Raw genomic sequence first — 57,090 nt, forward strand, 5'->3', positions numbered from 1 at the left:
GTTCTCCGGAATGATCCGCTGCCCGTAGTAATCAGCGTTGATGATGTACGGGAAAAACTGCCCGGCCGAAAAGTCCTGGTTGGCGGCACCCGTGCCGAGTTGCGGTTTGGTCGCGGTGTAATACACGGCCCGCTGGAACGTGGTCGGGAACGTGAGGGCTGTCGCCGACGACGCGGCCGGGGACATCTGGTACTGCGGTGCGGCCCAGCCGACGATCTTGTAGCCGTTGAGCGTGAACTCGAGCAGGCCATCGGCCATTCTGCCTTCCGCCCATTGCACGGAATCCTCATCAACCGGCCGGTTCTGCACCGCGTACCAGAACTCGTAGTCGCTGCCGCTGACGGCATTCAGCAGGTTCGGTGTCGAATCGTACTGGTGCGTATAGCCGTGCATCACGATCGAGCCGCCGCGCAACAGCGCATAATTCAGCGCCCGCTTGAGGCCCGTTGCCTGCGCCAGATGGATCGTCTCCGGCACGCCGCCGTTGTAGTAGCCGTTCGGGTCGGTATACAACGGAATGGTGGCCATCGTGAACGGGATCTTCTTCGAGTACATGTAGTTCGTCAGCAGCAGCATCGAACTCGTCGTGGTATACGCGTCGAGGTCCTCCAGGCGGACGAGCGCACGATGATTCACCGGTGCATTGGACTGCAGGATGTCGTGCAGGATGTCGCAGATCACCAGGTAGCGATCCGTCGGGCCGATATAGGAGAACGGCATGTCCGCGAAGTACCAGAAGTTGCCCGAGCGCATGACGTACGGCGCGGTTGCGCCGCTCTGGCTGTTCTTGATGGTGACGAGCGCCTGCGCCTTGGTGGCATCGACGACCTGGGTCAGTCCGACGTCCGGATCCGCATTGATCGTGCCGGACGACGCGTCATAGGCGTAGTACTTGACCATCGGCAGGTTCTTGTACGTGACCGTGTCGTAAAACCCGGGATTCGGATTGCTCGACGATGGCGTCGCGTTCATCCCGGCGAGGCCCAGGAAGCTGAACCCGTAGGTCTGGTTGAACGTGTAGGCCGTGTTCCATGCCAGCTGCCACAGGTTGTACTTGAACCAGACCACCGTCTTCTTGGTGGTCATCACGTCGCTCATGAACGCGGTCGGAATCGGGTTGTTGTAGTAGTTGCCGATATAGAACGTCGCGTCGTGATTCCCGACCATGCCGGCCGTGTAGTTCTGGATCGGAACCAGATCGACGGTCGTATTGAAGTGACCCAGCAGGTTCCTCAGCATGATGCTGTACATCAGGCCCAGCTTCGAAAACGGATCGTTGGCCGGATTGTCGTACAGGATGAGCGTATGGGCAGTGGTAGCCTGCGCGTGCGCGGTGCCCGGCAATGTCATTTGCGCGAGTCCCGCAAGCAGGGCGATGACGAGCAAGATCTTTTTCATGGCCGTTTCTCCCTATTCACGTTCCACATTGCCGTTGGATTTACTGACGGACTTCTTGCTGAACTTCGGGCGGCCCGTTTCCTTGTACGCCTTTTCCCAATCCTCGTCGGACATGCCGGCTTTCACGTTGACGTGCGCCGAGCCGTTCGGCAGCGGAGGCGGCTTGATCTTCTGGGCAGAGGAATTACTCGTCTGCTGCGCACCCACATCCTGAACGCCGACGGCGAAGACGAGCGTCGTGATCAATGCGACGATTGATCCGGCGGCGCTCAACCCGTTTCGAAAAGATTGATTGCGATGCGAAGGCATGATTTTCATCCTTTGATATGCGAAATAAGTTCATCTCGTTAGCGAAACGAGCACGTCGAATCACCATCCGGAATCGGGGCGCCATGTCGTGAATATTTTGATGCGCAATTGAAACCAGACAAATAAATCCGGTAGGAGATGGTTTTACTTTCAAGCTAGAACCGTACCATCCGTCGCAAATGGGCATAGCGCCAAGGCGACGAAATTGGCGCATCGAGGCCGCTCGAAAATGCGTCGATAAAACGTTTCAGGCGTGCAACGCGGCGGTGTCACGAATTTAATCGGACAAACACGCGAAACCCGTTCATGCGCCCCGGGCGAAACCTGTCGTGCCCCACGCTTCGCGGATCGCGATGCGACGATCGCCGTGGATGGCACGCCCGCACGCGCAACGACGCCTGGCCCGCTCGATTTCCGGTTCAACGCCCATTCATCCGGCCGGTCATCGCTGGAATCGCATGACGATTTTCGGAGGGCGCCAGCCGCGCACGTGCGAGGGTCCGAAAACGATGTGTCATCCGGTCGATCGACGGCGTGTTTCAGCACTGAAACATTTGGCTCGGATTCGGCGGGCCGATCCTGTGCGGCGGTTCGCGGCGCCCGCAACGTCAAGGGTCGCGCGGCGATGGCGCACGACTTGCTACATGAGCACTGTGTTGCGAAGTCGATGCGCGGGGAGCCATGCGCGCGCGCCGGGCGGAGAGCGGCTGCGCACGTTGAAGGATGCAGTGACGGAGGCAGGCAGGCGGAAATGGGCTGTCCAAAAGTCATCCACTGAACACGTTGCATCGCTCGCGATGTGACGTGGCTGCATCGACGAAGCGCGCGCGGCGCGCGCTTTTTCGAGCGGCAGGCATTCGCGTGGCGCACACCACGCAGTGGACGTGACGGGGCGACGAGGACGAATGAACGTTTCGTCTTGCGTCGGTACGAGGGGAAATAATCAAATAAAAGATAACGGCGCGGGAAAGATGATGGACAACATGGTTTGGAGTGCGTATTTATATGCGCTTAACATCGTCACCATTGTGACCGCAATCGTCATCCTGGTCAGCACACTGGATGACCTCACGCTGGATGCCTGCTATTGGTCCTTTGAAATCGGGCGCATCCTGCGCCGCGAAAAATCGCAAACGATCGATATCGGCATGCTGCGCGCGCTGGAAGAGCGGCATCTGGCGCTGATGGTGCCGGCGTGGAAAGAATATGACGTGATCGCCAAGATGATCGAAAACACGTTGGCGACGCTCGAGTACGAGCGCTACGTGATATTCGTCGGCACCTATCACAACGATGCGGAAACCACGGCCGAGGTCGAACGCATGGTCCGCCGGTATCCGGGCCGGGTCACGCGCGCGACCGTGATGAACGACGGGCCGACCTGCAAGGCGGACTGCCTGAACTGGATCGTCGAAGCCATCCTGCGTTACGAATCGGTCCATCACATCCAGTTCGCGGGCGTCGTCATGCACGACTGCGAGGACGTCATTCATCCGGTCGAACTCAAGTACCTCAACCACGCGGTGGCGGACAGCGACCTGGTCCAGCTTCCCGTGCTGTCGTTGCCGCGGAAATGGAACGAGTTCGTCGCCGGCTGCTACCTCGACGACTTCAGCGAAACGCACCAGAAGGACGTGCCGGTGCGCGCCCGGCTGACCGGCATCGTCCCGGGCGCGGGCGTCGCGTCATGCTACAGCCGGCGCTCGATCGAAGCGGCGATGAAGGAGCGCAACGGTTGTCCGTTCAACACCTGTTCGCTGACCGAGGACTATGACTTCAGCTTCCGGCTGCGCGACCTCGGCATGAAGGAAACCTTTGCCCGCTTCCCGCTTTCGGATATCGCACGCGACACCGGCGGCCAGCGTGCCAACGGCAACGTCGTCAATCGGAACCTGCTGGCCACGCGCGAGTACTTTCCCAAGACATTTCGCACCGCGTACCGTCAGCGCGCGCGCTGGATTCTCGGCATCGCCTTCCAGGGCTGGGAGCAGCTCGGCTGGAAGGGCAACCTGCTCACCCGCTACATGTTCTTCCATGATCGCAAAGGCATCGTGACGTCACTGTTTTCGGTGATTGCCTATGCCGTGCTGCTCAATTTCCTGCTGCTTGCGGCGCTCCAGCACGCCGGCGTTGCCATCCCCGCCGGCGCCTCTGCCGTCATGGCGAACTCGTGGGTCACGCCGCTGCTGTGGGTGAACACCGCGATGCTGTTCGCGCGCGCCGGGCAACGCTATCACTTCGTCAGCAAGCTGAACGGCCCGCTCCAGGGGCTGCTCTCGATCCCGCGGATGTTCGTCAACAACCTGATCAACTTCTACGCGGTCTGCCGTGCGTGGCGCATCTATCTCGGCCATCTCGTGAGCGGCAAGCCCATCGCGTGGGACAAGACCAGTCATACCTACCTGTCGAACCAGGAGCTCGGGAAGGTGCGCCTCAAGATCGGCGAGATCCTCGTCGGCTGGGGCGTGGTCACGCTGGAGCAATTGCAGGCGAGCCTCGAGAAACAACTGACCTGCGGCAAGCGGCTGGGCGAATTGCTGATCGAAGGCAGCGAGATCTCGACCGAATCGCTCGCGGATGCGATCGCCGAGCAAGCCGAGCTGCCCCGGGTGAGCCTGGGCAACGTCGCGGTGGGCCACTTCGCGGATTCGCTCGCCTTCGAGCTGCAGTACGCGTATCGGGCCGTCCCGTTTTCAACGGCGGACGACGGCACGCTGAACATCGCGGTCGGGCGGCCGCTCACGCCGGACGAACAGGATGTCGTGCGGCGCGGCGCCCGGGCGAAGGTGGCCTATTTCATTGCCTGCGACACGGAGATTACCGCCGAACTCGCCCGGCACTCGCGCTTCGTCGAACTCACGCGCCTGCGCGACGGCGACCCGGCCGCGCAGCAAGGTGCTCCCGCGCAGAAACCGTCGGGAGAACAGGCATGAAGCATTCGACACGCCCGATCGCGGCCAGCCTCAAGCGCTGCGCACGGTTGAGCGCACTGGCAATCGCCGTGTCGCTGGCCTGGCAGGCGCCGGCGTCCGCCGCGCAGCAACTGACGCCCAAGGCCTACAAGCTCGCCGACAGCGCCTACAAGGCAATCAATGCCGGCGACCTGCCCCTCGCGGAAGTGTATGCGTCGCGCGCCATCAAGCTTCAGCCCGGAAGCGAACAGCTCGGGCTGCTGCTCGTCGACGTATACCGACGGGAAGGAAAGGTCGACGAAGCGGATTCGATGGTGGAATCGCTGATCGTTCGTTTTCCGAAGAGTGCGGCGGTACGCGCGCAGCATGGCTACCTGGCGCAGCGGCAGATGCGCTACGACGTTGCGTGCAGCGATTTCGCGGCCGCCGTCGCGACCGGGAAATGGAGCAAGGAACAGCAGCGCAACCTGCGTCTCGCCTGGTCGGACAGCGCGCTCGCGGCGAAGCTTCCGCATGAAGCCGGCATCGCGCTGGCGCCGCTGGCCGATGAAAAATCGGCCGTGATCCAGGTGCGCATCGCGCAGATGAGCCTGCAGGCAGGCGACCGCGACACCGCCATCCGCATGGCCGACCTGGCGGCCAGCGACGCGACGACCGAAGGCGAGCGCAACATGGCCGCGTCGATCGCGGCGCAGGCGCGGCTGGACGATCAGGCCGCCGAGGCGCCGGTCGACAATACCGCGCAGCAGAAGTTGCAGGATGCCTATGACCTCCTGCGCGACCACAAGGATCGCGAGGCGCTCGACGCATTCCAGGCGGGATTTTCCGGCGGTGCCGGCAATGCGATGAACTACGCGGACGCGGGCTACGCCGCCAAGCGGATCGGGCTGAACCAGGAGTCCATCGACCTGTTCGAGCACAGCCTCGACGCCGACGAAAACGAACACACCTTCGATGCGCAACACAAGTTCGGCTATCGGCGGGAGGTCGAGCAGCTTCAGCGCAGCTGGGGGTTCGTCCTGAGCGCGCCGTACCAGTCGGCCGCGTTCGGTCCACAAGGCACCATCAGCGTGCTGCAGCCGGGTGTGGAAGTGTATTGGCAGCCGCCGAAGATCGGCTATCAGAACGGCCGCATCTTCCAGTTCTTCGTGCGCGGATACGGCACGGCCTACGACGGATCGGGCAACACGACCGGGCTGCCGACCGTGCAGGGTTCGGTGGGCGCGCGCTACAAGCCGCTGCCCGACCAGAACGTCGTGCTGACCGCCGAGCGGCTGTTCCACGTCGGCAGCCAGTCGATGACGGACTGGCTGATGCGCCTGGGTTATTCGTCGGAAGGCGGGACCGACCTGAGGGTCACCGAGCCGAGCTGGCGCAGCTGGCAGGCCTACGTTGAAGGCGCTTACTTCATCAGCGCGGGGCGATACATCATTTATTCGGAGTTGCGTTACGGGCACACCTGGCGTTTGCCGATGATCAGCGATCGGCTGACCATCTACCCGCACGCCGCGGTGGCCGGCGATCACGACAATCGGCAGCCGGACAAGACGGCGATCGGCGCCGGGCCCGGCATCCAGTTTCGGTACTGGTTTCGCGAAGGCCGATATAGCGCGCCGGCAAGCTATCTGGATGTCACGGTGCAATACCGGTTCGGGTTGACGTCAGCGGCACGCGCACGTGGTCTCGTGGTACGCGCGACATTGTGGTTCTAACAGCGACGCTGACGCTTGCTCATGGATGGCGCTTTGCGCTTAGTTGGGCGCCTTGAGCGTGATGATCGTTTGACGCAACAGCTGGAAGTACGAGCTCGTCGAATACGGAACCATCTGCTCGGCGTAGTTCCACCAGAAGAATCCGCCGATGAAACGCGGATCGGTCATGCTGTTGACCATCGGGTAGTACGTCTTGATCAGGTTCTGCTGCACCGACGCCGGCGCGGAGGTATTCGAGGTGCCGATTTCGCCGAAGCCGACCTTCGCGTTCGGGAAGATGCTTTCCAGCGCCGCGAAATCGTTCTTCCACGTCGGATTCAGCCCCGGGCAATCCTGGTACGGGTAGTAGCTGAACAGCGCGTAGTCGGCTTGCTGGCGGACCGTCGACGACAGGAAGGTGGTCGGCCACGTCTTCCAGTAATCCTGCGGCTTCTCCCAGCAGTTGGTGCCCTTGCTGTCGTCGTTGTAGTACAGCGTGATGGCCGTCTTGCCGCCGTTCGATTTCACGATCTGGTTGGCCGCCGCGACCATCTGGCCGATCTGCTGCTCTTGCGCGTTGACCACGCTGTTCGTCCCGCTCGGGTCGTTACGCAGCCATTCGCCGTTGATTTCGTTCGCGATCTCCCAGACGTCGACCGTGTTCTTCAACTGCGACACCAGTTCCTGCGTCCTGGCCTTGTACGTGGCGAGATCCGTCGGGAAATAGTAAGAATCGTAGACTTCGCCCATCACGTACGCGACGGCGTGCAGGCGCAGCAGCGGTGCGTAGTAGTCGGCGGCCGACGTACCCGGATCGAACACGACACGCACGGTGGGCTTGTACGGCAGGTTCTGCAGCGACGCGACGATCGCGTCCAGCTTGGTCAGGTCGTCGAGGGTCACGCCGTAGACGGGATTCTTCAGAGGTTCGACCTGGGCTTCAGCGGGCCGGGATAAAGGCAGGAGCCCGGCATAAGCGACGCATGCGGCGATGGCCGTGCGCGAGATATTTTTCGTCAGTCTTTTCAAAACGCTTTCCGTCCCAAAGTAAGAAGAAGCGCGATTTTAGACGAAAATAAAAGGTAATTATCGGATGATATTGAAAGTGGCGAGCCCTAAAAAGATCGTTAGGATCGGTATCAAAAGTGGATGCGGCAGGATGCCGCGCCAGGTAAGTTGTTACGTGATACTTATTAAATGCACTGCAGCATCGGCGCGAGAAGCTGGTGCCGGGAGAGGCGGCGGCGGGTGCGTCTCAGGGTAAAACCGAGGTGCGGGTGGCTGCGTGCAAACGATTGCCGACGCCCGAAGCTAGCCGCAGCCAATCGCCCCTGACACACGCGGCTCAGCGACACGAACCACCCACGCCCACCAGTTCATTCAGGCGACCGGATAGCGGAACCCGCTACCACCCGGATTCCGCTACGCGGCGCCTTCGTTGCCTGCTCAGGCAGACGCGTTGCGATTCGCCTCGATCACCGTCAGCGCCGCCATGTTGACGATCCGGCGCACCGTCGCGCTCGACGTCAGGATGTTCACCGGCGCGTTGACACCCAGCAGGAACGGCCCCACCGCCACGTTGCTGCCCGCCTCGGTCTTGAGCAGGTTGTACGCGATATTCCCCGCATCCACGTTCGGGCAAACCAGCAGGTTGGCAGCGCCCTTCAGCGGCGACATCGGCAGCAGCTTCGACCGCAAGCCCTCGTCGAGCGCGCAGTCGCCATGCATCTCGCCGTCCGCCTCGATATCCGGCGCCTGCTCCCGGACGATCTCCAGCGCCCGGCGCATCTTCACGCCCGACGCCGCGCTCCCCGACCCGAAGTTCGACCGCGACAGCAGCGCCGCTTTCGGCGTCAGGTTCAGCCATTCCATCTGACGCGCCGCGGCGATCGTGAATTCCGCGATCTGCTCCGCGTCGGGATTGTCGTTGACGTGCGTATCCACCAGCGCGACCGTCCGCTGGTCGAGCAACAGGATGTTCATCGCCGCATAGGTCGACGCCCCCGGCTTCTTCCCGATCACCTCGTCCACGAACCGCAGGTGGTTGTGATACTCACCCACCGTCCCGCAGATCATCCCGTCCGCGTCGCCAAGCCGCACCATCATCGCGCCGATCAGCGTCAGGCGGCGCCGCATCTCGACCCGCGCCATCTCCTTCGAGATGCCATCCCGGCAGCGCAGCTCCCAGTACTTCGTCCAGTACTGCGGGAAGCGCTCGTCATACTCGGGATTCGTCACCTCGACATCCTGGCCGAGCCGGATCCGCAGGCCGAATCGCTCGATGCGCGCCAGCAGTACCTCCGGGCGCCCGACCAGGATCGGCCGCGCCAGCTTCTCGTCGACGATCACCTGCACCGCGCGCAGCACGCGCTCGTCCTCGCCTTCGGTAAAGACGATCCGCGCCTTGCCGCCGTCGCGCACCAGCCGGCGCGCCGTCGCGAACAGCGGCTTCATGAATGCACCGGAGTGGTAGACGAATTGCTGCAGTTGCTCGACGTACGCGTCGAGATCGGTCAGCGGGCGCTTCGCCACGCCGCCGTCCATCGCCGCCTTGGCCACGGCCGGCGCGATACGGACGATCAGGCGCGGGTCGAACGGCTTCGGAATCAGGTATTGCGCGCCGAACGCCACGTCGTACGCCCCGTAGGCCGCCGCGACCACTTCGTTCTGCTCTTCCTCGGCCAGCCCCGCGATCGCGTGAACGGCGGCGATCTCCATTTCGCGGGTGATCGTCGTCGCGCCGACGTCCAGCGCGCCCCGGAAGATGTACGGGAAGCAGAGGACGTTGTTGACCTGGTTCGGGTAGTCCGAGCGGCCCGTCGCGATCACGACGTCGTCGCGCGTCGCATGCGCCAGTTCCGGGAAAATTTCCGGCGTGGGATTGGCCAGCGCGAGAATCAGCGGGCGCGGCGCCATCGCCTTCAGCATCTCGGCGGTCAGGATGCCGCCGACCGACAGGCCCAGGAACACGTCCGCGCCGCCGATCACGTCGGCCAGCTTGCGCGCGTCGGTGTCCTGCGCGAAGCGCGACTTCGCCGGATCCATCAGCGTGGTGCGGCCGCGATAGACGACGCCCTCGATGTCGGTCACCCAGACGTTTTCAACCGGCAGCCCGAGGTCGACCAGCAGGTCCAGACAGGCCAGCGCCGCGGCGCCGGCCCCCGACGTCACGACCTTCACTTCCGAAATCGACTTCCCGACGACCTTCAACCCGTTGATGAACGCGGCGGAGACGGTGATGGCGGTGCCGTGCTGGTCGTCGTGGAAGACGGGGATCTTCATGCGATCACGCAGCTTCTGCTCGACCGTGAAGCACTCGGGCGCCTTGATGTCCTCGAGGTTGATGCCGCCGAAGGTCGGCTCGAGGCCGGCGATGATGTCGACCAGCTTGTCCGGATCGGTTTCGTTGATCTCGATGTCGAAGACGTCGATCCCCGCGAATTTCTTGAACAGCACCGCCTTGCCTTCCATGACCGGCTTCGACGCGAGCGGGCCGATGTTGCCCAGGCCGAGCACGGCCGTGCCGTTCGTGATCACGCCCACCAGGTTGCCGCGGCTCGTGAACCGGTGCGCCTGCAGCGGATCGGCGGCGATGGCCTCGCACACGCCCGCCACGCCCGGCGTGTACGCCAGCGCGAGATCGCGCTGGGTCACGAGCGGCTTGCTGGCGACGACCGAGATCTTTCCCGGCGTCGGAAATTCGTGATAGTCGAACGCTGCCTGCTGCTGTGTCTCAGTCTGTTTCATGTTTTTCGATCCGGGCACGGGCGCCAGGCCAGTCCCGGCGCGATCCATGAAGGGGATTCTAGGGCTCCGCCATAACGTGTTGATTCTGTTTTAATATTGGCCCATCACTTTTTCATGATGGATACATGACCAGTCAATGACTTTTGACGCAAACGACGTGGTCAGGCGGCTGGGCGCCCGCTTGAAGATGCGGCACCTGGTGCTGTTGCTGCAAATCCAGCAGCACGGGTCGCTGACGCGCGTCGCGGAGCACATGGCCAGCAGCCAGCCCGCCGTGACCAATGCGCTGTCCGAGCTGGAGAGCATGTTCGGCACGCCGCTGTTCGAGCGCTCGTCGCGCGGCATGCGGCCCACCGCGCTCGGCGCGGTCGTGCTCGAGCGGGCGAAGGCGATGATCAAGGATCTCGACCACCTCGCCCGCGAGATGGAGGCCGTCGCCGCCGGGCATGCGGCCCACCTGCACATCGGCGTGATTCCGTTCATTTCCGGGCAGATGCTGTCGGCCGCGCTCAAGCGGCTGCAAGCGCGCATGGAGCGGCGCCTGACCGTGACGATTCATGAGGGCACCAGCGATCAGCTGCTGCTGCAGCTCAGGGACCACGGCGTCGACATCGTGATCGGGCGGGCCTCGTCGGCGATCGACCTGGGGCAGGTCTCCTTCGAGGTCTTGTACCAGCAGCAGCCGCGCATGATCGCGAGCCGGCGCCTTGCCGCGAAACTGGCCCGCACCGCGCTCGACTGGCACAAGCTGCACGCGCTCGACTGGATTCTCGGCGCGCCGCATACGCCGATGCGGGAACAGGTCACCGACCTGTTCCTGTCGGCCGGCATCGCGCCGCCCGTTCCGATCGTCGAGAGTTATTCATCCAAGCTGATCGGCGAGATGATCGCGTCGAGCGACGAGGCCGTGTCGATCGTGCCGGCCGATATCGCGGAAGAACTGGTGCGGATCGCCGGCGTGGCGATCGTGCCGTACTCGCTGGTGTGGACGCTTCCGCCCATCGCGCTGTTTACCCGCGCCGCCGATTCGCGCTCGCCGGCGCGGGATCTGCTCGTCGAGGCGCTGCGCGAGGTGTGCAGGGAGACTTACGGGGACGCGCAGCGGTAAGGTTTCACGTGCCACGCCTGCGTTGAACGGCCCGCCGGATCCGCCGAAACCCGTCGTGCATCTCGACGGCTTCCCGGTGCGCCACCGGCCCCGGGCTACTTGCTGGCCGCGAGGCGCCGCAGAATCTCTGCACGCTCGGAAGTCAGCACATGGTCCGAGCCCTCGCCGCGGTCATAGCGTTTGGTCGTCCGGTAGGACAACCGCTTCTTGTACTGATTGGTAGCGGGATCGAACACCCACGCATCGACGTCGAAGAGGTGCGCTTCGAAATGACTTTCGCCCTTGCCCCACACATAATCGGCCCGAACGAACACCGGATAGGACGACACGTCCGGCACCTTCCACATCGCGCGATCGGCCAGTTCGGTCTGGGTGACTTCCGGCATCAGGTTCTCGATCTTGCCGTTCGCGCCATAACGCAGGATCGCCACGCGCTCCAGCATCCCGCTGCCGCCGCCCGAAAACATTCCCGAGAAGAACACCCACGAGCCGCCCGACGCAATCGGCAGCCGCTCGGACCTTGGCGTCAGTCCGAACTGGTAAAGCTCCTTCGGCGAATTGGGCAGCGGCGCGGGCGGCATCTCGAAGCACGGCGCACGGTCCGGAAGCACGCAGAGTTTCACGCCGGACAGCGGGAGGCCGTCGGTGTCCGTTCGGCCCTCCGCCTGGGTGAAACGCGGGAAGGCGAGTTCGCCGGATGCGGCTTGAACGCCTGTGACACCAACGACGGAAAGGCCCAGGATCACCCCAAGCGTTTTACGGAACCCGCGCATGCACCCGCCCTCTTCTCTCATGTTTTGATAGGCGCGAATTGTCGATGATCCGGCCGGTTCTGTCGAATGAACGTGCTTGACGTGGCGTGAGGTACAAGGGAGCGCTACTCAGCCGCCTTCTCGTACAGTGACCAGACGATCCCGTCTGATTTCGACCCGACGCGAATGAAGCCCAGCGACTCGTAGTAAGCGCAGAGCGTCACGTTCTCCACGGCGCAATCGAGTCGAACGAAACGCCGGTTCAAGCTGCTCACCTTGCGCCCGCACCAGTCGAGCATGAAGCTGCCGAGCCCTTGCCCGTTGAAACCTTCCCGCACGCACAGCCCGTGCACATAGCCAGCGATCGGTTCCTGCGGCCCCCAGTGCGTGTCCTCGTCGAAGGCGAGCGAGAACGTTCCGGCCAACGCGCCGCCCACTTCGACGACATACACGTCCTTTTGGGACACGTTGTTGCGTACCCACGCCTCGGAAAATCCGTCGCCTTCCTTGCCCCATACATGGTCGTCGTACGTGAGCTTCTTCGCGTGTGCGTCATTCCGGATCCGCGTCAGCACCGGTACGTCGTCTGCCGTTGCCCTGCGGATGCTTTTCGAGGTCATTGCTCGTTTCTCCGTTGCAGCGAGTCGGTGAAGGAACAACCGCGATTCACAGTTCACGGCTGCGTTGCCGGAAAAGTCCGGCATGCGGGTGCAAACCCGCCCGAAGCATTCGATGTGCCGCTACACAAAGCATCACCTGCAATTTCATATCGACTGTCTCGGCCAGCCTTGACCGGATATTCACGCTCAATCAGCGCTCTTTCCGCCACGCGTTGACGCTCCGGGTACCGAGACCCGGCGCCTGCTGCTGACTGGTCGCACTCCGACGCGTACAACGTTCGCACGCCGGCAACGTTTTGCACGCCATGCGCCAGCGTGATTTTCCTGAACGCTAACCCAGGGACAAGTAAATGCCGGTGCCAGCATCAACGACGAACAGGAGCGCAATGACGAGGCAGACAACTTGCCAGACACCGCGCAGGCGAGTTGCCCCGACATACAATCCTGCCACGCCGACACAAAGCGTCACGGGCCAGTATTCCATGCCAGTTCCAAGCACAACGAGATAAAAAGGAAAATCAATGGTGATGTTACTCATCCCGGAATGCTCGGTTGCGTGCGTGGCGTATGCGTTCGCTCATGGTTTGAATGACATCGATCAGTCGCCGGAAGCTCACCCCTGCGCCTGATGGCACACCACCTCGATATTGTGCCCATCCGGCCCGATGACGAACGCCGCGTAGTAATTCGCGTGATAGTGCGGCCGCAGCCCCGGCGCGCCATGGTCCTTCCCGCCTGCCGCCAGCGCCGCGCGATAGAACGCGTCGACTTGCTGCCGGTTGTCGGCCACGAACGCGATGTGTAGATGCGCCGGTTTCTCCGTCGTCTGGAACAGGCACAACGACGGCTTGCCCGGCGGAGAGATCTCGATGCCGTACGACGGCTCGCCCTCGCCCTGCACCACGACGCCAAGCGGCTCGAGTGCGCTCAGGAAAAACGCCTTGCTCGCTGCAAAGTCGGTCACGCCGAATTTGACATGGTCAAACATGACTCCCCCTCGGATAGATGGGTCTACCGGCACCCGGATGGAACGTTGAAATCACCGCGATGTTGCCACACGCAGCCGTCGCTAGCATCCCCTGCGCGACCGAACAAGAAGAGCCTGACACAGTCGGATCAACGAGCGGGATACTCACCCGTCATCGAGCAGTCACGGCGTGCGACACGACGTCATCGTGATGCTGGCGACACCCGGCGATCGCGCACGAAGCTGTGACTGATCGTCGAGCGACAGGCATGTCTGGAAGGATTCCGAAAGAAACGACCACTGCGAAACATGCGCATCGGATGACCTGCCCGCCGGCAGGGTCGGCAAGAGAATGGCCGGGTCAATCGACCTTCATCGCTCGCGCTCTCAGGGGTGCGGAATGGCCAGGTCATGCGATCCCGACAAATCGGACAGACGATACGGGAATGTCGGCGCCCGGGAATCCCGGAATGAAGCAGCGAGCCAGTGACGGGATCTCGCTGCCGGTTCGCTGTACCGCACGCTCGATACGTCGCACTGAACTTCCGGTCTCGCCGGTTTCAGCGGCATGCGTCCGCGATCTTGGAAGGTCGATTCCGTGCTGCTATCGTTGTGCACCTTTTGACGATTTCGGAGCGGGAGATACATGCCCTTGATCTTGCGTCGAGCGATTGCCGCTGATGCCGCAGAGGTGGCTGAAGTCTATCTACGGTCGCGCGACACGCTGGCATCCTATGCGCCGCTCGCGCACTCGGAAGCCGCCGTCCGCGATTGGGTTGCCAACGTGCTGGTTCCGTCGGGCAACGTTACCGTCGCCGTGAACGATAACCGCATTGTCGGCATGGCCGCGCACGTTGTTGCTGACGGCGTGGCGTGGCTTGACCAGTTGTATGTGTGCCCCGAATGCAAACGACAAGGGATTGGCACTTCCCTCCTGGAATCGGTGAAGTCGCAGACGGTTGGCAAGCTCCAGCTCCATACGTTCCAGATGAATCTCGATGCCGCTGCGTTTTACGAGCGGCATGGGTTCATTGCGGTTGAATACAGCGATGGGAGCAGGAATGAGGAGGGCTGCCCTGACGTCTTGTACTGCTTGATCCGGTAGCACGCGAAACGCCCGCCTGTCCTGCGCAGACAAGCGCTTCCCCAAGGGTCCACCGGCACAGCCATTGGAGCATGCGCATCAACGTAGCGGCCCACACCCCGCCACCCTCACGCTCGGCGAGTGCTCAGCTTGATTGCCCCTCGTCGGCGACGCGGGCAAGCCACGCCGAAAAGCTCCCCGCTACACGCTCGCGCCGCGCATCATCATGCCAGACCCGAATCACTTGTCCGGAGCAACCGCCTTCCGCGGGATCGAGGTCGATACACAGATGATTGCCACTGCCGTCATGCGTGAATGGAATCCACTTCAGGTTGTACCAGTCGTCCCCGATGCCTGGATCCGGCTCCGATTCCACACCGTCGAAATCGCCTCCGTCGACGAGACCTTTCCAGATACGCCATTGCGCGAGGATCTCGTGCGCGCTCAGCAGCGCATCACTTCCGTAAAATTCATCCCCCGAATCGGCCTGGCCATCGTGAATGCGCAGGCTGTCGACGAATGCGTCAGGCAACCGCGTTCCCAGCGCAGTCTGCAAGGCTGCGATCGCGTCGTCGGACGCCGGCCCGTTGAGGCCACCCGGCAGACGTGATGCATCGGCGGCGAAGGCTGCTTCGAGTCGTTGCCATGTTTCGCGAAGATCGATGCCGCGTGCGTCGTCGATATTACGGGGCGTCGCGCGGGCGTCGACCACTGGTGACGGTGGTGAGGCTGCCTCGACGGATGTTTCCGCCACGGGGCACGGCGGTTCACTGGCGAGGTCGCGGTCGAGACGCAGGAACAGCACCGACGAACCTGCCGCCATGGGACCTTCCGCGGCGGGGATCGCGACGAGCACATCGGCACGAACGACGCCGCCGATCAGCCCGTCGCCTTCGGACGGCAACAGGCGGACGACCAGGTTTCCGTCGACGCCACGATGCAGATTGCCCCATCGCATCGCGTTCAGTCGGGCATCGCGCTCGACGCCGTGGTCGACGATGCCGGACTCCCAATGAGGCCCCGGCGTTGCAGCATGCTCGAGCAAATCGAGTACGCGCGGCATGATCGCGTGCATCAGCATCGCCACTGCGCTCGTGTGGCCCGGCAGGTTGATCAGCGTGGCCTGATCGTAGCTGGTCAGGACCGTCATCCCGCTTTGCGTACCGTCCGGGCGCGTGAACGGCAGAATGGTTTTCTTCGGCGGCGAGCGATTGTCACTGCGTCCGAAGTTGAAGCAATTGACCGGCGTTTGCTTGATGTCGACAGTCGTTTCGTCGTAGGCGTACACCAACTGCCTATTCAGCCCCAGATTCCGAAAGGGCGGCACGGCAGGCAGCCCGGCACCGACGATGAGGTCGTAACGCTGCGCGAGCTCGGCCAGTTTCTTCTTGAACGCGTATTCGTTCTGCTGCACCTCAAGCGGCGGCCATGCCATGTCCGGCGGCTCGATGTACTCGACCGAACGCACCTCGTATCCCCAGCGCTGCAGGACCGCCCGGATGTACGGTCCGCTCGTGTCGGGCCGCTGCCAGCGCTCGCGCGCGGTGCGGGGTACGCACTGCTCATACCCGACAATCACCACGCCGATGCGCGGCCGCTTCGTCACCTCGATGTCGCGTACGCCTGCGGCCGTCAGCGCGATCTGCCGTTCGGCCGTTATCCGGCTGCCCCTGGGCAGGAGCAGGCTGCCTTGCCGAAATTCGCTGCCCGGTGCGATCACATGCCGGCCGGCGGATAGCGGCGCGTGCAGCAGCAGAAGCGATCGAGCGCCACGGTACGAAACCTCGAGGTCGCTTTTCGGCACGACGGTGTCGGCATTTTCCGGCAACGGGAAATAGGGTGGGACATCGACCGCACACTGCGCGCCGATTGCGCGAGCCGCCGGACTGCCGGCCGGCGAGGCCAGCGCGCGCCGGCTGAACTGGAAGTCGAGCTCAGCCGGTGCGCCACGCGTCGCATGCGCGGTATCGGATGCGCGCAACGCATAGCCTTCGACCGCAGCAAGCGGAACGGGCGGAACATTCTCGGGGGCGAAAACGTCCGCCGCCGTCACGCGCGTCAACGCATCCTCGACCGGAATCGTCTCGGATTGCATCGCGCCCGGCACGGCCCGTCGGCAGAGCTTGTAGGGCTGGTCGAGCCAGAAGGGGAAGTTCTCGTGATCGTTCATGGTGATGGGTGTTGTCATGCCCTGGTTCGAAGGAGGCCTGCGGACCACGGCACAGGTACGGTTATCGTCGCCCGTGGCTTAACGTTTTGCCGCAGGCTGCGGAGAACCGACATCGACGTAGAACGGCTCCTGGTCGATCACACGCTGATTCAGATAGAAATTGCCGAGGAAAGCGCCCGCACGTCGATTATCGCTGGCATCGATACGCTTGACCGATACTTCCGGATCCCTTGATGCGCCCTCCTCTGTCGAGGCAAACGGATACTCGTCGGAATCGCAATCGGTCGACGTTTCGTCCGGATCGCCGGTGAACGTGCACGGGCCAGTGACCGCGCCGTATATTTGCCAGGAAGATGAATGCAATATTAACAAAGGCCATATCACGATCGTTTCTCTTTTTTAAACAATCCGATCCGATTCAACGACTGTTAAATCCCCTGTAACCCGGACGCAGTTCGCCACGAGGCCGGGCATGGATGGCGTTGCAAATCGATTCGCGAGACATATGCTGGCCGGATCGTCCGGGTCGCGAACATCAACGGATGGCGAAAGTGTTGCACTTCGGATTGGAGGCCGCCCCCACGCGGTGATTCCAGATCAATCAACTCGGCTTTCCGGAGTGGTCAAATCGCTTTGAAACGATCGCATCCACAATTTCATCTGAATCGGCCAATTTAAAAACGCATCCCGATATATTTCATTTTACTTGCAATGACTAGCAAATGATGTAGGCTTGCTGGCGCCGTCATGAACTTCTTGAAAACCCTCTCCGCGGTGCATTTAACCATGCGCAATTTATTAGATCGTTCTGCGTCGAATTCGATTCAATACTCCATTGGAATCCTGCTGATTGCAGCCAGCCTTGCCGAAATCGCGCATGCGGCGCCAATCGAGACGTCGTTGCAGCGCTCGATCGGGCAGGCGCTTGAATCCCGATCGGGCGGGACGTTGAAGCTGCCGGCCCGGTCGGACGACAGCCTGGTCGAGGCAATCAAGGCCGACGAAATTTCCGGATGGGTATTTGGCACTGCGACGCAAATCCTGCGCGAAGACGAATCCGGCGATCCCGTCACGAAGCTGTTCATTGCGCGCAACGTGAATGGCCGATGGATCGCGGGTGTGGAGGGCAGCAGCCAGTTCGGAGAATTGCTCGATGCGGCCCCCCCCACGCTGCTCGCGACCGACGAGCGGAAAAATCTGGCGTCGAGACGCGCATCGCTTGCACCACGGTCGGCTGCCTTGCCGCAACCGGGCCTTGCGTTGCCGTGAGAACCGAATGCCGGGTGGTATTGGACGGGCGGTGCACACGGCTGGTCCGGACAAAGCAGGCCGTATAACTCCCTCGATTTCTCGGGTGGCAACGGCCGCGTGCTGGCGGCGCGAGACGGCTATCTTTACAAGAGCTGCGAGCGCGACGGCAGCGCCATCGTGAAGGTGGTTCACGACAACGGCTATGCGACGACTTATTACCACATGGTCCAGCTGACGTCGCTGAACAGCGGTACGCGGGTCCGTCAGGGGGAATATCTCGGCAGCGTCGGAAACGGCCTGCCTTGCGGCGGACAAACGACGGGGCCGCATGTCCACTTTTCATTGAGCAAGGATGGCAATGACGTGTCCGTCAATGGCATGACGATCGGCGGCTGGCAATTCTTCGAGGGCACTTCGCCGTATTCCGGATACGCGGTTCGCAATCAGCGACGCGTCTCTCCGCAAGCATGGCTGGTCAACTACGGGAGCGCGGATTCCAGCGATCCGTCCACGCCCGTCAGCGCACGTGTACAGGCACCGGGTCCGGCGAATCTGCGCAGCGCGCCTTCATTGTCGGCGCAGGTCGTCGGTTCGCTCGAGAATGGGCGCACCGTGCAGCTCGCTTGCCACCAGTACGGCGATTCCGTGAATGGCAACTGGGGCGCCACACGGCTTTGGTATCGAATCGACTCGAATCAATGGATCTCCGACGGATTCGTCTACACGGGCAGCAACGACCCTGTGGTGCCGGAATGCGCGAATTAGCGCGGGCGCACCGCGACAGGAAACACGATGCCCCACGTGTCGAGATTTTCCGGACCGAAATCGATCCATCTTTGCGGTCACATCGGACGCTCCCGAACCGGAAGCGTTGACCGCGCTCCATCTGTTTCCAACCAACTGCGACTCGACCCGAACGCGCACGTCAGACAAGACCATCAATCCAGCAAGGCAGTGGGCCGCAGGCGCGCACGCCCACTGCCCACTGCCTCGCCCAATCCGCAAAGCGCCTTAAAGAATCCGGTTCAGCGCCTCCGCAAACCGCCCAACCGCCCCATCGACATCATGCAGCTTGTCGAGGCCGAACAGCCCCAGCCGGAAGGTTTTGAAATCCTCCGGCTCGTCGCACATCAGCGGTACACCCGCCGCGATCTGCAACCCGACGTCGGCAAACTTCTTCCCGGTTCGAATCCCGTCGTCGTCCGTATAACTGACCACGACACCCGGCGCCTCGAACCCTTCCGCCGCCACGCTCCGGAAACCCTTCTCGGCCAGCAACGCACGAATCCGCTTGCCCAGCTCCAACTGCTCCTCTTTCACCTTGTCGAAGCCGTACGCCTCGGTTTCCTTCATCACGTCGCGCAGCGTCGTGAGGCTATCCGTCGGCATCGTCGCGTGGTACGCGAACCCGCCACCTTCATACGCTTCCATGATCTGCAGCCACTTGCGCAGATCGCATGCGAAGCTGGTGCTGGTCGTGCCGTCGATACGTTCGCGGGCCAGTTCGCCGAGCATCACCATCGCGCAGCACGGCGACGCGCTCCAGCCTTTCTGCGGCGCGCTGATCAGGATATCGACGCCGCTCGCCTGCATGTCGACCCACACCGTGCCGGACGCGATGCAATCGAGCACGAACATGCCGCCGACCGCATGCACGGCATCCGACACCGCGCGCAGATACCCATCGGGCAACATCATCCCGGACGCGGTTTCGACGTGCGGCGCAAACACCAGATCCGGCTTGTGTTCCTTGATCGCGGCGACCACTTCGTCGATCGGGGCCGGCGCATAGGCGGCCTGCCGTCCCGCTTCGACCGGGCGCGCCTTCAGCACCGTCGTCTCGGACGGAATGCTGCCCATGTCGAAAATCTGCGACCAGCGGAAGCTGAACCAGCCGTTGCGGATGACGAGGCACTTCTTGTTGGTGGCGAACTGCCGCGCGACGGCTTCCATGCCGAACGTCCCGCTGCCGGGGACGATCACGACGGACTTCGCGTTGTAGACCTTCTTCAGCGTGCCGGAGATGTCGCGCATGACACCCTGAAAGCGCTGCGACATATGGTTGACCGAGCGATCGGTGTACACCACCGAATATTCGAGGAGACCCTCGCGGTCAACATCGGGAAGTAATCCTGGCATGCTCGCCTCCGGTGAAAGATGAACGATGGAATCTGGGCGAGCAGTGTCCGTGATGCGATACCGCGCTGCACCCATGCAATTGCGTTATTTTCTCGACGAAAGCAGATTCTAACGAAGGCCGCGCGCCGCTTGGGGCATATTTTGTCGGCTGTCCGGCGCAGGCGTGACGGCGCGCCGCCGCCGGCCGACGCGCCGCGCTGCAACGGAGCCGCGGCGGGCCCCGGCTGAATCGCCCGCCCCGTGGCCGTCCACGCCGATCGTTGCAGCGCACGACGCCCACGAAGCCCTGTTCCATGTACGGATAAATGGCCCGTCCGCCGCATGCCGCCTACCATGTCGGCTCCCCCTTCACGACAGAGTCTTCGATGATCCCCCACCGAGCATCATCACAGCAGCCGTCGGCCGATCCCGCGCTCGCCGAGCGCGTCGATGCGGTACTGTCCCGCCAACTCGACACGCAACGCCTCGTCGGCGTGGTCGTCCTGGTCGCACGCGACGGCGAACTCGTCTATCGCCGCGCGGCCGGGTTCGCCGACCGCGAAGCACGCACGCCGATGCAGGAGGACACGCTGTTCAGGCTCGCGTCGGTGACGAAGCCGATCGTCTCGGCGGCGGCCATGGCGCTCGTTGCCCGGCACAAGCTGTCGCTCGACGACGACGTCACGAAGTGGCTGCCCGAGTTCCGCCCGGCGCTGCGTGACGGCAGCGTGCCGGTGATCAAGGTGCGCCACCTGCTCACGCATTCGGCCGGCCTCGGCTATCGCTACGCGGAAGCCGACGCGGCCGGCCCGTATGCACGCGCGGGCGTCTCCGACGGGCTCGATGGCGCATCGATCACGCTCGCCGAGAACATGCGCAGGATCGCGAGCGTGCCGTTGCAGTACGCACCCGGCACCGGCTGGAACTATTCGCTCTCCATCGACGTGGTCGGCGCGGTGATCGAGGCCGTCACCGGACAGCCGCTCGCCGACGCGGTCGATGCGCTGGTGCTCCGCCCGCTCGGCACCCGCGACACGGGATTCGTCGCACGCGATGCCGCGCGGCTCGCGACGCCTTACGTCAACGACACGCCGCAGCCGCACCGGCTCGCCGAGAACGAAGCCGTACCCATCTACGAAGGCTCCGTCGGCGTGACGTACTCGCCGTCGCGCGCGCTCGACAAGGAGGCGTTCGCATCGGGCGGCGCCGGGATGGTCGGCACCGCCGGTGACGTGCTGGACGTACTGGACACGCTGCGGGCCGGTGGCGGCGCCATTCTGCCGGCCGAGCTGGTCGACGAGATGGGCCGCATCCACACCGGCAACCTCGCGTTGCCCGACCTGCCCGGCGCGGGCTACGGGATCGGGTTCTCCGTGTTGCGCGACCCGCGCGCGGCGCTGTCGCCGGAGTCACCGGGCACGTGGCGCTGGGGCGGCGTCTACGGTCATTCGTGGTTCGTCGACCGCGCACGAGGGCTCACCGTCGTGTCGCTGTCGAACACGCTTTACGAAGGGATGAACGGCCCGTACACGCTCGATCTGCGCGACGCGGTCTACGGCGTCGGCTGACACGCGCAGACCCGCGCCATGTCATTGCGCGCGCAACAAAAAAGGCCCGACACGGTCGGGCCAATGAGGTGAGACACAAGGAGAATCCCGCCCACCACACCGGGCGGGTCACGCCGCGCTACACGACGTTCTTTTCGACGATCGGCCGGTTCTCCAGCACGCGCGCCCAGCCGAGCGTCGACAGGTCGAGCGTGTCGTAACGCCCGCCCAGAATGAGTTCACTGACGCCGCGCCCCGTCGCCGGCCCCTGCTGCAGCCCGTGGCCGCTGTAGCCGTTCGCGAACACGACGTTGTCGAGGTCCGGGTGATACCCGATGATCGCGTTGTGGTCGAACACGTTGTACTCGTAGTACCCCGACCAGCAGTTCTCCACGCGCAGCGCTTCGAACTCAGGCACGCGGTTCGCAAGCGTCGGCCAGATCACTTCGTCGAACAGGTCGTGGTCGACTTCGTCGAGCGGCAGGTCGTCCGGGTCGCGGTCCGGGCTCGGCGACGTCCCGCAGATATACGTGCGCCCTTCCGGCCGGAAATACACGCCGGTCGGGTCGATCAGCAGCGGGCAATCCGTGAGCTTCGCCGGCGACGACACGTTGAAGATGCTGCGGCGCCGCGCATACACGGGGATGTCGATGCCCATCATCGACGACAGCGTGCGCGTCCATGCGCCTGCCGCGTTCACGAGCGTGTCGCACGCATAGCGTTCGCCGTCGGCCGTGACCACGTGCGTCACCTTGCGGCCGTCGCGCACCACGTCCTTCACGTCGGACGGCACATAGCGCACACCGAGCGCCTGCGCCTTCTTGCGCAGCGCCTGCACGAGCCCATAGCCGTCGAACCAGCCTTCGCCGCTCGCGCCATACGCACCCGACACGAGATCGTCGACGTTCAGCCACGGGAACTTCGCGCGCAGCGCATCGCGATCCATCAGCCGGATGTCCGCGCCGAGGCTCGTCTGCAGCGCGTGGTTCTCGCGCAGCGTCGCATCACCGGCCGGCGTCGCGAGGAACAGGTAGCCGCCTTCGTGCAGGTCGATCGACGGCTGATGGCCATCCACTTCGAGGCGCTCGCCGATCGTGCGCAGGAAGTCGATGCCGAACAGCGACATCTCGATCGACAGCGGCGTCGAGAACTGCTGGCGAATCGACGCGGCCGACAACGCCGACGACGAGCGCGCATAGGTGGGGTCGCGCTCGATCACGGTCACGGAAACCGTGGGATCGGTGGCGCGCAGGAAATAGGCGATCGAGCTGCCGATCACACCACCGCCGACGATGACGACTTGAGAACTCACGACTGACTCCAGTTGCACATGTTGGGTGCGGCCAGCCGGCCGCGCCCGTGGGTTGTTCGTGCCGCGTCACGCGCGGCGTCGCGCGGGCAAACTCGTGCGGCTGCCACGCCGGCGTGCGCCGCGATCGCCACCGATCGCTGATGGCATTTCAGCACGTCCGGCGTCGCCGCGAAAGCCCGCGCGCGGGTGGCGTTCAATCCGCCGATTTCGTCGTGACGGGCTGCCACGCGGCGTTCTTCACCTCATACAGCGTCGAGCTCGGGTTCTTCAGGTCGCCCGTGTTCGTGAACGCGATCGTGCCCGTGATGCCGTCGTAGCGCGTGCCCTTCAGCGCGCCGTTGAAATCGGCCGGCTTCGTCGAGTTCGCCTTCTGCATCGCGTTGATCGCGATCCACGTCGCGTCGTACGCGAACGGTGCGTACGCAAGCATGTCGATGCCGTACTTCTGCTTGAATTTCGTTTCGAATTCCTTGCCCTTCGCGAGACGCGCGAGCGGCTGCCCGTATTCCCACACGGACGCACCTTCAGCCGCATTGCCGGCCAGCTTGATGAAGTTCGCGTTCATCACGCCGCCGCCCGCGAGGAACTGCGCGCGGATGCCGAGCTGGCGCATGCGCTTCACGAGCATCGCGGCCTGTGCGTCGAGCCCGCCGAAGAACACGAGATCGGCGTTGGTGCTCTTGATCTTCGTGAGCTGCGCGCTGAAATCAACCGCCTTGTCGTTCGTGAATTCGCGCGCGACGATCGTGCCGCCGTTCGCCTTCACCGACTTCTCGAATTCGTCGGCTTCGCCCTGGCCGAACGCGGTGCGGTCGTCGATGATCGCGATGCGTTTCGCCTTGGTCACGCTCGCCGCATACGCGCCTGCGTTGCCGGCGTTCTGCGTGTCGGTCGCGATCACGCGGTACACGGTGCCGAGCCCGGCGCGCGTGATGTCGGGATTGGTCGCCGACGGCGTGATCATCGGAATGCCGGCCTTCGCGTAGATCTTCGACGCGGGCAGCGTCGTGCCCGAGTTGAAGTGGCCGATCACGACGGCCACCTGCGCGTCGGCGAGCTGCTGCGCGGCCTGCACGCCGGTGCGCGGATCGCTCTGGTCGTCCTGCGACGCGACGACGAACTTCACGGGCTTGCCGCCCACCATCGTACGTGCGGCATTCGCTTCGTCGACGGCCATGCGCACGCCGTTCTCGATGTCCTTGCCGTAGGCGGCGCCGCCGCCCGTCAGCGGGCCGGCCACCCCGACCTTGACGACCGTCTCCTGCGCGTGAACCGCGCCGGTCTGGAGCGCGAGGATCGCGGCGGTCAATGCGACGCCGGAAAGCGAACGAATGCGGAACGTCATGACAATCCTTGTTCTGGGGGGCCGGGATGCAACGCGCGACTGCCGCGCGTCGGCAACCTCCCGCGTGCCGGTCATGTCGTCCGCCTGCGGGGCGTCTTGCAACGCCGCTACCGGCCGGTCGATCGCCGCGGCTCCGTCTCCGAAGAGCCTTTCATCGCGAAAGAGGTGAATGGATTGTGGATAGCCAATACCCGTGCAGCAAACGAAATATCGGAACTATGTTGTGAGGATTTGTCATCAAGTGCCGCGTACGCGGGCGGCCCGCGGCCCACGCCACGGTGGGCCGCGGGTAAATCATTACCGTGGAATGCCGCGCCGGCGCCCGGCCATCAAGGCCGGCCGTGGTCATGCCGACGGCGCATCATCGTGGCGATGACGGCCCGGCCGGCCATCGCGACGCCCGCGGCGCCGCGTCATCGGTCAGTGCCGATCGGTGCCCGTCTGCTTGCGCACCGCATCGGCCGCCTCGCCGGCCTGCTCCTGCATCTTGCCGGCCTCTTGTTCAGCGACGCCTTCCGCTTCCGTCTCGCGGTCGCCCGTGACCTTGCCGAGCGCTTCCTTGACCGAACCCTTGACTTGTTTGAGCTTGCCTTCGATGCGATTCCTGTCCATGGTCGTCTCCTGCGATGGTGGGGGGAGAGCCGGCGGCGTGACGGCCCGCGTCGCACCGCCGAGTGGACAGGATCGCAAGCGGAGGCCGCGCGCGGCAGATGCGGATGCACCAGCGCGCCTGGTGCATTCGTACCGGCGCCCTCAGTCCTTGTCCTTCGCGCCGCCCTTCTCGCCACGCACGCCGTTCGCATCGGCCGCGCCGACGATCCCGCGTTCGCGCGCCCACACGATCGCCTCGCCGCGGCTGTGCACGTCGAGTTTCGCGTAGATCGTCGCGACGTGATTGCGCACGGTGTTCGGCGCAAGCCCGAGGCGGCCGGCGATCTCCTTGTCGGCAAGACCGTGACACAGCAGGTCGAACACGTCGCGCTCGCGTGCAGTCAGGTCCGACAGCTGCGCGCCCGCATCCGGCGCATTCGCGCGCCGCACGTTCGCGAGCTTCTCGATCAGCGTACGGCTGAACCAGGATGCATCCTGCATCGCCGTTTCAATCGCGTAGACGAGCTCCATCTCCGTGCGCTTGCGGTCGCTGATGTCGAGCAGCGCGACGAGCAGGCAGTCGCGCCCGTGAATCGCGACGGGGTCGGCCGACACGACGCAATCGCGCACGTCGCCCTCGCGCGTGCGGATCTGCACGTCGGCGTTGCGCGCGTTGCCGTCGCGTGCGAGCCGGCCTTCGATGCGCTGCCACGCGCCGCGTTCGGCCCATAGCCCGATCTCGTCCGCGGATTTGCCGAGCAGGTCGTCCTGCGCATGGCCCGTCAGCGCGGCGAACGCGTCGTTCACGTCGAGCAATTCGAAGCGGTCGGCGGTGACGATCGCGGTGGCGACCGGCGCCATCCGGAACGCCGTCGCAAAGCGTTCCTCGCTCTGCCGCAACGCGCGCTCGGCCTGCTTGCGCGGCTCGAGATCCATGAACGTGAACAGCATGCACGCCTCGTCGTTCATGTCGATCGGCTGCCCGGCGACCACCACGGCCTTCGTGCTGCCGTCCGCGAGCTTCAGCACGGCCTCCATCTGCGGGATCGTCGCACCTTCGCCGAGCCGCTCGATCGCGAGGTCGCGCCGGTCGGCCTGGTCGAGCACGTCGATCTCGTACACCGAGCGGCCGAGCACGTCGTCACGCGCGTGGCCGGTCAGGTCCAGAAAGCCCTGGTTGACCTTCACGTAGCGCAGGTCGTCGAGCCGGCAGATCACGGCCGGCGCCGGATTCGCGTTGAAGGTGCGCTCGAAGCGTTCCTCGGCGCTCGCCCATTCGGTCGCGTCGTGCAGCACGAGCGCGAGACAGTCGGGCTCGCCGGCCGCATTCGTCAGCACGAGGCTGCGGATGCGGTGGACCCAGCTCACGGTTTCGTCGGCGGCCGATTCGACTTCGACCGTCACGTCGCTGAACTCCTCGCCCGCGATCACACGATCCATCGGATAGTGGCCGTCGCGCACCGGATGGTTGTTCCGGTAGCGCAGCCGGAAACGCTCGCGGTAATCGGTGACGGTCGCACCGAGCGCCTTCAGCTCGGTCACGCCGTGCATCGCGAGCGCAGCTTCGTTCGCCCAGACGATCCGCTGGTCGGGCTCGACCAGGATCACGCCCTCGGTGAGCCCCGCGATGATCTGGTGCAGCTGGCGCCGATCGGTATGCGACTTCAGCGCCTGTTCGTTTACCTGTTCGTTCATCGAATGGTTGTCCCTGTCGTCAGCATGACTGCCGGCCCGGTTGCCGCTTCGTCGACACGCGCCGGCCGGCGCGTGTGGCGATGATCGCGTGCCGCACCGGTGCACGACAGACGCGGATGCACTATTCGTCATAGTACATGCGCACGGCCTGCCCCACCGTGCGGTGTCCCGCCGATCCCCGAAGCATCCACTGCGCCTGCTTTCCGCACGTCCCAGCCGACAGGCGCACCACCGCCCCCTTCTCGACGCCCCGTGCAAACGCACTAGCCGATCAGGTGAATTTGCGCGATGTCCACGCCCGTTTGCATCGGTACGCTGGTACTGCATCGGCGCTCATGCGCTGCCTTCCGATCCGCAGAGGAGAAAGCACGATGAAGCTGCATCAGACACCCGATCCGACGCGGCCCGAACCGGCCCCGGACAATCCGCCCGAACCACCGCCCGGCACCGATCCGCCGGTTCCGCTGCCGCCCGACGTGCCGCGCCCGGACATGCCGCCGCGCGAGCCCGGCTACGACACGCCGATCGCCCGTTGATCCGGGCACGCGCCATGCTCGGCAGTCAATCCATTCACCACGCCCATCGAAGGAGAACATCAATGAACAAGACCTCGCACCTTTCGACGCTGCTCGCCGCCAGCGCGGCCTTCCTGCTTTGCGCCGCACCGCTCACGAGTGCGCAGGCGCAAGCCTCGTCCACCGACAGCGGCATGACGGCCGAATCGAACCAGCCCGTCACCGACACGTGGATCACCACCAAGGTGAAAGGGGAACTCGCGACCACCGACGGCGTGAAGAGCACTGACATCAGCGTGAAGACGGTCGACGGTGTCGTCACGCTCACCGGCGTGCTGCCGTCGAAGGTCGCCGTGAAGAAGGCTATCGCCGTCACGCGCGCGATCAAGGGCGTGAAGCACGTCGACGCATCCGGCCTGAAGGCGAAGGCCTGACCTCCCGGCGCGGCATGCCGCCGCGCCTTTTATCCCTGCATGACAAGGAGCACATGATGAACGAGGACAAGATCAAGGGTCAGTGGAAGCAACTCTCGGGCAAGCTGAAGGCCAAGTGGGGCAAGTTGACCGACGACGACCTGAAGGTGGCCGACGGCAATCGCGAGTATCTGGCCGGCAAGATCCAGGAGCGCTACGGCATCGCACGCGATGAAGCCGAGAAGCAGTTGAAGGAATTCGACCGCGAACTGTAACGCGATAGCGCTTCCATCGCGCTTCAATGCAACCGCCGCGGCGCCAACGGCGTCGCGGCCACCAGGACAACGACATGGGCAAATACCTGATCGCCTGGCTGCTCGGCGTGCCGGTCGGGCTGCTGGTGCTGTTCTTTCTGATCACGCACGTCTTCTGAGCGTGCCGGCTCGATCAGAGCCGATCAAAACAACTCGTTTTCAAGGGAGATGAACAATGAAATTGCTTTCGATCTCGGTCGCCTGCATCGCCTTGATGACCGCTTCGATCCCGGGATTTGCGGCAGGGTGCCTGAAGGGCGCGGCCGTGGGCGGGGTCGCCGGCCACGTCGCGGGGCACCACGGGGCAGTGGGCGCCGCCGCGGGTTGCGCGATCGGCCACCACCACGCGGCAAAGAAAGCCAAGGCGGCAAGCGCGGCAACGGCCGCGTCGCAATGAACGCGTCATGACGGGGCCGCCCGACGTTCTTCGAAACGGCCGGCGTTGCGCCGCGTGCGCGATGCCACCGGTAAGAACATGACCACCCGATTTACAACAATTTCGCCAATCCAAGGGGAAAATCGTTCATGGACATGCATGGCTTGATCATATGGCTGGTCATCGGCGCCATCGCCGGCTGGCTTGCGGGCGTACTCGTCAAGGGCGGCGGTTTCGGCCTGCTCATCGACATCGTTGTCGGGATTCTGGGCGCGGTGATCGGCGGCTGGCTCGCCGGATTGCTCGGTATCGGCTTCAGCGGGATTCTCGGCTCGATCGTCATCGCCCTCATCGGTGCGGTGATCCTCTTGCTCGTGATTCGCCTGTTCCGTCGCGCAACGTGACGGGTCATCGAGCGCGCCGGCGAAGCGCCGCATCAGAACACGCCGGCATGACAGGTTCAACGCCATGAGGGACGAGCCCGGCGTTCGACACCGGGCTCGCGACACTTAGTGCCCCTTGTAGAGATCGAGCAACTGGCTATGCAAGGCCATCATGTCCTTGTCATGCTGCATCTGCAGTTTCGCCATCGCTTCGTTGTGCTGCATTTCCATCGCCATCATCTTTTGCTGGATGCCGATGGCCTGGGTACGCTGCTCGGGCGTGAGCTTGTCCATCATCATCATGGTCCAGTCGCTGGTATGCGACATGTAGGTGCCGCTGCGACCAATGCCGCCACCGTCTGCCTGTGCCGCACCCGCGACGAGCAGGAACGGAATGGCGCCACACAGCATGAGCTTGCGAATCGGGTTCATCCGGGTTCTCCTGTCAAGAAAGGACGTCGGGAAGCGCCCGTGTCGCATGCACGGGTTTCCTGAGCGTGTGTCATGAACTGCCAGCGGACCTCGAGACCTCGTCCAATCAATCGACCCGATGATCGAAAGGTGTCTCCCTGACACGTGCTACGACGAATCGGCTGATGAATGAGGGGGCGACTGGCGAGACGTTTGTCGTCCCGAACCGGCGGATATGACACGGCTCGATGAGATTTTCGGGGTCGCGTCATCCCGCGCGCCCGGCGGTGGCATCCATGACCGCCCATCCCCGAAATGGCAAACGCCCTGCATTCGCAGGGCGCTTCAGGCCGCGGGTCGTGCGTGCGCCGGCCAATCGGTCGCGGCTGGCGCAGCCCCCCGCTTTCCTTTCGTTACTTCGCCGCGTTCGCCGTCATCTTGAAGATGCCCTGCGCGTTGCCCGCATCGAAACGCAGGTCGGTCACCCAGCGGCGCGCCGCCTGGTCGAACGTGCGCTTGCGCGTGATGAACTCGTAGAACGAGCCCGGCACGTTGCGCTTCACCGTGCCGCCGTCGCGCGTGCGGAATTCGCGTTCGACGGTATCCGCGCGATACGCGGTCTGGAACACGCGGCCCGAGCGCGAGCGCTCGACTTCCGGCTTCATCGGCCGGCCCTTCGCCTTCTCGTCGTCGGACAGCTTGAACACGTCGGCGACGCGGTCGGTCGCGTGGTTGAACGCGTTGCCTTCGGTCGCGATCCACGCCATTTCCGCCGATTCGAGCAGCAGCGTTTCGTAGTCGAGTTCGTTCGGCAGGTCGTGCTGGCGCGCGAACGCGCCGACGATCTCCGGCAGCAGCGCGTGCGCGGCCTCTAGCGACAGCCAGCCTTCGCGCTCCACTTCCCACAGCAGCGCGACGGCCGCCGGCGACAGCGGATCGCGCGACGTGCTCACGACGTTCGTCACGGCCTGCTGGAATTCCTTCGAGAAACGTTCCGGATGCAGCTCGCTGACGAAGAACTGCGCGATTTCGTCCGGTGCGTCTTCATGCGCATACGCGCGGCCGGTCATGCCGAGCTTGTCGAGCGGGTAACGGCCGTTCAGGCGGAAGCCGAGCGGACGCAGGATGCGCGTGAACGCAGCCTCGCCCGGCGGCAGCGCGCCGGTGTGCGCCCAGCGCACCGTGCGCAGCGCGCCGTGGTCGAAATAGACCGAGCCGCCGCTTTCGACTGCTTCGGCCGTGTACGCGCGGCCGTTCGCCGAACGTTCGAGCAGCCCTTCGAACAGCGCCATGTTCATCGCCTGCGCGATTTCCGCGCGCGTCACGACGCCGTCTTCCCATTCTTCGAGGATGGCCGGCATGTTCAGGGTCGAGAACAGGGCGTCGGTCTTCGCCTGTCCCAGCAGCTTCGTCAGCAAGCTCTCGATATTCGGATTGCGCATCAGGATTCTCGTCTCGGGGGACCGCCGGCAAACGTGCCGGCAACTCGTCGGCCGGCCGCCCCACGGGCGCCTGACCTTGCGTGGAGAGCATTATTCAAAGGGTTGCAGCGGGGCGTAAAGCGAGATTAAATTGATATGTGATGAGTTTTTGGAATTATCAGCCGCTCCCGGCTTCGCCCGCCGGCCCGCACCGGGCAGGTGCGTTCGTCAGACGAATTCAGGGCCTGTTTAGATATGGAACGCACATGCGAATGCCCGAAATCGCTCGTAGGGCAAGGAGTGAGGAGCGCCGTTTGGCCGAGCCAAACAAGCGACGAGCGACGCCGCCATACGGGCGATTTCGGGCATTCCCGTGGCATGATTTTTTAATTTGGGGTTGCCACGAGAACGGCCGCTCGCCGCGTTGCGCTCCTTGGCGATACGTCAGTATTCGCGGCGTCGCGCGCCTCGCGAGCGGCCGTTCTCGTGGCAACGCATGCGCGTTCCATATCTAAACAGAGCCTGACATCATGCGTAAATTCAAGATCCCCAACATGGGCGCGCTCGTGGCTTTCGAAGCCGCCGCGCGCCACGAAAGCTTCACGCACGCGGCCAAGGAGCTGTTCCTGACCGAAAGCGCGGTATCGCGCCAGATCGCGACGCTCGAAGCGAGCCTCGGCGTGCGGCTGTTCGCCCGCGTGAAGCAGCGCGTCGTGCTGACGCGCGCCGGCAAGCTGTACGGCACGCAGGTGCGCCGCGCGCTGGAAGCGCTCGACCGCGACACGCTGTCGATCATCGCGCACGGCAGCGGCGGCGGCTACCTGGAGCTCGCGGTGCTGCCGACCTTTGCGTCGCACTGGCTGATCCCGCGCATCAAGAGCTTCTACGACCGCACGCCCGACGTGCGCGTGAACATGGGCAGCCGCACCGACCTGTTCTCGTTCGAGGACACCCACTTCGAGGCCGCGATCCACTACGGCAAGCCGACCTGGCCCGGCACGTCGTCCGACTACCTGTTCGGCGAGGAAGTCGTGCCGATCTGCTCGCCGGCGCTGCTCGACGGGCCCGTGCACAGCGTCGAGGATCTGCTCGCCTACCCGCTGCTGCACTCGACGACGCGCCCCGGCGCGTGGGCGCAGTGGTTCGAGACGCACGGCGTCGAGGACATCCGCACGATGCAGGGCGTGCGCTACGAACTGCACACGATGCTGATCAGCGCGGCCGCGGCCGGGCTCGGCATCGCGCTCGTGCCGAAGTTCTTCGTCGAGGAACAGTTGCAGCAGCTCGGGCTGGTGGTGCCGTGCGATGCGGCGTCGGTCGGCGATTCCGCGTACTACCTCGTCTATCCGACGGAGTTCAGCCACAGCAAGCCGCTGGAGCTGTTTCGCGGCTGGCTGCTCGAGCAGGCGAGCGCGTATGCGGCGCCGGATGTCGACGCGGATGGCGGCGATATCGTGGACGACGAGGACGTCGAGTAACGGCGCGGTCGCGGCCGCCTCATGGCGCGGCGGCCTCACACGCATGTTGCGTCGGCAGGCTGGCCTTCACCACCTTCACCAACCGCGCGTGATCGGGCTCTTCCAGCCCCGGGCACACGGTTTCCAGATCGCGAATCACGAGCGTCGCGTGCCCGTCGAAGCGGCACACGCGTTCGGGTTGCGCGGCGGGCAGCCGCAGACTGCGCCGTGCATCGCGCTGGTTCGTGAACCGGATCACACCCGTGCGTTGCGAACGGTCCGGCAGGCGCCGCGCCGATGCGTCGTCCTCCTCGAACCACACGTCTTCCCCGCTCTCTTCGTCGCCGTAATCCACTATGAAACGGCCCGACAACGTAATCGCACGGCCGACGTACACCGAATGGCATTCGGGTTCGGCGTCGGCCGGGATCGTCTGCGCGTGCGCCGCGGCCGCGCCGCAAGCCAGCCACAACACGGCGCACAGCACGCGGGCGCGGCCGGTCAGGTTCGACACATCAATCGATTGGCGAATCATGGGCAATGAGGTGCGGGTCATCGTGACGACGACCCGCATTGTCACCCGGCGCCTGCATCACGTGCATTACATGTGCCACTTCACCGTGGCGGTCAGCGTGCGCGGATCGCCGGGCATGTTGTACAGGTCCGCATTGCCGTGCGCGGCGATGAAGTAGCGGCGATTGAACAGGTTGTCGAGCGTGAGCGTCACGTCGACCTTCTTGCTGCGATAGCCGGCGCCCAGGTTGAACACGGTAAACGACGGCAGCGTGACGAGATCGCTCGCCGACGTGTAGCGCGCCGACTGGAACTGCATGCCGGCCGCCGCATAGAAGCCGTACGGCAGCTCGCGCTTCACCCACAGGTTCGCGCTGTGGCGCGGCATCAGCCCCGGTGTATTGCTCGACACCGCGACGCCGGCCGCCGTCGATTGCGCCGAGCCGTCGACCGTCCCGTTCAGGTACGCGTAGCCCGCATACACCGACCACTTCGGCGCGATCTCGCCGGTAAAGCCCAGCTCCATCCCGTGTACGTGCTGCGTGCCGATCGGCAGCGCATAGCCGGGATTCGCCGGGTCGCCGATCTGCTGGTTGGTCTGGCGCATGTCGAACAGCGCGACGCTGGCCGTCGCCTTGCCGCCGAGGTCGAAGCGCGAGCCGACCTCATACGCGGTGGTCTTCTGCGGCGCGAGCGCGGCGCCGTTCGAGAATGCGCCCGAGCTGATCAGCGTATCGGCCAGCGGCGAGAACGACTGGCTGAACGACCCGTACAGCGTCAGCCAGTCGAGCGGTTCGTAGATCAGGCCGACGCGCGGGCTCCACGCGTGATCGGTGCGATCGAGGTTGACGTTCGACGACGTGTAGTCGTGGCGGATCTGGTTCAGGTAGTCGAAGCGCAGCCCCGCGAGCACCTTCCAGTGCTCGGTGAGCGAAATCAAATCCTGTGCGTACACCCCCGCGAGCCCGACGACGGTCGACGCGTTCGTCTTCGCCCGCGTGCCGGTCGGCACGCCGGGCAGCACCACCTGCTGCGGATTGAACAGATCGTAGGTCGCGACCTTCGACACGCTGTAGATCGTGTCGAACTTCTGCTGCTGCGACAGTTCGAGCCCGTACAGCAGCTCGTGACGCATGCCGAACAGCGACGTCTTCTGCGTGAGCTCGAACAGGCCGTCGATGCCGTGGTCGGTACGCTGGCGCGTCGACTGGTCGAGCGTCACGACCGGATGCGCGGCCGTCTTGATCGGCTCGTACGTCACGTAGTTCTTGCGTTCGAGCGAGAAGTCGTACGCGCGGATCGCGCCATGGAACGACAGCGAATCGTTGAAGCGATGATCGAGCGACACCGTCGCGCTCTTCGCGGAGACATCGTTGTACGAGCTGTTCGCCGCGTCGGCCGAGCCGTAGAACGTGTTGATCGGCACGTCGACCGGCCGGCCGAGATACGCGGGCAGCCCCTGGTCGGACGTGCGGCGATCGTGCAGGTAGTCGAATTCGACGTTCAGCACCGTGTCGCGGTCGAGCTTGAACTGCGCGGACGGCGCGATCGCCTGGCGGTTGAGCTGGAACTGGTCGCGGAAGCTGTTCGAGTTCTCGGCCGCGCCGGTGATCCGGAAACGCGCCGCGTCGTTCGCATTCCAGCCGAGGTCGAATTCGCCGCGCCGCTCGCCGCGCGTGCCGAGCGTCACGCCCACATCGCGCACCGGGTTCGCGTCCGGCCGCTTCAACACGCGATTCACGATGCCGCCCGCCGAGCCGCGCCCGTACAGCACGGCCGCCGGCCCCTTCAGCACTTCGACGTGATCGACGTTCGACAGGTCGCGATAGTAGAGCGCATCGTCGCGGATGCCGTCGACGTACTGGTCCGTGATGCTGTTGAAACCGCGGATCGTGATCTGGTCGCGCTGGCCGTCGCCGACCGAGAAGCCGACGCCCGGCACGTTGCGCAGCGCATCCTGCATCGACGTCGCGTTCTGGTCCTCGATCACCGCGTGCGGCACGACGTTCACCGTCTGCGGTACGTCCATCAGCGACATGTCGGTCTTGGTTGCGGCACGCGAGCGGCCGCCGTCGTACGACGCATGCTCGGCGGTCGCCTTGACCGAGATCGCGGGCAAGGTCGCCTCGGCGTCGCTCGCCTGTGCGAAGGAGGTGCGTGCGCCGGCCAGCGACGTAGCGATCAGCAGCGCATGGCAAGCGCTCTTGTTGAGTTTCATCGTTGAAGTAGAGGCTGAGGGAAAACGGCGAACGGAAACGCATCCGGCCAACGCGCGAACCACGCTGTGAATCGGGCTGGCGACATCCTTTCCGTGAACAAGCAGCGGCGCGCAGGGATCGCCTCGTCGCGCCGACGGGCCGGTGAACGGCCGGCGGCGGGTGGCAGCCGGCCGGCAGAGCCGGCACGAAAGAGGCCGTGACGCTCCGTCACGGCCCGTAACGGAGCGAAATATTAAACGAGAATGATTCGTGTTTTTAGTTAATTTTTAACGTGTCGCCTGCCCGCAACGTGCGTGCGCATCGCGCTCTGCATTCCTGACGAATGCCTTTCTATTCCGCGCGTTTATGCGACCCGACCGTAATAAAAACGAAAGAAATACTTCGGCCGCATCAGGCGATGACGGGCCAGGCAACAGGCGGGATTCGGGAGACGACGACGAAAGGACTGGAGAGGATCACGAAGCATCCGTCACAGCGGACGGCGCGCATTCGAAGTCCGGTGCGCGCCGGACCGGGCAACCCCGACCCGGCGCTCCGGGCAGCCGACCTCGCATCGGCAGCGCGGCGGACCTTCTTCCGTTCTTCACTACATATGCTCTCAGGCTCGCTTCATTTTTTTCTTCGCCGCGCCGGGCCATTATCCGCTGAAACTGGCCCGTTTGAAACGTTTGCGGGCACTGTTGGCGGCTTATACCAAGCATTCGGCAACAGTCTTTCTGAATGCTTACGATGCATGCGGCGCGATTCGGCAATTCTTGCATTCGCGCCGGCGTTCCTTTTTAATGGAACTGGTTCCAGTCGTTGAATCGGCCAGGGTACGCGTGACGCCTCGTCGTCCGCGCGTCATGATGCCGATTCAGGATCGAGGATCTCCCCGCTCAGGATTCGCATCGCCCGTCCTTCCCGGACACCCCGTCAAACGAGACCGTCATGCCCGATTCCGCCTCCCTGCAGCAACTGTTTCCCGCCTTTCAGGACATCCCCGCCGAGTACCGGCTCGCTTCGCCGATTCACCAGCGCGTGTCGCTCGTCGACGGCGCGTTGCGGCCGTGGGACGGCGCGACCAAGACCGTGCTGTCGCCCGTGTGCGTGCGACAGGCGGACGGCAGCGTCGAGCAGGTCGAAATCGGCAGCTACCCGGTGATGGGCGAAACGGAAAGCGACGCGGCGCTCGACGCCGCAGTGCGCGCGTACGACGCCGGCCGCGGCGAGTGGCCGACGATGAAGGTCGAGCAGCGCATCGCGTGCATGCAGGACTTCATCAAGCGGATGGTCGCGCAGCGCGAGCTGGTGGTGAACCTGATCATGTGGGAGATCGGCAAGAGCCTCGCCGATTCGCAGAAGGAGTTCGACCGCACCGTCACGTACATGACGCAGACGATCGACGCGCTGAAGGAGCTCGACAACGCGAATTCGCGCTTCGTGATCGCCGAAGGCACGATCGGCCAGATCCGCCGCACGCCGCTCGGCGTCGTGCTGTGCATGGGTCCGTACAACTACCCGCTGAACGAAACGTTCGCGACGCTGATCCCCGCGCTGCTGATGGGCAACACCGTGGTGTTCAAGCCGCCGCAGTACGGCACGCTGCTGTTCGAGCCGCTGCTCGAAGCGTTCCGCGACGCGTTCCCGAAGGGCGTGATCAACACGATCTACGCGCCGGGCGCGGTGGTCGTGCCGCACATGCTCGCGTCGGGCAAGATCAACGTGCTCGCGCTGATCGGGTCGAGCAAGGTGGCCGACCACCTGAAGAAGCAGCACCCGAAGTCGCACCGGCTGCGCGCGATCCTCGGCCTCGACGCGAAGAACGCGGCGATCGTGCTGCCCGACGCCGATCTCGACCTCACCGTGAAGGAATGCCTGCTCGGCGCGCTGTCGTTCAACGGCCAGCGCTGCACCGCGCTGAAGATGCTGCTCGTGCACCGCTCGATCGTCGACGAATTCGTGAAGCGCTTCACCGCCGCGCTCGAACAGCTGAAGATCGGCATGCCGTGGGAGAAAGGCGTCAGCATCACGCCGCTGCCGGGCATGCATCGCACGGCCTACATGACGGACGCGATCGACGACGCGAAGGCCAAGGGCGCGCAAGTCGTCAACCATTCGGGCGGCGAGTTCAGCAAGACGCTGTTCTATCCGGCCGTCGTGTATCCGGTGTCGGAAGGAATGAAGCTGTACCGCGAGGAACAGTTCGGGCCGATCATTCCGGTGGCGACGTTCGACGACGTGGACACCGCGCTCGACTACGTGACGACGTCGGATCACGGCCAGCAGGTCAGCATCTTCGGGTCCGATCCGGCGCAGATCGGCGCGCTGGTCGATCCGCTCGTGAACCAGGTGTGCCGCGTGAACATCAACTGCCAGTGCCAGCGCGGGCCGGACGTGTTCCCGTTCGCGGGCCGCAAGGATTCGGCGGAAGGCACGCTGTCGGTGAGCGACGCGCTGCGCGCGTTCTCGATCCGCTCGATGGTCGCGGCGAAGCAGACCGAAGGGAGCAAGCAGCTGCTCGATTCGATCGTGTCGGATCACCACTCGAAGTTCATCAATACGGGCTTTATTTTCTGAAGCGCGCCGCTCGCAAAAAAGCCGCTGCACCCACCCGTGCAGCGGCTTTTTTACGCCAGCGCGTCACTACCTAAGCCCGAACCGGGAACGTCAACGCATCGAGTTCCAGCGGCCCGCCGGTCAGCTGAACCGGGCCTTCATCGCCGATCAGCACCGTATCGGAATGACGGAAGCCGCCGACACCCTCGATATAGATGCCCGGCTCGATCGTCAGGCACATCCCCTTCTCGATCGGCCGGTCGTAGCCTTCGGCGAAGAACGGCGCCTCGTGCGCGGTGACGCCCATTCCGTGCCCGGTCCGGTGCAGCATCCGGTCGCCCATTCCCGCGCGGCGGAAATAGTCGTTGACCTTGCGATCGACGTCGCTCAGCAGCGCGCCCGGCATCGCCGCGTCGAACGCGAGCCGCCGCCCTTCCGACATCACATCGAACGCGCGTCGCGCCGCGTCGGGCACGTGGCCAAGGAAGAAGGTCCGTTCGACTTCCGCGCCATAGCCGTTCATCACCGCATTGACGATCGACACGTGCGGGCCGCCCTCCTCCATCCGCATGTCGATGTTGCTGAAGTTGTGCGGATCGTGCGACACGCTGCCCGGCTGGAACACCGCGACGATGCGCGTCGCCAACGGGTTCAGCGTCGGATCGTCGGCCAGCAGCCGCTGCATGATGAAGCCGCGAATGCGCGACGACATCTCCGCCATCCCGAGGCCCGGGCGCGCTTCGTTCAGCAGCAGGTTGTGCGCATCGGTCGCGATCCCGCACGCATACACGTGGCGGCCGATCTCGTAGTCGGACTTGATCATCCGCACGTCGTCGATGATGTCGATGCAAACGCGCTCGCCCGGCGTCTGCGCATAGACCTGCAACGGACACACCGACTCGACGCCGACACGCTCGCCCGCCCCGAACAGCGCCTTGAACCGGTCGCTCCATTCGCGCCCGGCCGGCGCCGGAAATTCGAAATACGGAATCAGCTCGAGCTCGCCGACCGAACGCGTCCGCACATGCGGCTGCTCGAGCTGCGGCACGACGAACTGCGGCGGGCCGCTGCGCGAAATGACCAGCACGAACGGCCGCTCGTGGACGATGTTCGCGAAGTTCGTCAGGTAGTAGATGTTGTCCGGCGAGAACGCCACATAGCGATCGAGGCCGGCTTCCGCCATGCGGGCGCGCACGCGCTCGAGGCGTCCTTTGAGTTCCGCCTCGCTGGGCGGCGCAAACGTAGGGGTGAATTTCATGCGTGATTTCTCCTGTTGAGGGTGACGGGGCGGCCGATCATTTCTACGCCTCCATAGAGCGACATTTCATTCGTTATCCTCTATTTCAACGCTACGGATCGAAACCGAATCCGGTTCGCTTATTCGCTCGGCAAGCGTCGAAACCCGAGCAGCGCGACCAGGCTCACGACCGACATCGCGACGATGTACAGCGCGGGCGACGCCTTGTTGTGCGTGGTCGCGATCAGCCATGTGACGATCAGCGGGGAAAACCCACCGAAGACCGTCGTCGGGATGTTGTACGACACCGCGAGCCCGGTGCTGCGCACCGCGGCCGGGAACGCGCGCGCGGCCAGCGCGGGCACCAGCCCGACGAGCACGCCCATCGGCGCGGCGGCGGCGGCCTGCATGATCAACAGGTTGTGCAGCGACGGGCTGGCGATGACCCACATATAGAGCGGCAGCGTGATCGCGGACAGCACGACGATCGCGGCGGCGACCATCGCGACCGGCCGACGCCAGACGTCGCCGAGCAGGCCCGCGAGCGGCGCGATCGCGACCATCACGATGCCGGCGACCGTCGTGCTCATGAACGGCGCGGACATCGGCAACCCGAGCTGCTTCACCGCGAACGTCGGCATGTAGATCAGGTACATGTAGAACGCGGCGGTACTGACGATCGTCACGCCGATCGCCGCGAGGAACGACGCGAGGTGCTCGCCGAACAGGCGCTTGAGCACCTGCGCGACCGGCAGCGCTTCGCCGTGCACGAACGCATCGGTTTCCGACACGCTGCGACGGATGTAGAAGCCGACCGGGCCGATCAGCAGGCCGACCACGAACGGCACGCGCCAGCCCCAGCTTTCGAGCTGATGCGGGCTGAGCGACGTCGTCAGGATCGTGCCGATCGTGCCGCCCAGCACGATGGCCAGCATCGTGCTCGCCATCTGCAGGCTCACGAAGAAGTTGCGCCGATGCGGCGGCGCCTTTTCCGCGAGGAACGCGACGGTGCTGCCGAATTCGCCCGATGCCGCGAAGCCCTGCACGAGCCGCGCCAGCACGAGGATCGTCGCGCCGAGCCAGCCCGCCTGCGCATACGGCGGCGCCACCGCGATCGCGGCCGTGCCGGCCAGCATCAGCCAGATCGTGACGGACATCGCCGCCTTGCGGCCGTACCGGTCGCCGTACAGCCCGAGCACGACACTGCCGAGCGGCCGCACGACGAACCCCACGCCGAAGGTCGCCGTCGCGAGCAACAGCGATCCGACCGGCCCGGCCACCGGGAAAAACAGCTTCGCGATCACGCTGGCGAAATAGCCGTAGATCACGAAGTCGAACCATTCGAGCGCGTTGCCTGCCGCGGCCGCCGCGACGTCGCGCAGCGTGCCTGCCCGCTCCGACGGCTGCGCCGCGGCCGAAAGGCGATCGAGCGCGAGGGCGCCCGCCGGATTCACTGCATCCTCTTTCATCGTCTGTCTCCTCCCGCTGCTGGCTGCAGTGGTTTCGTACTCATGTTCGATGCGCACCGTTACCGCGTCCAACGGATTTCCGGAATATGATCATCACCAACGTGAATAACGGTGCGAGCGCGGCGCGCGATTTCGTCGCGGCGCCAGCCGGCGCTCTGCGAGGGCAAACGCGACCTTGCGCGAACGGCCCGCGGCCCGGACACTGGCCGCCACGACGTTCCGGCTCGCGACGTCACGCGCGGGATGCCGGCATCCGAATGGGAGATGTGCGATGAAGGATGTGTTCCGCCAGCTCGACCTCAACCTGCTGCGCGTGTTCGCGGCATTGATGGCCGAAGGCAACGTCACGCGCGCCGCCGAACGGCTGGCGCTTTCACAGTCGGCGGTCAGCAATGCGCTGCGCCGGCTGCGCGAGTCGCTCGACGACGTGCTGTTCGAGAAAACCGTCTCCGGTGTGCGGCCGACCGCGCGGGCGCGCGAGCTGTGGTCGGCGGTCCAGCCGCACTTCGACGCATTGAAGCAGGCGATCTCGCCCGACCAGTTCGACCCGCAAGAACATCGGGGCACCTTCACGATCGCGATGTCGGACTACTCGGTCGAGCGCATCATGCCGCGCCTCGCGCAGTACATGGGCACGCATGCGCCATCGATGCGACTCGAGCTCACGCCGTTCAGCGTCGCCGACCTGCCGGGCATGTTCGACCGCGGCGGCGTCGACCTCGCGATCGGCGGTTACCTGAACGACTCGAGCCCGAGCAGCGGCGTGCGCACGCACGAGATGTGGCCGATCCACTGGAGTTGCCTGATGCGCAAGGATCACCCGCTCGCGAAGGGGCCGCTCACGTTGAAGCGCTTTCTCGCGGCGCGGCATCTCGACGTCGGGTTTTCCGGCATGCGGGTGCCGGTGTACGACAGCCTGCTCTCCGCGCACGGCCTGCAGCGCAATCTCGTCCTCACGCTGAATGCGTACTCGCCCGCGCTGGCGATCATCCGCGAATCGGATTTCATCGGCGTACTGCCGACCACGCTGCTCGATCTGTCGATCCACGAGAAGGAACTGGTGTCGCGGCAACCGCCGGTGCGCATGCCCGCGCGGCCTTACTGCGTGATCTGGCATCAGCGTTGGGACAGCCATCCCGCGCACCGCTGGCTCCGGCAGACGATCGTGTCGTTGTTCACACGCCCGGCGGAGCAGCCGGGCGACGCCGTGCGTTCGCCCAAGCGACGCACCACCCGCCAGAGCTAGACGCGCGGGCCTGCCGCGTCAGACGTTCGACACCAGCAACCTGATCCCCGCCACGCCGAATACGACGGCGAGACACGCTTCCATCGCGCGCCGGCCGCGCACGTACAGCCGGCGCGCGCCGTCCATCGAGAACACGAGCGCATAGCCGCCGAACACCAGGCACCCGATCACGATGCAGCCCGGCACGACGGCGCCGTGCGACGCGCCCGCGCCGTTCGACGACAGCGCGACGATCGACACCCACACGAGGATCGCTTTCGGATTGGTCAGGTGCAGCATCGCGCCGCGTACATAGAAGCGCGACAGCCGCTGCTCGCCCGCTGCGTTCGTCGACACCGCTGCCTTGCCCGACCACGCCGTGCGCCCCGACTTGAACGCGAGCCACAGCAGGTACAGCCCGCCGAACAGCTTGATCGCGACCAGCAGCTTCGACCACGCGAGCAGCGCGGCCGACACGCCGAGCGCCGCCACCGTCGCCCAGCACATCGACCCGGAAATGACGCCGAGCGCGAACGCGAGCGCCGCCTTGCGGCCCTGGTTCGCGGCGACCGACATGATCGCGAGGTTGCTTGGCCCGGGGCTGGCCGTCCCGATGAAATAAGCCGTGTAGGCCAGCAGCAGGTTGGCCGAGAAGAAGGCGTGGACGCTCATGTCGAACCTCGCAGGGATGATCGACGCATTGTTGGCAAACGCGCGCCGTCTGCCCATGGACAATTGGCCGACAATTCGCTGGGCCAGTTGGACGGGGCGCGCATCCGGATCGCCACGGGTCAATCCGTCTCGGATTTGAAACACCCGTCACATTCGCTGGTGGCTTTTGCCGCGCATGGCGGACATCCTGTCCCCCCGCTTCCGCCGGCCCGAACGCTTGACAGGCGCAGGCAGCACGCGCGGGCCGGCCCATTTCGTCAGACTGCCGGGGAACGCGCCACGCAATTTATCCCGGCGTTACGTTACATCCGTGAAGCATTTCGCGTCGGCGAGCCGCTCCGCGTACGCGATATGCATCGCGCCGCGCCGGTAGACCACCTCCTCGGCCCCCTCTGCCCCCCACTACCGGCGGGACTCGCCGCCCTCGTCGCGTCGCGGCTCAACAATACTCAACAATCGTCTCGCGCCGCTGGTACGAAACCTGCATCCCGTTCGGGTAACCACCGCGCCGATCACCGCGCGGACACGAACCCACCGTCGGGCGCATCCAGCGGACACGCCCGAACGATCCGAGCAAGTAACGAGGCCCTTCATGGATGCGCTGCCCAATTCGTCCGACACGTCGTTCCAGCTCTTTCTCGCGAAGCTGCTCGAACAGCCGTTGCCCGACTGGACCGAAAAACAGCAGATGGAACTCGAGATGGCACGCTCGTTGTCCACCGAAATGGTTCACCTCGCCGAGGACATGCGCGGCCGCACGCCCGATCTCGCGCGTTGTCTCGTGCTGCTCCGCTACGCGAAGGTGCTCGACTTCATGCTGACGTCGCTCGCCGCGCACCGCGACATTCATCCGCAGACGCTGCGCACGCTGTTCCGGCTCGCGAACCTGAAAGTCGACGATGCGTATCCGGCCTGAGCCGGCGCACTGCATCGGCTGCCGCGGGCGTCACGCACGGCCACGGCGGCCCTTCCCGATTCGCGGCACGCGCATGCCCGATGACCTCGCCGCATGATCTCCAGGAACCCGTTCGGTTCCGAATAGCCCCCGTGGGCACGCCATCCGCTTCCGGCACCCCGCCGGGCTGATGCCGTGCATCAGCGTGGCGGACGGCCCCGCCCCGCAAACGGAGGTACAATCGCGCGCCATGAACGCACTTCGCCGCTTCCTGCTCCGGCAAGGCGTCGCGCGACAGCTTCTGTGGGGGGTCCTCCTCGTGACGCTGCTGTCCCGCGCGCTGATGTCGGGCGCCGTGATGCTCGATCCGGACGGTCCGGATGCGGGCTCGGTGGTGCTGTGTTCGGGCCGCGGCCCGCTGATCGTCAACGTAGCCGCGCTGGCGGCCCGTTTCGATGCCGGCGCGCCGATCACACCGGCCAACGACGCGCTCGCGCTCGCCGATGCGCTCAAGCATGACGGCCATGCCGACAATGCGACCTCGTCCGGCAGCGGCGACAGCCTGTGCGCATTCGGCGCCGCGCTGTTCACCGCGCTGGCGTCATTCGTGCTGCTGGTGCTGCTGTTTCCCGCCGCCGCGCCACGGCGCTTCCGGATTCACGTCGACCGTATTCCCGTCGTGCGATCGATCCTCGACGATCGCCCACCCTCCCGCGCCCCTCCGCTGTCCTGCTGACGGTTCCGCCCCGCGGCTCGCGCACGACGACGTGCGCGCGCCTGCATGCCGTTCGTCTCACACGACCTGATTCAACCGTTCACCCGCCTGCCCGCCTCGCGCGGGCGACGCCGTCCTGCGCCGCTTCCGCGCATGGCGCCGCGCCGCCCGTTCCGTCGATGCCGGCAGGCGGGCGCAACGCGCGTTGACGTCCGCCGGCCCGTGCCGGCGCGGCCGCTCAACGAACCCGAGGAGCTGACACCATGTCGACCACCGTCGAACGGGCGATCTCGCCCGCCCAATCCGCCCACGCCGGCTACCGGACGCTCTGGCGCTGGCACTTCTATGCCGGCCTGTTCGTCATGCCGTTCCTGGTGATCCTCGCGATCACCGGCACGCTCTATTGCTTCCAGCCGCAGATCGAGCCGCTGCTGTATCCGCACCGGCTCGTCGTCGAGCCGCGCGCCACGCCGCGGCTCGATGCCGACACGTTGCTCGCGAGCGCGCGCACCGCGATGCCGGCCGGCGCGACGCCGGTGTCCGTGCAGGTCTCGACCGCGCCGGACCGCAGCGCCGAATACGTGTTCCGGCTGCGCGACGGCAGCCGCGAGAGCGTGTACGTGAACCCGTACGACGGCAGCGTGCTCGGCACGCTGAGCGTCGAGAACCGCTTCATGCAGATCGACCGGATGCTGCATCGCAAGCTGCTGCTCGGCAAGACGGGCGAGTTGCTGATGGAGCTCGCCGCGTGCTGGACCTTCGTGATGATCGGCACCGGCATCGCGCTGTGGTGGCCGCGCGGCGCGGCGCGCGTCGGGCAGGCACTGCGCCCCGACCTGTCGCTGCGCGGCCGGCCGCTGTGGAAGAACATTCACGCGACGGCCGGCATCTGGCTCGCGGCCGGCACGATCGCATTCATCCTGACGGGGCTGCCGTGGTCGGGCTCGTGGGGCAAGAACTTCAAGGCGCTGGCCGCGACCGTGAACCTCGGTGCGCCGGAAGGCGCATGGGGTGGCGGAGCGGTTCGCTCGACGCGCCCGGGTGCCGCCGCGGCGCCCGCACCTGCCCACGCAGATGTACCGTCCGGCCATCACCACGAATCCGGCGAGTCGATGCCGGGGATGGTGATGGACGACCTGCCGTTGCCGCAAACGCCGTGGGCGGTCGGCAACGTGCCCGTCCCGCATTCGCCGTCGGCGCCGACGCCGGCCCCGCTGCCGCTGGCCCGCGCAATCGCGATCGTCGCGGGCCTCGGCGTGACGAGCGGCTATACGCTCGCGCTGCCGTCCGGCGCGGACGGCGTGTTCACCGCGTCGTACTTCCCGGACGACCCGAAAGCCGAACGGACGATCTACCTCGACCAGTACAGCGGGGCCGTGCTGAAAGACATCGGCTATGACGACTACGGCGCGGTGTCGCGCGCCGTGTCGTACGGCACGTCGCTGCACATGGGCCGCTACTTCGGGCTCGCGAACCAGATCGTCTGCGCGGTGCTGTCGCTCGGGCTGGCCGCGATGGCCGTCACGGGCACCGTGATGTGGTGGAAGCGCCGCCCGGCTCGCAAGTTGGGGGCGCCGTCGCGCGAACGCGGCGCGCCGCCGATGCGCGGATGGATCGCGGGGCTCGTGCTGCTCGGCATCGTCTTCCCGCTGATGGGCGCGACGATCGTCGCGGTCTGGTTGATCGACCGTCTGCTGTTCGGCCGTGCGGCACGCGCAGCGGCCTGATTCATCGCGCGCCGGCATACGCGGCGCGCCGACGCGACACGCCCGGGCCACCGCGTGGCTCGGGCTGTTCGCGCTCGTGCTCGCGCTCGTCGCGCCGCTGATCTCGCAACTGCGCGCTGCCGCACCCGATGACGGCCTGCCGGCCGCGCCGATCTGCTCGGCAACCGGCAACACGCTCGTGGCGCACGCGCAATCGCAGGCGTCGCCCGATTCGTCGTCCGATTCTCCATCGGACAGGCATTTCGACCGCTGCGGCTATTGCGGCCTGCTCGCCGGCCATCCGCCGCTGCAGTCCGCGGTGTTGCTCTCCGCCTCCCCGGCCGTGCGGCATGCGCCGCCCGCGCCGCTGATCCCCTCTGCCCGCTACCCGTCGAAGCGCTACGCGCTCGCCGCGCGCGGGCCGCCTTCCGCCCGCGCCTGACGCACCTCGCGACCGCGCCGCCGCACACCGCGCGGCGCCGTCCGCTTCGCCTGCCCGCCCTGCCGGCGCCCGATGCCGAACCCGCGCGCGTGACCACGCGCGGCGGCCGGCGCCGCGCATGGCGCGCATCGTGTCCGACTCATCATCGTCACCCTAACCATACGTACAACGACATGTTTACCTCGACCCGTATCGCCGTCGCGCTGTCCGGCGCGATCTCCGTGCTCTTCGCGTCGGCCGCCTGCGCGCAAGGCGCCGACGCGCCCACCGATGCACCGGCCGCATCGACGCTGCCCGCGATCCACGTCAACGCACCCCGCGAGATGGACTCGCTGACATCGCAATCGACCGGCAAGCTGAAGCGCACGCTCGAGCAGACGGTCGGCTCGGTGGGCTTCGTCGATGCCGACAGCTACCGGAACACCTACGCGTTCACGCTGCGCGACGTGCTGAAGGACGTGCCCGGCGTGTTCGTCGAGAACCGCTACGGCCAGGAACTGCGGCTGTCGATTCGCGGCTCGGGAATCGCCCGTTCGTACCACACGCGCGGCCTCGAGATCCTGCAGGACGGCATCCCGACCAACCTCGCGGACGGCAGCGGCGACTACTACCAGATCGATCCGCTCGCACTGCAGGCGGTGCAGGTCTACAAGGGCGGCAACGGCCTCGCGTATGGTGCGTCGACACTCGGCGGCGCGATCGATTTCATCACGCCGACCGCCCACACCGCCGACGCGCCGAACATCCTGCGCGTGGAAGGCGGCAGCTACGGCACGGTGCGCACCAGCGCGCAGGTCTCGCGCGTGCTCGGCCCGCTCGACTTCCTCGCGAACTTCAGCGTCAACCACGCGGACGGCTACCGCGATCATTCGAAGGGGCAATACGAGCAGTTCAACGCGAACGTCGGCTACCGGTTCAGCCCGACGGTCGAGACGCGCTTCTACGTCGGCGTGTACGTCGTCGATCAGTTGCTGCCCGGCACGCTGTCGCTGTCCGACGCGCTGAACAATCCGACCAGGGCCGCGCCGAACGCGATATCGGGCGACCAGGCGCGCAACACGCGCACCGAGCGGATCGCGAACCGCACGACGGTGAAGCTCGATTCGGGCGAGCTGCAGTTCGACACGTGGGCGATCCACAAGAGCCTCTATCACCCGATCTTCCAGGCGCTCGACCAGGACGGCTGGACCTACGGCTTCGCGCCGCGCTACACGGGCCACCTGACGCTCGGCGGAATGCGCAACGACCTGATCGTCGGCGCGCGCTTCTTCGGCGGCCGCACGCAGGCGAACCAGTACGTGAACGTCAACGGCAACAAGGGCGCGCAGACACTCGATTCGACGCAGACGGCCTTCAACTACGAGGCGTACGTCGAGAACCGGCTGTTCTTCGTGCCGACCGTCGCGCTGATGACGGGCGTGAAGGTGCTGCACTCGGTGCGCGAGTACATCGACAACGGCGGGCTGCCGCGCGCCCCGAACTACAAGTCGACGAACGCGAGCTACAGCGGTGTCAATCCGAAGCTCGGGCTGCTGTGGCAGCCGGATGCGCACACCCAGGCCTACGTCGACATCACGCGCAGCCAGGACGTGCCCGACTTCACCGACCTCACGCAGACCTTCTCGAACACGACGCGCTTCACGCCGCTCGCGGCGCAGCACGCGTGGACGATCGAGTTCGGCACGCGCGGCTCGCGCGAGCGCGTGAGCTGGGACGTGACCGCCTATCGCTCGCTCGTGCGCGACCAGCTGCTGCAGTACACGACGAACCCGGATGTGCCGGCGTCGACGTTCAATGCGAACAAGACGGTGCTGCAAGGGATCGAGGCCGGCGCGTCGGTCGAGCTGCTGCGCAACGTCACCGGGCGCGGCGCGGGCGACAAGGTCACGCTGTCGGGCATCTGGAACCTGAACGACTTCCGCTTCAAGAACGACCCGCAGTACGGCAACAACCGGATCGCCGGCGTGCCGCTGAACGTGCTGCGCGCGACGCTGGGCTACGCGCGGCCGAGCGGCTTCCATATCGCGGCGACGCTCGACTGGGTGCCGTCGGGCGCGTGGGCCGACGATGCGAACACGTTGCGCGTGCCGAGCTACACGCTGCTCGGGCTGCAGGCCGGATACGACTTCCGCAACGGCCTCTCGCTGTTCGTCGACGCGCGCAACCTGACCAACAAGCGCTATGTGAGCGACATCAGCACGGTCGCCGATGCGCGCACCGCGAACACCGCGATCTTCTATCCGGGCGAAGGTCGCAGCGTGTTCGCCGGCATGCGGTACGCGTTCTGATGCCCGGCCTGACAAGAAACACCGCATTGAACAGATTCAAAGGATCTCGAAACATGAAGTTCAGATTGATGCTGCCCGCCGCCTTGCTCGCGGCCTTCTCGCCCGCCGGGCAAGCCCAGGAGAGCGATGCCGCGAGCGCCGGCGCCACGCTCGCACCGATTCGCGTCAGCGCCCAGAAGGCGACACCGCTCACGCAGCCGCTCGACACCGGCAGCCGTCTCGGCCTGACTTCGCTCGAAACGCCCGCGAGCGTCGAGCAGATCGATCGCAAGACGCTCGACACGCGCGGCGACAGCGCGATCGTCGACGCGGTGAGCCGCGCCGCCGGCATCAGCGCATCGCCGCATCCCGGCAACGGCGGCTCGGAGCTCGGCGCGCGCGGCTTCGTCGGCGCGTCGTCGGTCACGCAGCTCTATGACGGCGTGCGCCCGTACGGCGCGATCGGCATCACGTTTCCGTTCGACACGTGGTCGGTCGACCATATCGACGTGCTGCGCGGCCCGGCGTCGGTGATCTACGGCGAAGGCGCGATCGGCGGGGTCGTCAACATCGTGCCGAAGAAGCCGACGCGCGGCGCGATCCGGAACGAGCTGCAGGTCGGCGGCGGCACCGAGGGCACGGCGCGGGTCGCGTTCGGCAGCGGCGGCGCGATCAACGACAAGCTGTCGTATCGCTTCGACATCAGCGGCAACCGTTCGTCGAACTGGGTCGACCGCGGCAATTCGCGCAACCTGTCGATCTCCGGCGCGCTGCGCTACGACGTGAGCGCCGACCTGTACGTGACGGCGTCGTATGCGCAAGGCTTCCAGCATCCGATGCAGTATTTCGGCGTGCCGCTCGTGAACGGCGCGCGCGATCGCGCGCTCGACAAGAAGAACTACAACGTCGGCGACAGCGACATCGCGTTCCGCGACAGCTGGGCGACGGTAGCGGCGAACTGGCAGCCGAGCGACAGCCTGAACGTGACCAGCACGCTCTACCGGATGAAGAGCAACCGTCACTGGAAGGACGCCGAGTACTACACGTACCTGCCGTCAACCGCGCAAGTGCGGCGCAGCAGCTTCACGGAAATCTTCCACGACCAGGAGCAGTACGGCAACGTGACGGCGGCCACCGTCACCACCGCGCTGCTCGGCATGCGCAACACGTTCTCGGCGGGCTTCGAGTTCAATCACACGACGTTCCAGCACGACAACAACTCGCCGTATTCGGGCACGTCGACGGTCGATCCGTTCAACTTCGATCCGGGCAGCTTCATCAACACGGCCGGCACCTACCCGAAGTACCGCAGCCAGGCGAACCAGTACGCGCTGTTCGCCGAGAACCGGCTGGAGATCACGCCGCGCTGGTCGGTGATCGGCGGGCTGCGCTACGACCACGCAAGCGTGAACCGCGACGATCTCGTGAACGGCGGCGCGTTCACGAAGGTGTTCGCGAACACGGGCTGGCGCATCGGCACCGTGTACGACGTGCAGCCCGGCCTCGCCGTGTACGGCCAGTATTCGGTCGCGGCCGATCCGATCAGCTCGCTGCTGTCGCTGAATGCGTCGAAGGCGAACTTCACGCTCGCGACCGGCCGGCAGATCGAGATCGGCGTGAAGCAGTCGTTCCTCGGCGGCAAGGCGGAATGGACGCTGGCCGCGTACCGGATCGTCAAGAGCAATCTGCTGACGGCCGATCCGCTGAACCCGAACCAGTCGATCCAGATCGGCCAGCAGTCGTCGCGCGGGCTCGAGGCGACGGTCGGCGCGGAGATCGCGAAGGACTGGCGCGTCGACGCGAACGTGTCGATCCTGCGCGCGAAATACGACGACTTCCAGCAGACGTCCGGCGGCACGACGGTGTCGCGCGCGGGCAACGTGCCGGTGTCGGTGCCGCAGCGGCTCGCGAACCTGTGGGTGAGCTGGCGCTTCGCGCCGGACTGGACGGGCATCGCGGGCGTCAAGTACGTCGGCAAGCGTTTCGCCGACACCGCGAACCAGCTCGTGATGCCGTCGTACACCACCGTCGACCTCGGCCTCGCGTGGAAGCCGCGCAAGGACACGACGATCACCGCGCGCGCGTACAACGTGTTCAACCGGCGCTTCGTGCAGTCCGCGTACTACAACGAGACGCAATACCTGCTCGGCAACGACCGGCGGCTCGAAGTGGTGGCGAACTACCGGTTCTGATGCGGCGCGATGCGGTGCGCCACACCCGCCGCCGGTGTGCATGCCCTGCGGCGGGGGCATGCATCGCGACCTCACCGCGAAGGCGCGGCCACTCACGCAACCGCATGAACGCCCTGGATCGGCGCACAGCGGCGGCCCGACGAACCCCTCGCCGGGCCGCATGACCGCGCGTCACGCACGCGTGCCCGCCGCGCGCCCCGCCATCCACTTCCGGTAGCGCCGCGTCTGGCACTGCGCGGCCAGTTGCTGCCCGACCAGCGCGCGCAGCGGCGACACCTGCGGGTGCGTGCGCCGGCCAACGCTCAGCCGCGTGAGCTGGAACTTGACGACCGCCATGTTGGCCAGCGCGCCCAGCGCCTTGTTCTTCCAGCGGATCGGTTCCAGCACCGGCGCGCTGTCCTTGCCGGCCCGCCAGTCGCGCGGCAGGTTCGGCTCAATCGACAGCGCGGTCGCGATGCCGACCATCGCCACGCCGCTGTCGACCACCTGCTCGGCCACCACGCGACGCCGGATGCCGCCCGTGACCATCAGCGGCATCCGCGCAACCGCCGTGATGTCGCGCGCGAACTCGAGGAAATACGCTTCGCGGGCCAGCGTGCGCCCGTCGCGTGCCTCACCCTGCATCGCCGGCACTTCATAGCTGCCGCCCGACAGTTCGACGAGATCGACGCCGAGCGGATTCAGCAGTTCGACCACGCGCTTCGCGTCGTCCGCGCTGAAGCCGCCGCGCTGGAAATCCGCCGAGTTCAGCTTGACCGCGACCGCGAATTGCGGCGACACCGTCGCGCGCACGTCCCGCACGATGTCGAGCAGCAGGCGTGCGCGATTCTCGATGCTGCCGCCCCACGGGTCCTGCCGGCGGTTCGTCAGCGGCGACAGGAACTGGCTCAGCAGATAGCCGTGCGCCGCGTGAATCTCCACACCGGTGAAGCCGCTCTGCTCCGCGAGTTGCGCGGCGCGCACGAAGCGCTGCTGCACGTCGGCGATATCGGCCGGCGTCATCTCCTTCGGCACCGGGAACTGCTTCGACAGCGCACCGAGCGCGAGCGGCACGGCCGACGGCGCGAGCGTCGTCTGGCCGAGCGCCGCCTGCATCTGGCGCCCCGGGTGATTGATCTGCATCCAGACCTGCCCGCCGCCCGAGCGCGCCACCTGCGCCCAGCGGCGGAAGCGGTCGAGATGCGCATCGCTCTCGAGCACGACGCCGTTCGGCCCCGTCATCGCGCGGCCGTCCACCATCACGTTGCCGGTCAGGATCAGGCCGACCTGGCCATCGGCCCACGCCTGGTACAGGCGCAGCAACGCGTCGGACGGTGCGTGGTTCGCATCGGCCATGTTCTCTTCCATCGCGGCCTTGGCCAGACGGTTCGGAATCACCGCCCCGTTGGGCAGTGTCAGCGGTGTAAACAGGTTCATGGAGGGCACCCTCAATTGACGATGCCCAACGATAACTTTAAAGTCAACTTTAAGGTCAAGCCCTTTTGGAGCGCAGCATGAAAATCGGCGAACTGGCGAAGGCGAGCGGCCTCGCGGCGTCCCGCATCCGCTTCTACGAAGCGAGCGGGCTGCTCGAACCGGCCCGTCGGCAGGCCAACGGCTATCGGGAATACGGGTCGGAAGCGTTGACGCGGCTCGCGATCATCGACCGCGCGCAGCGCGCGGGTTTTGCGCTCGACGAGATCCGCGCGGTGTTGCCGCCCGATCTCGGCGCGTGGCCGCGCGACGAGCTGCTGGTCGCGCTGCGGCACAAGGTCGACGAAATCGTGCTGCTCGAACAGCGTCTCGCGCAGAACCGGCAACATCTAGAGGTGTTGATCGACGAGATTGAGAACAAGCCGGAGGGCGAGGATTGCACGGAAACCGCGCAACGGATGCTCGACCGCCTGTGCGCGCAGGCCGAAGAAGCGCCGGCGTCGGCACCGGTGTCCGCGCCGGTCCCGCGGCCGACACGCAAGCGCGCATGACTGGTTACGCTGCGTCACCTGACAAACAATCAACCTCCGCGGCGGCGAGACGAGTCGACGCGCGTGCGCCGGCTTCCCCGGCGCGACTTCACGACCCGATCCGCATGACGCTCCCCCGCACCACAGGATTCCTCGTCGCCGCACTGCTGACGTTCGGCATCGGCAACGCTTGCGCCAGGACGTGCGCCGATACGCCTGCATCGTTCGCCTGCCCCGCCGCCCCCGACCTTCCGGACGAGATCGTCGCGCAGCTGCCCGCCGGCTACGAAGCGATGGACGCCGCGTCAGGGCGACTGACCGACAGCCCCCATGTCGGCTATGTCGTCGTCGCGCATCAGCCCGACGACTCGATGCGCAAGGCGTCGCCGCGTCCGCTGATGATCTTCCTGCCGGGCAAGGACGGGCACTACCGGCTCGCGGCGCGCAACGACGCCGTGATCATGAAAGCCGACGAAGGCGGAATGGGCGACCCGTATCTGGATGGCGTCGCCGAGAACGCGCTCACGGTCGAACCGCGCACCTTCACGGTCGAACAGGGCGTATTCGCGGGCCATGACCACTGGCGCGACCGTGTCACGTTTCGCTACGACAACGCGCATCGCACGTGGGTGTTCCATCGCGAGGTGTTCCGGAACTGGCGCTTCAACGACGATCCGAACGGCGATGCGCTGAAGGCCGACCCGGTGCGCGTCACGCGCGCCAATGCGGCGAAAGCGGTCACGTTCGAAGCGTGGCGGCCGGGTTACTGGTGTGATTCGGCCGAGCGGCGAGGTAGCGATCCGGCTTGCAGCAAGACGCGTTGACGGTGACGCAGCGCCGCCGTGCTGCCGTGCCGCGACTGACGATGCGTGCGGATAAGCGGTATGCACGGACGCTGCCGCGCCGCACGCGCAGTGTGTCTGCCGGCACGCGCCTGCCCCCTTCGCCGCGCAGATTTGCTTACGTCGCAGGTAATCGACGCGCGCCGCCCGCGCCACGATGATGGCTCCATCGACGCACGAAGCGCATCACATCAAGGAGCCCGCCATGACCGCCTACGCCATCGCCCACCTGCACGACGTCGAGATGGGCGACGACATCGTCGAATATCTCGAACGCATCGACGGCACGCTCGCGCCTTTCAGCGGTCATTTCGTGATTCACGGCGCGCGGCCGGAGGTACGTGAAGGCGTGTGGCGCGGCGACCTGATCGCGATCGCGTTTCCCGATCTGGACACGGCGCGCGCGTGGTACGAATCGGATGCGTACCGGCAGATCCAGCCGCTGCGCGCGCGGCACGCGAGCGGCCCGCTGATCCTGATCGACGGCGTCGACGCGCGGCACAAGGCGACCGACATCCTGCGCTGACGAAGCATTACGCGCCGCCGGTCGCCAATCGGGCTGTTGGGCCGCCACGCGCCGACGGCGGCGTTACATCCCTTCGAGCGGCTGCCCCGGCTCCCACGCGTCGACCGTCGCCTTCGCTTTCTCCCGATCGCGCGCCGACAGCACGCCGTCGAGCTCGGCGGCCGATACCTCGGAGAACTCGACCTTGCGGCTGCCCTTTGCGGATTTCAGCGCCGCGAGGTAGAACGTGTACGCGGTCAGCTGGTTCTGCTTCACGCCACGGCCTTTCTGATAGAGCGTCCCCATGCTTTCGAGCCCCAGCGGATCGCCCTGGCGCGCGGCCGAACGATACAGCGCAGTGGCTTTGTCGAGGTCCGCGGGCAGCTTCAACCCCATGTCGTACATCAAGCCGAGCGCGCTCTGCGCGGGCGCGTAGCCACGGTCGGCTGCCAGCTGGAAGCAATCCGCGGCCACGCGGAAATAGCGCTTGGCCGGATCCTCTTCACGACGGAACAGCCGCCACGCGATATCGTCGATCCGTACGGCCATGTCGTACTGCATCTTCACGTCGCCATGCTGGGCGGCGATGAAGCTCCACTTCACCGCCTGCTCGTCGTCCCTGCCCGGGTAGCGGTAGTACTTGCCAAGCAACGCGGCTGCTTCGGCGTTACCCGCGTTCGCCGCGGTCGTCAGCTCGGGGATGGCGGTCTGGTAGTCCTTCTTCTCGTAGGCGGCCAAGCCGTCCTTCAGGTCGGCAAATGCCGGCGCAACGGCCAGCGCGGCGCACAGCGCCAATAGGGTTTTTTTCATTGCTCTCGATATTGTGATTATTCGATCGGATTGCGGCGAAGCACGACATCGTGCCCCCACGTGTCGCGCTTCGCATGCAGCCGTCCGGTGCGTATCGTCGTTCTGCGGCCCCGCATGGCGGAACCTGTCGCACCGGATGGCTTTCCTTTTACCGCAATCGCAAATCCGTCGTCAATGAAGCGGCCCTCGCCCCACCGTGCCGGCTACCCCTTGCGCTCCATCGGCTCGCCGACGACGAACCCGCCGCCCTGGAACCGCTGCGCGGGATCATCGTAGTCGGCGGTCGGCGCCGTCACCGGGAACAGCCCGGCGAATTGCTCGGAGCTGTCACGCGGACGGAAGCCGAGGAAACCGGCCTTCGTGTTGTCCCACCACTTCACCGGGTTGTCCGACGCGCCGTACACGATCGCGTGCCCGACGCGGTTCGTCAGCAGCGAGCAGCGCACCAGCTCGATGAAATCGCGGTAGCTGAGGAACGTCACGAGCATGCGCGGATTCTTTGGCACTTCGAACGATGAGCCGATCCGCAGGCACACGGTCTCGATCCCGAAGCGGTCGAAGTAGTAGCGCGACAGCGATTCGCCGAAGCACTTCGTCACGCCGTACAGGCTGTCGGGGCGCAGCGGCGAATCGGCGTCGAGCACTTCCGTGACCGGATGGAAGCCGATCGCATGGTTCGAGCTCGCGAATACGACGCGCTTCACGCCGTGCTTGCGCGCGGCTTCGTACAGGTTGTACGTGCCGGTGATGTTCGCGCCGACGAGATCGTCGAACGGCGCATCGACCGAAATGCCGCCGAGGTGGACGATCGCGTCCACGCCGTCGACGAGCTGCATCACCGCGGCCCGGTCGGCCAGGTCGACGACGCGGGTTTCTTCATGCGCGGCCGCGTCGCCGAGCGTCGCGATGTCGCTGACGCGCACGACGTCGGCCCAGTCGGCGAGCGCGCCGCGCAACTGGCGGCCGAGGTTGCCGGCCGCGCCTGTCAGCAGCAGGCGCCCGAACGGTTTGCGCGCGCCGGTGGATGAGGCGTTCATTGAATCTCCTTGCATCTGACCTGAAATCTGACTGAATCGGAAAACGTTTTCCAACTATACGCGGGCGCACCGCCGAACGTCAATGGTCGACCCCGGTGGCAGCCATCCGCACTTTCCCGATATCGGCGCGTGGCCGCGCGTGCCCTTTTTCTGCCACAATCCGGCCTTACGGAACGAAAACGTTACCCTTCGAATGAAAAAAGTTTCCCCGACGATCCGCGACGTGGCGGCGGAAGCCGGCGTGTCGGTCGCGACGGTCTCGAAGTACGTGAACGGCACGCAGCGCTTCTCGCCGACCGTCGAGGCCCGGCTCAAGGAGGCGATCGAGCGGCTCGGCTACCGTTCGAACCCGCTCGCGCGCTCGATGATCACCGGCCGCACGCGCACGATCGGCCTCGTGATCCTCGACATCAGCAACCCGCACTTCACGAACGTGGTGAAAGGCGCGAACCGCGTCGCGCTGCAGCACGACTACACGCTGCTGCTCGTCGATACCGAGGAGAGCCAGGCACGCGAACGCTCGCTGATCGAGGCGCTCGCGCAGCGCGTCGACGGGCTGATCGTCAGCACGCGGATGCCGGATAACGAAGCCGGCTGGATGCTCGATCTCAACAAGCCGCTCGTACTGCTGCGTCGCAGCCCCGGTCTGCCGATTCCGAGCGTCGGCATCGACAACCGGCTGTCGACCTACATGCTTGCTCGCCACCTGCTCAATCTCGGCCATACGCGCATCGCGTATCTCGGCTTCGGCACCGCACGCGTGAACGACGAACGGATCCAGGGCGCGCGCGACTGTCTCGCGGAAGCCGGGCTCACGCTCGACGTGCACGATGCGCATGCGCCGACCGCCGAAGCCGGCGAGCGTGCGTGTTCGCGCGTGATGCTCGGGCCGCAGCGCCCGCAGGCCGTGATCTGCTACAACGACCTGATCGCGCTCGGCTTCATGAAGGAGGCCACGTCGCTCGGCTTCCGGCTGCCGCAGGACGTGTCGGTCGCGGGCATCGACAACGTGCCGTACGGCGAATACGCGGCGCCCGCGCTGACCACCGTCGACATCCAGAGCGAGAACATGGGCGAGCTCGCGATGCAGAAGCTGATCGACGCGCTCGCGGGCCGCACCGATGCGAGCTATTCGACGTTCGAGCCGCGGCTGATCATGCGCGCGTCGACGGCCGCGGTCGGCTGAGTTTCCTGTTTCGCGCCTGCAAAAGAAAACGCGCCGCCCAAGGGCGGCGCGTTCGTTTGCGGACAAGCGGTCACGCGATTACGCGTCGAGCTGCGCAGGCTTCATCTTCGGCGTGAGCATGTGCATCACGCCCAACGCGATCAGGTAGGCCGACGCGCCGATCGCGAACAGCACCCAGTAGTGGCCCGTGCGCTGCAGCACCTGGCCGATCACTTCCGAGAACAGCACGCCGCCGATCGAACCGGCCATCCCGCCGATGCCGACCACCGATGCCACCGCGCGGCGCGGGAACAGGTCGGACGCCGTCGTGAACAGGTTCGCCGACCAGCCCTGGTGCGCGGCGGCGGCGAGGCCGACGATCAGCACCGCGGCCCACAGGCTCTGCACCTGCGACACGAACGCGATCGGCAGCACGCAGCATGCGCAGATCAGCATCGCCGTCTTGCGCGCGCCGTTCACGCTCCAGCCCGCGCGCAGCAGCATCGACGACAGCCAGCCGCCGCCGATGCTGCCGACCGTCGTCAGCGCATAGATGCAGACGAGCGGCAGGCCGATGTGCTGCATGTCCATCCCGCGCGATTCGTTGAGCCACTTCGGCAGCCAGAACAGGTAGAACCACCACACCGGGTCGGTCAGGAACTTGCCGATCAGGAACGCCCACGTCTCGCGCTTGCGGATCAGTTCGCCCCAGCGCGGCGCGCCGGCATTCGCGTTCGCCGCGTCGAGCGCTTCCGCTTCGTCGCGCGGCTCGTCGTATTCGGCGGCGAGCG

51 protein-coding genes and 1 pseudogene (2 of these 52 running past the window's edge) are annotated in these 57,090 nt (G+C 65.5%); 25 read left to right on the plus strand and 27 right to left on the minus strand.

The window, feature by feature from the left end; translation table 11 throughout:
* Together CFB45_RS27970 and CFB45_RS27975 are read right to left on the minus strand one after the other, a co-directional pair.
* A protein-coding gene (locus CFB45_RS27970) for a DUF2334 domain-containing protein (RefSeq protein WP_089428329.1) crosses the window boundary here: on the minus strand, nt 1–1,398 show its 5' portion. Its footprint begins 246 nt before the window's first position; only the first 1,398 of its 1,644 coding nucleotides appear in the window; its start codon is at nt 1,396–1,398; its stop codon lies off the left edge, out of view.
* 12 nt (nt 1,399–1,410) lie between these two features.
* Nucleotides 1,411–1,707: a hypothetical protein gene (locus CFB45_RS27975; protein ID WP_175238053.1), complete on the minus strand. Its 297-nt coding sequence runs from the start codon at nt 1,705–1,707 to the stop codon at nt 1,411–1,413.
* A gap of 974 nt (nt 1,708–2,681) precedes the next feature.
* Here CFB45_RS27975 and CFB45_RS27980 point away from each other — a divergent pair.
* Complete coding sequence (locus CFB45_RS27980) at nt 2,682–4,640, plus strand: glycosyl transferase family protein (RefSeq protein WP_256976856.1); 1,959 nt, start codon at nt 2,682–2,684, stop codon at nt 4,638–4,640.
* Nucleotides 4,637–6,331 (plus strand): bacteriophage N4 adsorption protein A, encoded by a 1,695-nt coding sequence (locus CFB45_RS27985; RefSeq protein ID WP_089428332.1) that lies wholly within the window; start codon nt 4,637–4,639, stop codon nt 6,329–6,331. Before CFB45_RS27980 ends, CFB45_RS27985 begins: the two co-directional genes overlap by 4 nt.
* A 39-nt stretch (nt 6,332–6,370) precedes the next feature.
* On the opposite strand, the gene CFB45_RS27990 is transcribed toward CFB45_RS27985, so the two are convergent.
* Nucleotides 6,371–7,303, minus strand: coding sequence for a hypothetical protein (locus CFB45_RS27990; protein ID WP_373452695.1), 933 nt, complete (start codon nt 7,301–7,303; stop codon nt 6,371–6,373).
* 453 nt (nt 7,304–7,756) lie between these two features.
* Nucleotides 7,757–10,057 carry an NADP-dependent malic enzyme gene (locus CFB45_RS27995; RefSeq protein WP_089428334.1) on the minus strand — a complete coding sequence of 767 codons (2,301 nt, stop codon included), beginning with the start codon at nt 10,055–10,057 and terminating at the stop codon, nt 7,757–7,759.
* A gap of 136 nt (nt 10,058–10,193) precedes the next feature.
* Here CFB45_RS27995 and CFB45_RS28000 point away from each other — a divergent pair, with 136 nt between their 5' ends.
* Nucleotides 10,194–11,165, plus strand: a complete 972-nt coding sequence (locus CFB45_RS28000; protein ID WP_089428335.1) for a LysR substrate-binding domain-containing protein — start codon at nt 10,194–10,196, stop codon at nt 11,163–11,165.
* A gap of 95 nt (nt 11,166–11,260) precedes the next feature.
* Here CFB45_RS28000 and CFB45_RS28005 read toward each other — a convergent pair whose 3' ends face one another.
* The 4 genes from CFB45_RS28005 to CFB45_RS28015 form a co-directional block, all read right to left on the minus strand.
* Nucleotides 11,261–11,938: a hypothetical protein gene (locus CFB45_RS28005; RefSeq protein WP_089428336.1), complete on the minus strand. Its 678-nt coding sequence runs from the start codon at nt 11,936–11,938 to the stop codon at nt 11,261–11,263.
* 104 nt (nt 11,939–12,042) lie between these two features.
* A complete protein-coding gene (locus tag CFB45_RS28010; RefSeq protein WP_089428337.1) occupies nt 12,043–12,537 on the minus strand; it encodes a GNAT family N-acetyltransferase in 495 nt (164 codons plus the stop codon).
* A 331-nt stretch (nt 12,538–12,868) separates the two neighbouring features.
* Nucleotides 12,869–13,075, minus strand: a complete 207-nt coding sequence (locus tag CFB45_RS38610; RefSeq protein WP_089474138.1) for a hypothetical protein — start codon at nt 13,073–13,075, stop codon at nt 12,869–12,871.
* A gap of 75 nt (nt 13,076–13,150) precedes the next feature.
* Nucleotides 13,151–13,525, minus strand: coding sequence for a VOC family protein (locus CFB45_RS28015; protein ID WP_089428338.1), 375 nt, complete (start codon nt 13,523–13,525; stop codon nt 13,151–13,153).
* Nucleotides 13,526–14,150: 625 nt separating this feature from the next.
* On the opposite strand from CFB45_RS28015, the gene CFB45_RS28020 reads away from it, so the two are divergent.
* Nucleotides 14,151–14,609, plus strand: a complete 459-nt coding sequence (locus CFB45_RS28020) for a GNAT family N-acetyltransferase (protein ID WP_089428339.1) — start codon at nt 14,151–14,153, stop codon at nt 14,607–14,609.
* 124 nt (nt 14,610–14,733) lie between these two features.
* Here the strand turns inward: CFB45_RS28020 and CFB45_RS28025 are convergent, their stop codons facing one another.
* Nucleotides 14,734–16,776 carry an SMI1/KNR4 family protein gene (locus CFB45_RS28025; RefSeq protein WP_256978378.1) on the minus strand — a complete coding sequence of 681 codons (2,043 nt, stop codon included), beginning with the start codon at nt 16,774–16,776 and terminating at the stop codon, nt 14,734–14,736.
* A gap of 60 nt (nt 16,777–16,836) precedes the next feature.
* Complete coding sequence (locus tag CFB45_RS28030) at nt 16,837–17,142, minus strand: NucA/NucB deoxyribonuclease domain-containing protein (RefSeq protein WP_256978379.1); 306 nt, start codon at nt 17,140–17,142, stop codon at nt 16,837–16,839.
* A 402-nt stretch (nt 17,143–17,544) separates the two neighbouring features.
* On the opposite strand from CFB45_RS28030, the pseudogene CFB45_RS28035 reads away from it, so the two are divergent.
* Nucleotides 17,545–18,774, plus strand: a pseudogene (locus CFB45_RS28035) (peptidoglycan DD-metalloendopeptidase family protein).
* A 246-nt stretch (nt 18,775–19,020) separates the two neighbouring features.
* Here the strand turns inward: CFB45_RS28035 and CFB45_RS28040 are convergent.
* Entirely contained in the window at nt 19,021–20,148 is a 1,128-nt protein-coding gene (locus CFB45_RS28040; protein ID WP_089428341.1) for an aminotransferase class V-fold PLP-dependent enzyme, read from the minus strand.
* A gap of 365 nt (nt 20,149–20,513) precedes the next feature.
* On the opposite strand from CFB45_RS28040, the gene CFB45_RS28045 reads away from it, so the two are divergent.
* Entirely contained in the window at nt 20,514–21,695 is a 1,182-nt protein-coding gene (locus tag CFB45_RS28045) for a serine hydrolase domain-containing protein (RefSeq protein ID WP_089428342.1), read from the plus strand.
* 118 nt (nt 21,696–21,813) lie between these two features.
* On the opposite strand, the gene CFB45_RS28050 is transcribed toward CFB45_RS28045, so the two are convergent.
* From CFB45_RS28050 to CFB45_RS28065, 5 genes are all read right to left on the minus strand, one after another.
* Nucleotides 21,814–22,986 (minus strand): NAD(P)/FAD-dependent oxidoreductase, encoded by a 1,173-nt coding sequence (locus CFB45_RS28050; RefSeq protein ID WP_089428343.1) that lies wholly within the window; start codon nt 22,984–22,986, stop codon nt 21,814–21,816.
* The gene (locus tag CFB45_RS38615) at nt 22,983–23,183 is read right to left on the minus strand and encodes a hypothetical protein (RefSeq protein ID WP_256978380.1); all 201 of its coding nucleotides are present in this window, start codon (nt 23,181–23,183) and stop codon (nt 22,983–22,985) included. Before CFB45_RS38615 ends, CFB45_RS28050 begins: the two co-directional genes overlap by 4 nt.
* Nucleotides 23,180–24,331, minus strand: a complete 1,152-nt coding sequence (locus CFB45_RS28055) for a branched-chain amino acid ABC transporter substrate-binding protein (RefSeq protein WP_089428344.1) — start codon at nt 24,329–24,331, stop codon at nt 23,180–23,182. Before CFB45_RS28055 ends, CFB45_RS38615 begins: the two co-directional genes overlap by 4 nt.
* Nucleotides 24,332–24,751: 420 nt before the next feature.
* Nucleotides 24,752–24,943: a CsbD family protein gene (locus CFB45_RS28060; RefSeq protein ID WP_089428345.1), complete on the minus strand. Its 192-nt coding sequence runs from the start codon at nt 24,941–24,943 to the stop codon at nt 24,752–24,754.
* Between the two features lie 141 nt (nt 24,944–25,084).
* Entirely contained in the window at nt 25,085–26,617 is a 1,533-nt protein-coding gene (locus tag CFB45_RS28065; RefSeq protein ID WP_089428346.1) for a helix-turn-helix transcriptional regulator, read from the minus strand.
* Nucleotides 26,618–26,988: 371 nt separating this feature from the next.
* On the opposite strand from CFB45_RS28065, the gene CFB45_RS39155 reads away from it, so the two are divergent.
* The 6 genes from CFB45_RS39155 (at nt 26,989) to CFB45_RS28085 (ending at nt 28,639) form a co-directional block, all read left to right on the plus strand.
* Nucleotides 26,989–27,153: a hypothetical protein gene (locus tag CFB45_RS39155; RefSeq protein ID WP_174975033.1), complete on the plus strand. Its 165-nt coding sequence runs from the start codon at nt 26,989–26,991 to the stop codon at nt 27,151–27,153.
* A gap of 62 nt (nt 27,154–27,215) precedes the next feature.
* Complete coding sequence (locus tag CFB45_RS28070; protein ID WP_089428347.1) at nt 27,216–27,566, plus strand: BON domain-containing protein; 351 nt, start codon at nt 27,216–27,218, stop codon at nt 27,564–27,566.
* Between the two features lie 56 nt (nt 27,567–27,622).
* On the plus strand, nt 27,623–27,820 hold the full coding sequence (locus tag CFB45_RS28075; RefSeq protein ID WP_009694074.1) for a CsbD family protein: 198 nt from the start codon (nt 27,623–27,625) through the stop codon (nt 27,818–27,820).
* Between the two features lie 26 nt (nt 27,821–27,846).
* A complete protein-coding gene (locus CFB45_RS39600; protein ID WP_256976851.1) occupies nt 27,847–27,978 on the plus strand; it encodes a hypothetical protein in 132 nt (43 codons plus the stop codon).
* A 56-nt stretch (nt 27,979–28,034) separates the two neighbouring features.
* Nucleotides 28,035–28,256 carry a hypothetical protein gene (locus CFB45_RS28080; protein ID WP_089428348.1) on the plus strand — a complete coding sequence of 74 codons (222 nt, stop codon included), beginning with the start codon at nt 28,035–28,037 and terminating at the stop codon, nt 28,254–28,256.
* Between the two features lie 128 nt (nt 28,257–28,384).
* Complete coding sequence (locus tag CFB45_RS28085) at nt 28,385–28,639, plus strand: GlsB/YeaQ/YmgE family stress response membrane protein (protein ID WP_089428349.1); 255 nt, start codon at nt 28,385–28,387, stop codon at nt 28,637–28,639.
* Nucleotides 28,640–28,744: 105 nt separating this feature from the next.
* Here CFB45_RS28085 and CFB45_RS28090 read toward each other — a convergent pair whose 3' ends face one another.
* Both CFB45_RS28090 and CFB45_RS28095 read right to left on the minus strand, forming a co-directional pair.
* Nucleotides 28,745–29,050 (minus strand): hypothetical protein, encoded by a 306-nt coding sequence (locus CFB45_RS28090; protein ID WP_089428350.1) that lies wholly within the window; start codon nt 29,048–29,050, stop codon nt 28,745–28,747.
* A 392-nt stretch (nt 29,051–29,442) separates the two neighbouring features.
* Nucleotides 29,443–30,471, minus strand: coding sequence for a DUF1338 domain-containing protein (locus CFB45_RS28095; RefSeq protein ID WP_089428351.1), 1,029 nt, complete (start codon nt 30,469–30,471; stop codon nt 29,443–29,445).
* Nucleotides 30,472–30,980: 509 nt separating this feature from the next.
* On the opposite strand from CFB45_RS28095, the gene CFB45_RS28100 reads away from it, so the two are divergent.
* Entirely contained in the window at nt 30,981–31,928 is a 948-nt protein-coding gene (locus CFB45_RS28100; RefSeq protein ID WP_089428352.1) for a LysR family transcriptional regulator, read from the plus strand.
* A gap of 19 nt (nt 31,929–31,947) precedes the next feature.
* Here the strand turns inward: CFB45_RS28100 and CFB45_RS28105 are convergent, their stop codons facing one another.
* Nucleotides 31,948–32,481, minus strand: coding sequence for a hypothetical protein (locus tag CFB45_RS28105; RefSeq protein ID WP_256978381.1), 534 nt, complete (start codon nt 32,479–32,481; stop codon nt 31,948–31,950).
* A 27-nt stretch (nt 32,482–32,508) separates the two neighbouring features.
* Entirely contained in the window at nt 32,509–34,638 is a 2,130-nt protein-coding gene (locus CFB45_RS28110) for a TonB-dependent receptor (protein WP_089428353.1), read from the minus strand.
* Nucleotides 34,639–35,569: 931 nt separating this feature from the next.
* Between CFB45_RS28110 and CFB45_RS28115 the strand changes: the two genes are divergently transcribed.
* Nucleotides 35,570–37,198: an NADP-dependent glyceraldehyde-3-phosphate dehydrogenase gene (locus CFB45_RS28115; RefSeq protein ID WP_089428354.1), complete on the plus strand. Its 1,629-nt coding sequence runs from the start codon at nt 35,570–35,572 to the stop codon at nt 37,196–37,198.
* 70 nt (nt 37,199–37,268) lie between these two features.
* On the opposite strand, the gene CFB45_RS28120 is transcribed toward CFB45_RS28115, so the two are convergent.
* Entirely contained in the window at nt 37,269–38,435 is a 1,167-nt protein-coding gene (locus CFB45_RS28120) for a M24 family metallopeptidase (RefSeq protein ID WP_089428355.1), read from the minus strand.
* 119 nt (nt 38,436–38,554) lie between these two features.
* Nucleotides 38,555–39,883: an MFS transporter gene (locus CFB45_RS28125; RefSeq protein ID WP_089428356.1), complete on the minus strand. Its 1,329-nt coding sequence runs from the start codon at nt 39,881–39,883 to the stop codon at nt 38,555–38,557.
* 271 nt (nt 39,884–40,154) lie between these two features.
* On the opposite strand from CFB45_RS28125, the gene CFB45_RS28130 reads away from it, so the two are divergent.
* Nucleotides 40,155–41,129 (plus strand): LysR family transcriptional regulator, encoded by a 975-nt coding sequence (locus CFB45_RS28130; RefSeq protein WP_089428357.1) that lies wholly within the window; start codon nt 40,155–40,157, stop codon nt 41,127–41,129.
* 18 nt (nt 41,130–41,147) lie between these two features.
* Here the strand turns inward: CFB45_RS28130 and CFB45_RS28135 are convergent, their stop codons facing one another.
* Complete coding sequence (locus CFB45_RS28135) at nt 41,148–41,780, minus strand: LysE family translocator (RefSeq protein ID WP_089429177.1); 633 nt, start codon at nt 41,778–41,780, stop codon at nt 41,148–41,150.
* 592 nt (nt 41,781–42,372) lie between these two features.
* Between CFB45_RS28135 and CFB45_RS28140 the strand changes: the two genes are divergently transcribed.
* The 6 genes from CFB45_RS28140 to CFB45_RS28170 all read left to right on the plus strand — a co-directional run bounded on the left by CFB45_RS28140 (nt 42,373) and on the right by CFB45_RS28170 (nt 49,997).
* Nucleotides 42,373–42,696 (plus strand): hypothetical protein, encoded by a 324-nt coding sequence (locus CFB45_RS28140; protein ID WP_021162626.1) that lies wholly within the window; start codon nt 42,373–42,375, stop codon nt 42,694–42,696.
* A gap of 229 nt (nt 42,697–42,925) precedes the next feature.
* The gene (locus CFB45_RS28145; protein WP_089428358.1) at nt 42,926–43,411 is read left to right on the plus strand and encodes a hypothetical protein; all 486 of its coding nucleotides are present in this window, start codon (nt 42,926–42,928) and stop codon (nt 43,409–43,411) included.
* 242 nt (nt 43,412–43,653) lie between these two features.
* On the plus strand, nt 43,654–45,117 hold the full coding sequence (locus CFB45_RS28155; protein ID WP_089428359.1) for a PepSY-associated TM helix domain-containing protein: 1,464 nt from the start codon (nt 43,654–43,656) through the stop codon (nt 45,115–45,117).
* Nucleotides 45,095–45,538 carry a DUF2946 domain-containing protein gene (locus tag CFB45_RS28160; RefSeq protein ID WP_144025237.1) on the plus strand — a complete coding sequence of 148 codons (444 nt, stop codon included), beginning with the start codon at nt 45,095–45,097 and terminating at the stop codon, nt 45,536–45,538. The genes CFB45_RS28155 and CFB45_RS28160 overlap by 23 nt, the downstream gene beginning before the upstream one ends.
* Nucleotides 45,539–45,711: 173 nt before the next feature.
* Nucleotides 45,712–47,826 (plus strand): TonB-dependent receptor family protein, encoded by a 2,115-nt coding sequence (locus CFB45_RS28165; RefSeq protein WP_089428360.1) that lies wholly within the window; start codon nt 45,712–45,714, stop codon nt 47,824–47,826.
* A gap of 53 nt (nt 47,827–47,879) precedes the next feature.
* Entirely contained in the window at nt 47,880–49,997 is a 2,118-nt protein-coding gene (locus tag CFB45_RS28170) for a TonB-dependent receptor (protein ID WP_089428361.1), read from the plus strand.
* 171 nt (nt 49,998–50,168) lie between these two features.
* Here CFB45_RS28170 and CFB45_RS28175 read toward each other — a convergent pair whose 3' ends face one another.
* Nucleotides 50,169–51,413: an NADH:flavin oxidoreductase/NADH oxidase family protein gene (locus CFB45_RS28175; protein ID WP_089428362.1), complete on the minus strand. Its 1,245-nt coding sequence runs from the start codon at nt 51,411–51,413 to the stop codon at nt 50,169–50,171.
* 77 nt (nt 51,414–51,490) lie between these two features.
* On the opposite strand from CFB45_RS28175, the gene CFB45_RS28180 reads away from it, so the two are divergent.
* The 3 genes from CFB45_RS28180 (at nt 51,491) to CFB45_RS28190 (ending at nt 53,308) form a co-directional block, all read left to right on the plus strand.
* Nucleotides 51,491–51,961, plus strand: coding sequence for a MerR family transcriptional regulator (locus CFB45_RS28180; protein ID WP_089429180.1), 471 nt, complete (start codon nt 51,491–51,493; stop codon nt 51,959–51,961).
* A gap of 104 nt (nt 51,962–52,065) precedes the next feature.
* Nucleotides 52,066–52,764: a hypothetical protein gene (locus tag CFB45_RS28185; protein ID WP_089428363.1), complete on the plus strand. Its 699-nt coding sequence runs from the start codon at nt 52,066–52,068 to the stop codon at nt 52,762–52,764.
* A gap of 223 nt (nt 52,765–52,987) precedes the next feature.
* Complete coding sequence (locus CFB45_RS28190; protein WP_089429181.1) at nt 52,988–53,308, plus strand: DUF1330 domain-containing protein; 321 nt, start codon at nt 52,988–52,990, stop codon at nt 53,306–53,308.
* A 63-nt stretch (nt 53,309–53,371) separates the two neighbouring features.
* Here CFB45_RS28190 and CFB45_RS28195 read toward each other — a convergent pair whose 3' ends face one another.
* Nucleotides 53,372–54,097: a tetratricopeptide repeat protein gene (locus CFB45_RS28195; protein WP_089428364.1), complete on the minus strand. Its 726-nt coding sequence runs from the start codon at nt 54,095–54,097 to the stop codon at nt 53,372–53,374.
* A gap of 203 nt (nt 54,098–54,300) precedes the next feature.
* A complete protein-coding gene (locus tag CFB45_RS28200; protein WP_089428365.1) occupies nt 54,301–55,134 on the minus strand; it encodes an NAD-dependent epimerase/dehydratase family protein in 834 nt (277 codons plus the stop codon).
* A gap of 82 nt (nt 55,135–55,216) precedes the next feature.
* Between CFB45_RS28200 and CFB45_RS28205 the strand changes: the two genes are divergently transcribed.
* Complete coding sequence (locus CFB45_RS28205) at nt 55,217–56,320, plus strand: LacI family DNA-binding transcriptional regulator (RefSeq protein WP_089428366.1); 1,104 nt, start codon at nt 55,217–55,219, stop codon at nt 56,318–56,320.
* Between the two features lie 78 nt (nt 56,321–56,398).
* Here CFB45_RS28205 and CFB45_RS28210 read toward each other — a convergent pair whose 3' ends face one another.
* On the minus strand, nt 56,399–57,090 hold the 3' portion of the coding sequence (locus CFB45_RS28210; protein WP_069252842.1) for an MFS transporter. Its footprint extends 601 nt past the window's final position; the window shows 692 of its 1,293 coding nt (coding positions 602–1,293); its start codon lies beyond the right edge, outside the window — the gene reads right to left on this strand; its stop codon occupies nt 56,399–56,401.

This window comes from Burkholderia sp. HI2500, assembly GCF_002223055.1.
Classification (GTDB): domain Bacteria; phylum Pseudomonadota; class Gammaproteobacteria; order Burkholderiales; family Burkholderiaceae; genus Burkholderia.

Excerpts from the sequence above, each read along its gene's own strand:
- CFB45_RS27975 (WP_175238053.1), bottom strand. The coding sequence starts at position 1,707 with ATGCCTTCGCATCGCAATCAATCTTTTCGAAACGGGTTGAGCGCCGCC.
- CFB45_RS27980 (WP_256976856.1), top strand. The coding sequence starts at position 2,682 with ATGGACAACATGGTTTGGAGTGCGTATTTATATGCGCTTAACATCGTC.
- CFB45_RS27985 (WP_089428332.1), top strand. The coding sequence starts at position 4,637 with ATGAAGCATTCGACACGCCCGATCGCGGCCAGCCTCAAGCGCTGCGCA.
- CFB45_RS27995 (WP_089428334.1), bottom strand. The coding sequence starts at position 10,057 with ATGAAACAGACTGAGACACAGCAGCAGGCAGCGTTCGACTATCACGAA.
- CFB45_RS28000 (WP_089428335.1), top strand. The coding sequence starts at position 10,194 with ATGACTTTTGACGCAAACGACGTGGTCAGGCGGCTGGGCGCCCGCTTG.
- CFB45_RS28005 (WP_089428336.1), bottom strand. The coding sequence starts at position 11,938 with ATGCGCGGGTTCCGTAAAACGCTTGGGGTGATCCTGGGCCTTTCCGTC.
- CFB45_RS28010 (WP_089428337.1), bottom strand. The coding sequence starts at position 12,537 with ATGACCTCGAAAAGCATCCGCAGGGCAACGGCAGACGACGTACCGGTG.
- CFB45_RS38610 (WP_089474138.1), bottom strand. The coding sequence starts at position 13,075 with ATGAGTAACATCACCATTGATTTTCCTTTTTATCTCGTTGTGCTTGGA.
- CFB45_RS28015 (WP_089428338.1), bottom strand. The coding sequence starts at position 13,525 with ATGTTTGACCATGTCAAATTCGGCGTGACCGACTTTGCAGCGAGCAAG.
- CFB45_RS28020 (WP_089428339.1), top strand. The coding sequence starts at position 14,151 with ATGCCCTTGATCTTGCGTCGAGCGATTGCCGCTGATGCCGCAGAGGTG.
- CFB45_RS28025 (WP_256978378.1), bottom strand. The coding sequence starts at position 16,776 with ATGACAACACCCATCACCATGAACGATCACGAGAACTTCCCCTTCTGG.
- CFB45_RS28040 (WP_089428341.1), bottom strand. The coding sequence starts at position 20,148 with ATGCCAGGATTACTTCCCGATGTTGACCGCGAGGGTCTCCTCGAATAT.
- CFB45_RS28045 (WP_089428342.1), top strand. The coding sequence starts at position 20,514 with ATGATCCCCCACCGAGCATCATCACAGCAGCCGTCGGCCGATCCCGCG.
- CFB45_RS28055 (WP_089428344.1), bottom strand. The coding sequence starts at position 24,331 with ATGACGTTCCGCATTCGTTCGCTTTCCGGCGTCGCATTGACCGCCGCG.
- CFB45_RS28060 (WP_089428345.1), bottom strand. The coding sequence starts at position 24,943 with ATGGACAGGAATCGCATCGAAGGCAAGCTCAAACAAGTCAAGGGTTCG.
- CFB45_RS28065 (WP_089428346.1), bottom strand. The coding sequence starts at position 26,617 with ATGAACGAACAGGTAAACGAACAGGCGCTGAAGTCGCATACCGATCGG.
- CFB45_RS39155 (WP_174975033.1), top strand. The coding sequence starts at position 26,989 with ATGAAGCTGCATCAGACACCCGATCCGACGCGGCCCGAACCGGCCCCG.
- CFB45_RS28070 (WP_089428347.1), top strand. The coding sequence starts at position 27,216 with ATGAACAAGACCTCGCACCTTTCGACGCTGCTCGCCGCCAGCGCGGCC.
- CFB45_RS28075 (WP_009694074.1), top strand. The coding sequence starts at position 27,623 with ATGAACGAGGACAAGATCAAGGGTCAGTGGAAGCAACTCTCGGGCAAG.
- CFB45_RS39600 (WP_256976851.1), top strand. The coding sequence starts at position 27,847 with ATGCAACCGCCGCGGCGCCAACGGCGTCGCGGCCACCAGGACAACGAC.
- CFB45_RS28080 (WP_089428348.1), top strand. The coding sequence starts at position 28,035 with ATGAAATTGCTTTCGATCTCGGTCGCCTGCATCGCCTTGATGACCGCT.
- CFB45_RS28085 (WP_089428349.1), top strand. The coding sequence starts at position 28,385 with ATGGACATGCATGGCTTGATCATATGGCTGGTCATCGGCGCCATCGCC.
- CFB45_RS28090 (WP_089428350.1), bottom strand. The coding sequence starts at position 29,050 with ATGAACCCGATTCGCAAGCTCATGCTGTGTGGCGCCATTCCGTTCCTG.
- CFB45_RS28095 (WP_089428351.1), bottom strand. The coding sequence starts at position 30,471 with ATGCGCAATCCGAATATCGAGAGCTTGCTGACGAAGCTGCTGGGACAG.
- CFB45_RS28100 (WP_089428352.1), top strand. The coding sequence starts at position 30,981 with ATGCGTAAATTCAAGATCCCCAACATGGGCGCGCTCGTGGCTTTCGAA.
- CFB45_RS28105 (WP_256978381.1), bottom strand. The coding sequence starts at position 32,481 with ATGCGGGTCGTCGTCACGATGACCCGCACCTCATTGCCCATGATTCGC.
- CFB45_RS28110 (WP_089428353.1), bottom strand. The coding sequence starts at position 34,638 with ATGAAACTCAACAAGAGCGCTTGCCATGCGCTGCTGATCGCTACGTCG.
- CFB45_RS28115 (WP_089428354.1), top strand. The coding sequence starts at position 35,570 with ATGCCCGATTCCGCCTCCCTGCAGCAACTGTTTCCCGCCTTTCAGGAC.
- CFB45_RS28120 (WP_089428355.1), bottom strand. The coding sequence starts at position 38,435 with ATGAAATTCACCCCTACGTTTGCGCCGCCCAGCGAGGCGGAACTCAAA.
- CFB45_RS28125 (WP_089428356.1), bottom strand. The coding sequence starts at position 39,883 with ATGAAAGAGGATGCAGTGAATCCGGCGGGCGCCCTCGCGCTCGATCGC.
- CFB45_RS28130 (WP_089428357.1), top strand. The coding sequence starts at position 40,155 with ATGAAGGATGTGTTCCGCCAGCTCGACCTCAACCTGCTGCGCGTGTTC.
- CFB45_RS28135 (WP_089429177.1), bottom strand. The coding sequence starts at position 41,780 with ATGAGCGTCCACGCCTTCTTCTCGGCCAACCTGCTGCTGGCCTACACG.
- CFB45_RS28140 (WP_021162626.1), top strand. The coding sequence starts at position 42,373 with ATGGATGCGCTGCCCAATTCGTCCGACACGTCGTTCCAGCTCTTTCTC.
- CFB45_RS28145 (WP_089428358.1), top strand. The coding sequence starts at position 42,926 with ATGAACGCACTTCGCCGCTTCCTGCTCCGGCAAGGCGTCGCGCGACAG.
- CFB45_RS28155 (WP_089428359.1), top strand. The coding sequence starts at position 43,654 with ATGTCGACCACCGTCGAACGGGCGATCTCGCCCGCCCAATCCGCCCAC.
- CFB45_RS28165 (WP_089428360.1), top strand. The coding sequence starts at position 45,712 with ATGTTTACCTCGACCCGTATCGCCGTCGCGCTGTCCGGCGCGATCTCC.
- CFB45_RS28170 (WP_089428361.1), top strand. The coding sequence starts at position 47,880 with ATGAAGTTCAGATTGATGCTGCCCGCCGCCTTGCTCGCGGCCTTCTCG.
- CFB45_RS28175 (WP_089428362.1), bottom strand. The coding sequence starts at position 51,413 with ATGAACCTGTTTACACCGCTGACACTGCCCAACGGGGCGGTGATTCCG.
- CFB45_RS28180 (WP_089429180.1), top strand. The coding sequence starts at position 51,491 with ATGAAAATCGGCGAACTGGCGAAGGCGAGCGGCCTCGCGGCGTCCCGC.
- CFB45_RS28185 (WP_089428363.1), top strand. The coding sequence starts at position 52,066 with ATGACGCTCCCCCGCACCACAGGATTCCTCGTCGCCGCACTGCTGACG.
- CFB45_RS28190 (WP_089429181.1), top strand. The coding sequence starts at position 52,988 with ATGACCGCCTACGCCATCGCCCACCTGCACGACGTCGAGATGGGCGAC.
- CFB45_RS28195 (WP_089428364.1), bottom strand. The coding sequence starts at position 54,097 with ATGAAAAAAACCCTATTGGCGCTGTGCGCCGCGCTGGCCGTTGCGCCG.
- CFB45_RS28200 (WP_089428365.1), bottom strand. The coding sequence starts at position 55,134 with ATGAACGCCTCATCCACCGGCGCGCGCAAACCGTTCGGGCGCCTGCTG.
- CFB45_RS28205 (WP_089428366.1), top strand. The coding sequence starts at position 55,217 with ATGGTCGACCCCGGTGGCAGCCATCCGCACTTTCCCGATATCGGCGCG.